General features: G+C 52.9%; 36 protein-coding genes and 1 rRNA gene (1 of these 37 running past the window's edge). 22 read left to right on the forward strand and 15 right to left on the reverse strand.

The genetic code is table 11. The annotated features are described in order from the left end of the window. A 23S ribosomal RNA gene (locus LX87_RS26195) occupies positions 1-286 on the forward strand; the annotation flags it as partial. Positions 287-790: 504 nt separating this feature from the next. Next, the gene (locus LX87_RS26200; RefSeq protein WP_170139467.1) at positions 791-3,295 is read left to right on the forward strand and encodes a Kelch repeat-containing protein; all 2,505 of its coding nucleotides are present in this window, start codon (positions 791-793) and stop codon (positions 3,293-3,295) included. 165 nt (positions 3,296-3,460) lie between these two features. Here the strand turns inward: LX87_RS26200 and LX87_RS26205 are convergent, their stop codons facing one another. Beyond that, a complete protein-coding gene (locus LX87_RS26205) occupies positions 3,461-3,832 on the reverse strand; it encodes a winged helix-turn-helix transcriptional regulator (RefSeq protein ID WP_111631282.1) in 372 nt (123 codons plus the stop codon). Between the two features lie 126 nt (positions 3,833-3,958). Here LX87_RS26205 and LX87_RS26210 point away from each other — a divergent pair, with 126 nt between their 5' ends. The 5 genes from LX87_RS26210 (at position 3,959) to LX87_RS26230 (ending at position 8,047) form a co-directional block, all read left to right on the forward strand. Then, positions 3,959-4,753, forward strand: coding sequence for an SDR family oxidoreductase (locus LX87_RS26210; RefSeq protein ID WP_111631283.1), 795 nt, complete (start codon positions 3,959-3,961; stop codon positions 4,751-4,753). Between the two features lie 201 nt (positions 4,754-4,954). Further along, on the forward strand, positions 4,955-5,380 hold the full coding sequence (locus LX87_RS26215; protein ID WP_111631284.1) for an Xre family toxin-antitoxin system antitoxin: 426 nt from the start codon (positions 4,955-4,957) through the stop codon (positions 5,378-5,380). A 3-nt stretch (positions 5,381-5,383) separates the two neighbouring features. Further along, positions 5,384-5,848 carry an RES family NAD+ phosphorylase gene (locus LX87_RS26220; RefSeq protein WP_111631285.1) on the forward strand — a complete coding sequence of 155 codons (465 nt, stop codon included), beginning with the start codon at positions 5,384-5,386 and terminating at the stop codon, positions 5,846-5,848. A 306-nt stretch (positions 5,849-6,154) separates the two neighbouring features. Continuing rightward, a complete protein-coding gene (locus LX87_RS26225; protein ID WP_111631286.1) occupies positions 6,155-7,027 on the forward strand; it encodes an SDR family NAD(P)-dependent oxidoreductase in 873 nt (290 codons plus the stop codon). A 99-nt stretch (positions 7,028-7,126) separates the two neighbouring features. Next, on the forward strand, positions 7,127-8,047 hold the full coding sequence (locus LX87_RS26230; RefSeq protein WP_111631287.1) for a helix-turn-helix domain-containing protein: 921 nt from the start codon (positions 7,127-7,129) through the stop codon (positions 8,045-8,047). Positions 8,048-8,255: 208 nt separating this feature from the next. On the opposite strand, the gene LX87_RS26235 is transcribed toward LX87_RS26230, so the two are convergent. From LX87_RS26235 to LX87_RS26255, 5 genes are all read right to left on the reverse strand, one after another. Further along, the gene (locus LX87_RS26235) at positions 8,256-10,406 is read right to left on the reverse strand and encodes an alpha/beta hydrolase family protein (RefSeq protein WP_146624567.1); all 2,151 of its coding nucleotides are present in this window, start codon (positions 10,404-10,406) and stop codon (positions 8,256-8,258) included. A 13-nt stretch (positions 10,407-10,419) separates the two neighbouring features. Then, entirely contained in the window at positions 10,420-12,039 is a 1,620-nt protein-coding gene (locus LX87_RS26240; RefSeq protein ID WP_111631289.1) for a RagB/SusD family nutrient uptake outer membrane protein, read from the reverse strand. An 8-nt stretch (positions 12,040-12,047) separates the two neighbouring features. Continuing rightward, positions 12,048-15,353, reverse strand: coding sequence for a TonB-dependent receptor (locus LX87_RS26245; RefSeq protein ID WP_170139468.1), 3,306 nt, complete (start codon positions 15,351-15,353; stop codon positions 12,048-12,050). Between the two features lie 267 nt (positions 15,354-15,620). Further along, positions 15,621-16,814, reverse strand: coding sequence for a FecR family protein (locus LX87_RS26250; RefSeq protein ID WP_170139469.1), 1,194 nt, complete (start codon positions 16,812-16,814; stop codon positions 15,621-15,623). An 82-nt stretch (positions 16,815-16,896) separates the two neighbouring features. Beyond that, positions 16,897-17,469 carry an RNA polymerase sigma-70 factor gene (locus LX87_RS26255; RefSeq protein ID WP_111631292.1) on the reverse strand — a complete coding sequence of 191 codons (573 nt, stop codon included), beginning with the start codon at positions 17,467-17,469 and terminating at the stop codon, positions 16,897-16,899. A 245-nt stretch (positions 17,470-17,714) separates the two neighbouring features. Between LX87_RS26255 and LX87_RS26260 the strand changes: the two genes are divergently transcribed. Further along, complete coding sequence (locus tag LX87_RS26260; protein ID WP_111631293.1) at positions 17,715-18,728, forward strand: family 43 glycosylhydrolase; 1,014 nt, start codon at positions 17,715-17,717, stop codon at positions 18,726-18,728. A 193-nt stretch (positions 18,729-18,921) separates the two neighbouring features. On the opposite strand, the gene LX87_RS26265 is transcribed toward LX87_RS26260, so the two are convergent. The 8 genes from LX87_RS26265 to LX87_RS26300 all read right to left on the reverse strand — a co-directional run bounded on the left by LX87_RS26265 (position 18,922) and on the right by LX87_RS26300 (position 34,632). Continuing rightward, the gene (locus LX87_RS26265) at positions 18,922-20,703 is read right to left on the reverse strand and encodes a hypothetical protein (RefSeq protein WP_211325375.1); all 1,782 of its coding nucleotides are present in this window, start codon (positions 20,701-20,703) and stop codon (positions 18,922-18,924) included. Positions 20,704-20,758: 55 nt separating this feature from the next. Then, positions 20,759-22,495, reverse strand: a complete 1,737-nt coding sequence (locus LX87_RS26270; RefSeq protein WP_111631294.1) for a hypothetical protein — start codon at positions 22,493-22,495, stop codon at positions 20,759-20,761. An 11-nt stretch (positions 22,496-22,506) separates the two neighbouring features. Further along, complete coding sequence (locus LX87_RS26275) at positions 22,507-24,276, reverse strand: RagB/SusD family nutrient uptake outer membrane protein (protein ID WP_111631295.1); 1,770 nt, start codon at positions 24,274-24,276, stop codon at positions 22,507-22,509. 12 nt (positions 24,277-24,288) lie between these two features. Next, positions 24,289-27,405 carry a SusC/RagA family TonB-linked outer membrane protein gene (locus LX87_RS26280; RefSeq protein ID WP_111631296.1) on the reverse strand — a complete coding sequence of 1,039 codons (3,117 nt, stop codon included), beginning with the start codon at positions 27,403-27,405 and terminating at the stop codon, positions 24,289-24,291. 33 nt (positions 27,406-27,438) lie between these two features. After that, complete coding sequence (locus tag LX87_RS26285) at positions 27,439-29,337, reverse strand: RagB/SusD family nutrient uptake outer membrane protein (RefSeq protein ID WP_111631297.1); 1,899 nt, start codon at positions 29,335-29,337, stop codon at positions 27,439-27,441. A gap of 9 nt (positions 29,338-29,346) precedes the next feature. Continuing rightward, positions 29,347-32,808 (reverse strand): TonB-dependent receptor, encoded by a 3,462-nt coding sequence (locus LX87_RS26290; RefSeq protein WP_211325376.1) that lies wholly within the window; start codon positions 32,806-32,808, stop codon positions 29,347-29,349. A gap of 58 nt (positions 32,809-32,866) precedes the next feature. Further along, positions 32,867-33,952 carry a FecR family protein gene (locus LX87_RS26295; RefSeq protein ID WP_111631298.1) on the reverse strand — a complete coding sequence of 362 codons (1,086 nt, stop codon included), beginning with the start codon at positions 33,950-33,952 and terminating at the stop codon, positions 32,867-32,869. A gap of 80 nt (positions 33,953-34,032) precedes the next feature. Further along, on the reverse strand, positions 34,033-34,632 hold the full coding sequence (locus LX87_RS26300; RefSeq protein ID WP_170139470.1) for an RNA polymerase sigma factor: 600 nt from the start codon (positions 34,630-34,632) through the stop codon (positions 34,033-34,035). A gap of 470 nt (positions 34,633-35,102) precedes the next feature. Between LX87_RS26300 and LX87_RS26305 the strand changes: the two genes are divergently transcribed. The 10 genes from LX87_RS26305 to LX87_RS26350 all read left to right on the forward strand — a co-directional run bounded on the left by LX87_RS26305 (position 35,103) and on the right by LX87_RS26350 (position 48,990). After that, positions 35,103-35,723 carry an RNA polymerase sigma factor gene (locus LX87_RS26305; RefSeq protein ID WP_111631300.1) on the forward strand — a complete coding sequence of 207 codons (621 nt, stop codon included), beginning with the start codon at positions 35,103-35,105 and terminating at the stop codon, positions 35,721-35,723. Positions 35,724-35,786: 63 nt separating this feature from the next. Continuing rightward, the gene (locus LX87_RS26310; RefSeq protein ID WP_111631346.1) at positions 35,787-36,890 is read left to right on the forward strand and encodes a FecR family protein; all 1,104 of its coding nucleotides are present in this window, start codon (positions 35,787-35,789) and stop codon (positions 36,888-36,890) included. A 124-nt stretch (positions 36,891-37,014) separates the two neighbouring features. Then, positions 37,015-40,515: a SusC/RagA family TonB-linked outer membrane protein gene (locus tag LX87_RS26315; RefSeq protein WP_111631301.1), complete on the forward strand. Its 3,501-nt coding sequence runs from the start codon at positions 37,015-37,017 to the stop codon at positions 40,513-40,515. Between the two features lie 84 nt (positions 40,516-40,599). Continuing rightward, entirely contained in the window at positions 40,600-42,120 is a 1,521-nt protein-coding gene (locus tag LX87_RS26320) for a SusD/RagB family nutrient-binding outer membrane lipoprotein (RefSeq protein WP_111631302.1), read from the forward strand. Positions 42,121-42,183: 63 nt separating this feature from the next. Beyond that, positions 42,184-43,155, forward strand: a complete 972-nt coding sequence (locus LX87_RS26325) for an amidohydrolase family protein (RefSeq protein ID WP_170139471.1) — start codon at positions 42,184-42,186, stop codon at positions 43,153-43,155. Further along, entirely contained in the window at positions 43,152-43,928 is a 777-nt protein-coding gene (locus LX87_RS26330; protein ID WP_111631304.1) for an HpcH/HpaI aldolase family protein, read from the forward strand. The genes LX87_RS26325 and LX87_RS26330 overlap by 4 nt, the downstream gene beginning before the upstream one ends. Positions 43,929-44,072: 144 nt before the next feature. After that, positions 44,073-45,518 (forward strand): GntP family permease, encoded by a 1,446-nt coding sequence (locus LX87_RS26335; protein WP_111631305.1) that lies wholly within the window; start codon positions 44,073-44,075, stop codon positions 45,516-45,518. 95 nt (positions 45,519-45,613) lie between these two features. Continuing rightward, entirely contained in the window at positions 45,614-46,474 is an 861-nt protein-coding gene (locus LX87_RS26340) for a 2-hydroxy-3-oxopropionate reductase (protein ID WP_111631306.1), read from the forward strand. A 38-nt stretch (positions 46,475-46,512) separates the two neighbouring features. Beyond that, positions 46,513-47,646 carry a mannonate dehydratase gene (locus LX87_RS26345; protein ID WP_111631307.1) on the forward strand — a complete coding sequence of 378 codons (1,134 nt, stop codon included), beginning with the start codon at positions 46,513-46,515 and terminating at the stop codon, positions 47,644-47,646. A 27-nt stretch (positions 47,647-47,673) separates the two neighbouring features. Then, positions 47,674-48,990, forward strand: a complete 1,317-nt coding sequence (locus LX87_RS26350) for an enolase C-terminal domain-like protein (protein ID WP_111631308.1) — start codon at positions 47,674-47,676, stop codon at positions 48,988-48,990. Between the two features lie 94 nt (positions 48,991-49,084). Here the strand turns inward: LX87_RS26350 and LX87_RS26355 are convergent, their stop codons facing one another. After that, positions 49,085-51,286 (reverse strand): alpha/beta hydrolase family protein, encoded by a 2,202-nt coding sequence (locus LX87_RS26355; protein WP_111631309.1) that lies wholly within the window; start codon positions 51,284-51,286, stop codon positions 49,085-49,087. A 582-nt stretch (positions 51,287-51,868) separates the two neighbouring features. Here LX87_RS26355 and LX87_RS26360 point away from each other — a divergent pair. The 4 genes from LX87_RS26360 to LX87_RS26375 all read left to right on the forward strand — a co-directional run. Beyond that, the gene (locus LX87_RS26360; protein WP_111631310.1) at positions 51,869-54,865 is read left to right on the forward strand and encodes an NHL domain-containing protein; all 2,997 of its coding nucleotides are present in this window, start codon (positions 51,869-51,871) and stop codon (positions 54,863-54,865) included. A gap of 173 nt (positions 54,866-55,038) precedes the next feature. Beyond that, positions 55,039-55,374: an MOSC N-terminal beta barrel domain-containing protein gene (locus LX87_RS26365; protein WP_111631311.1), complete on the forward strand. Its 336-nt coding sequence runs from the start codon at positions 55,039-55,041 to the stop codon at positions 55,372-55,374. Positions 55,375-55,455: 81 nt separating this feature from the next. Continuing rightward, entirely contained in the window at positions 55,456-55,887 is a 432-nt protein-coding gene (locus tag LX87_RS26370; RefSeq protein ID WP_111631312.1) for an MOSC domain-containing protein, read from the forward strand. Positions 55,888-56,009: 122 nt separating this feature from the next. Then, on the forward strand, positions 56,010-57,671 hold the 5' portion of the coding sequence (locus LX87_RS26375; protein WP_111631313.1) for a hybrid sensor histidine kinase/response regulator transcription factor. 1,371 nt of this gene lie beyond the right edge of the window; the window shows 1,662 of its 3,033 coding nt (coding positions 1-1,662); the start codon lies at positions 56,010-56,012; its stop codon lies off the right edge, out of view.

Consider the following 57,671-nt stretch of genomic DNA (forward strand, 5'->3'; position numbering starts at 1 on the left):
CAGTTCGGTCCCTATCTGTGGTGGGCGTTAGAAGATTGACGGGGGCTGCCCTTAGTACGAGAGGACCGGGGTGGACTCACCGCTGGTGAACCGGTTATTGTGCCCACGGTACGGCCGGGTAGCTACGTGGGGTTTGGATAAGCGCTGAAAGCATCTAAGTGCGAAGCCGGCCCGGAGATGAGTCTTCTGTTGAAGGACGTTAGAGACGATGACGTGGATAGGCGGCAGGTGCAGGACGGGAGACCGTTACAGCCGAGCCGTACTAATGACCTGACAATGTAACCACATACCATTTCAGCGGTAACTTCCAATATGAAAAAGAGAAGTATACGAAAAGCCAACGGACAAACACCGTTGGCTTTTTGTGTTTTTATCTACCCCTCATCCAGTCTGGTGAAGAGTCTCAGGTTACTTGGGCGTTTGGCCAGCCGCCAATCAGTCCTCAAGCGTCTACAGCATCAGATTATACGGAGCTAAACACAACCGCTAGTTCTCCACAAAATAATGTTACAGGCTATTTTATTAGCCGTTGATCTTATCATTAATCAATAATGCAGTATATTATTGGAAAATTAATACTATTGGCCAATAAATTATACCCTTACTCTACACTGTATACCGTTTAGACTCATTAGTACAGTTTTTAGCGAACCTTCTTCTTATCATCCCGTTACAATCACGCTAGCTATTCTATTCTTCATGAACGTTCTATTTTCTAACCGCAACCCAGAAAATTATGGCTTACCGACATCTACTTACCTGTTGTTCAGTAATGGCCTTTTGGCTTTTAATGGCTTTTAGCTCAGCCATCCCTACGCAGGCTGCCGAAATCTTTCCGATCCAGCGAACGGCTTCCAAAAGCGGAATTAATACCACTACTGAACCCTACTCACAACAGTCTTATCAACTCGAAGATCCGGTTTTTGCTAACTGGACCTTTCGGACCCTGGCGAAAGGAAAACGTTCGGAAGGGCAGAGCGTCCTTTATAACAATAAGATTTATGTATTTGGAGGATTAGCTCCTAAATTAAAAATTAATAATACCAATGAAGTCTACGACCCGGTAACTAACCAGTGGACGCTCCTGGCACCAATGCCCAGTGATCCCCAGGGTAATCCGTATGCCGTTACCCATAATGGAATTGCCGTGGTTGATAACACGGTTTGGATCGCTGGCGGACGAGTGGGTAATAATCCCGGCCCGGCTACAGATAAAGTCTGGATATACAACATTGCATCGAACTCCTGGTCGGCGGGCCCAACGCTACCAGCCCCCCGGGCCGGAGGAGGAATGGTCCGCCTGGGTCGTAAGCTGCACTTTTTTGGCGGCTTCGGCGCACTCATCTGCAATGACGACAAGGGAGATCACTTTGTTTATGATCTGGATAATCCTGCGGCTGGCTGGCAGACGGGTTTTGCCCCTTTGCCCAATCCCCGTAATCACTTTGGAGTTGCTACCGTGGGAGGGAAAATTTACGCCATTGGTGGGCAGTATGGCCATGACTGCACCGGAGGACAGGATCAAAAAATGGTTCACCAATACGACCCTTTGACCAATACCTGGACCCAGAAAAAAGATTTACCCTATGCTAATTCTCACATGGAACCGGGGACGTTTGTGCTGGATGGGAAAATTATGGTAACGGGTGGAGAACGGAATGGTCAGAATATCTTACAGTACAACCCGACGAATGACACCTGGACACTGTATGACCAGCTCCCTACCCGCCTGATTGCGACCTCTGCCAAAGTCATTGGCTCCTATTACATTGTATCGCAGGGGGGAGCGCCGGGTAGCCAGCAAAGTCAGGATACGACCTGGGTTAAAAGTATCAACCGCACCAAAAGCAACGTACTTAGTTTTTGGCCTAATCAATTAACCGCTTCGGCAACGGCCAGTGAAATCGTTCCATTACATGCACTTTTGGGAACGTATTCGGATCAGGTTAATTATACGATCAATACGGCTTCTCTGCCAGGTTGGCTGACAGTTGCCAACGGGTCGGGTACAACGGATGAATCCGGCGCATCTGTAAAGCTTACACTGAATCCGGCCGGTTTAGCTCCGGGTACTTACAGCTATACACTGACGGCTACGGCTCCCGGATACACCACGGCAACAGCCAGCATTACCTTTACGGTGGAAGGCAGCGGTCCTGGTCCGGTTGTAGCCCGCATCAATGCCGGAGGGCCAGCCGTGACGACCAATGGTATCGCCTGGAGTGCCAGCCAGTATTTTTCCGGTGGTAAAGCGTATACCAACCCGAAAGTTACCAGCATTGCCGGTACCGACAACGATGCCATCTACCTGACCGAATACAGCGCAAACGCTAACCTGGGCTCTTTCAGCTTTGCCATGCCTGTACCGGCGGCTGGGGTTTATACGGTTAATCTGCATTTTGCCGAGATATACTGGGGAGCTACCGGTGGTCGGGCGGGCGGACCAGGCCAGCGGGTTTTTAGTGTCAATCTGGAAGGCGGAGCACCCGAACTGGTCAACTACGACATTCTGGCCCAAGTAGGTACGATGACGGCCGTGGTTAAACCGTTTACGATTTCGGTCACCGACGGCATGCTGAACATTGATTTCTCGGCCTCGGCCAACCAGCCCAAGATTTCAGCCATTGAAGTAATGGGACCAGCGGCAGTCGGTTTAGCCGCAACACATTTCACCCTGATTAATGCTGATACCGATCAGGATATTCGTACCCTGGCCCAGAATGATGTTATTAATCTGGCGGGGTTGACGAGTTCTAATCTAAACATCCGGGCTAACACCAGTCCGGCAATAACAGGTTCGGTCAAGCTCGTGCTCAGTGGCCGCCAAAACCGTACACAAACCGAAACCGGGGCACCGTATGCCTTATTTGGTGACAGCAATGGTAATTACAATAACTGGGTGCCTCCGGTAGGTGCTTACACCTTGACGGCCACTCCCTATACAGGAGCCAATGCGTCAGGCACAGCGGGCCAGCTCTTGACGGTAAATTTTACGGTAATTAATCAATCGTCCGGGGCGCGGACCGGTGTAGGAGCGACGGCGGAAGGAACGCAGGTAGTAACATATCCCAACCCGTTCACCGACTCGTTTACGCTACAGTTGAAAGGCAACGTTAAGAAATCTGTGGCGGTATCGCTGTTTAACGCTTATGGTAGCAAGGTTCTGGAGCTAAACCAGATTGATCCAGACGGCCAATTCATTCAGACGGGTGCGGGCCTGGCCCCGGGAATGTATGTTTTACAAGTAGGAGAGGGCATAGAGGTTCAGCGACTGAAAGTGGTGAAAATTCCTTAACGTAAAGGAAACCGGCACTTGTTGTGAACTGCTACAGATCAGCCCGTTGCCCTGACTTTTATAATTGAACAAGCTACAAAACCCGTTGGTTATCAACGGGTTTTGTAGCTTTTAAGACCGTCGGCGTCTCTGTATGTTCTAATCCCGCCGGTGAAACCGGTTGTTCTATCCGTTCGACAAGGAGTATAATCGTTTTGATATTTGAGTCCGCAAACGTTCCTCATGTTCATCGCCCCACTGACCTAAAGCAGAAATGATTGGGATTAATGATTTTCCAAAATCAGTCAAACTATATTCTACTTTTGGGGGCACTACCGGATAAACCACTTTTGTAACCAAGTCATGATCTTCCAGCTCTTTGAGCTGCATGTGCAAAACCCGTCTGGAAGCCGCAGGAATTTTACGGTGTAATTCGCTGGGACGTTTATGGCCTGAATGGATAAACCACAGCAAGCGGATTTTCCATTTGCCGTAGAGCACTTCGCCAACCAAATCCAGACCACAATTAAGGTCAAGGGGCGTTTTTCGTTCGTACATATTATAAAGTTAACGCTATGTACCAAGACGGGCAATAAGGGAAAAATTTATCCCTATCTGAATCCCTTTTCCGTACTTGTAGTTTACTGCCGAGCCGCTGAATTTTGTGCGGTAAACGTCAGAACGATGAATCAAGCAGTTAACTTTAATAATGAACTATCGGGGAAGATTGCGCTGGTGACCGGTGGTACTAAAGGCGCAGGCAAAGCCATTGCCGAACGATTGCAAACCGCCGGAGCAACGGTCATTATTACAGCCAGAAACAAACCGGAAGAAGCCAATCCGCATCTTCATTTCATCTCAGCGGATTTGAGCAAACCGGAAGGAACTCAACACGTTGTTGATGAGGTGTTAGCTACCTATAGCCGGCTCGACATTCTTGTCAACAATCTCGGTGGTTCACAAACGCCAGGTGGCGGCTTCTCCGTACTGACCGATGCAGATTGGGAAACTACCCTTCAGACCAATTTGCTGGCCCCGGTTCGCCTTGACCGGGGATTTTTGCCCCAAATGGTTGAACACCGCACGGGGGTCATTATTCATATCGCTTCTATTCAGGGACGATTACCGTTGTACGACTCTACCTTACCCTACGCTGCGGCCAAAGCCGGGCTGATTAATTATAGTAAAAGCCTTTCCAACGAAGTAGCACCCAAAGGAATCAGGGTATTAACGGTTTCGCCGGGCTGGATAATGACAACTGCCGCCACAGCGATGATGGACCGAATTGCCCAAAGTTCAGGCATCACGGTAGAGCAGGCTGCCCAAAGCGTCATGGATGCCCTGGGTGGTATACCGTATGGCCGACCGGCCCGGCCCGAAGAGGTTGCCGAACTGGTGGGATTTCTGGTTTCGCCAAGAGCCGCTTATTTAACAGGAACAGAATTTGTAATTGACGGTGGCACAATACCCACTATTTAATAACTATTTAATAACCTTTTCAAACGGATTTACTGAAAGCAAAAGACAATGATAGGTCTGCTCACGCTATTTTGAGTCAGCAACTTCGTCCCTATAAATGCCTTCCTGTAACGTCAAAGCCCAGATTTATCTTCTCTGGAGCAAACGGGCGGCTTGATAAAGTGAACTTATCTACTTATCTTAGTGTAAAAGTTCATTCGTATGGCGCTGGCAACTTCCTTATCGTTTCCTTCCCTGAATCCGCTTCCGCTGCTGAGTGCGGAAGAAATCATTACCCGCAGTCGGCAGGGTGTCCTGCGCCGGGATGCGGATCGTGTAGCCGGGCTGGTGGGCATTACCGATAAGGAACTGGCTGTGGCTCTGGGGCTTTCCACTTCCTACCTGCACCGGCTCAAAGAAGACCAGCGCATCAGTCAGGATGCTTCTGAGCGGCTACTGCTGCTGGAAAATCTACTGCGGCACGCGCTGGATACGTTCGAAGGACGCGCCCCGACGGTGTTGAACTGGCTGCGCGCCCCATTGCGGGAACTCAATGGGCAGACTCCGCTGCAATCGCTCGATACCGTAACAGGTTATACGCTGGTGGATCGGGTTCTGGGCCGCATTGATTACGGTATTTTCGGTTAGGCGATGGCAATAGTCTACCGAGTTGTGCGGTCGCGGTACGCCGATCGTCCTCTGGACGTAACCGGAACCCGTCTCAATGGAGGACGCTGGAATCCGCCCGGCATCGGTATTCTCTACACAGCGGAACATCCGGCGCTGGCTTTGCTTGAGATTCTGGTGCATATGCCGCAGGTACCGTATCAGGAACTGCCTGCCTATCAGCTGTTTCAACTGGAAATTCCCGACGATAGCCAGCGGCTTCTGAGGGCGGAGGATCTGCCCGCCTACTGGAACGAGCCAACGTATGCAAACAGTCAGAGAATCCTGGCGGAGTGGCTCACCCGCCCGGACGTGCTGGCGCTGGGCGTACCTTCTTCGGTGCTGCCCGATGGGATTAACTACCTGCTTCATCCGGCGCATCCGACTTTTGCATCGATTCGGATCGTGGAGGAAAAACCGTTGCTGCTTGACCCGCGCCTGTGGCATTAGACACTGCATTTTTACGGGTAATGGCTTACGCAACTTTTTGTATGGCGGAACCCCGTTTCCGGTCAGTCAGGCCAGCCAGGTTCATCAGGGCATGGATTCAACCCCGCTCGTGTTCCTGTATAGCACCAGCTGCCGACACGAAGATGGAATACCGAGGGTCTATCATGTCACGCAGGTAATCAAGCAGTCTGTCCGGATTGAACCTTGCGGTATTTTCTCATTTTGACTACAAATCCCCTCAATTCGGCTACAGATAACCAGTGATATACCCAGACCTTTGATCTATCAAAAGTAAAGGTATAAATCATGATACAGCAGAATGAAAAGGAAAGCCTTCAAACGGCATCCAATCTGGTAACGTCTCCGAAAGTCTGGTTCATCACGGGTGCTTCCCGCGGGTTTGGACGCATTTGGGCCGAGGCCGCCCTGGAGCGTGGCGACCGGGTGGCGGCTACCGCCCGTAAGCTGGAAAGCATTGCCGACCTGAATGAAAAATATGGCCAGAACGTGCTAACCCTGGAGCTTGACGTAACACGGCCTGAGCAGGCAAAAGCCGCCGTAGAGCAAGCGCACGCTCACTTCGGCAGGCTTGATATTGTGTTGAATAATGCGGGTTATTCACTGGTTAGCACCATTGAGGAAGCCAGCGCGGATGATATTCGTGCCCTGTACGAAACCAATGTCATTGGCCCGGTTTCCGTTATTCAGGCGGCTTTGCCCTTATTGAGAAAGCAGGGGAGCGGGCATATTCTGGGCACATCAAGCAATCTGGGTCATGTCACCTTACCGGTGATTGGCTATTACGCTTCGTCGAAATGGGCATTTGAAGCCATCCACGAAAGCCTGGCTGAAGAAGTTAAACCGTTCGGAATCAACGTAACCATCATCGAGCCGGGCGCCTACGCCACCGAGTTCGGAAGCCCGGAATCCCTGAAGTTTGCCCAGGGTCTAGACATCTACGCAGCGTTTAAAGCACAGTTCTTCCAGGAATTGAAGGAACTGGACCGGGGTGATCCGGCGGCAACGCCAAAGGCTCTCTTTCAAATTGTTGATGCCCCACAACCGCCACTCCGGTTCTTCCTCGGCAGCCATAATTTATCGGGAGTGCGTACGGCCTATGCCCAGCGGTTAGCCACCTGGGAAGCCTGGGAAGACGTTTCCAATTCGGCGCAGGGGTAATCCGAATAGCGAACCTGAATGCCGCGAAAATGGTTGATGAGAGACCTGTGATAACCGATAGTTTAACCAGTATCGGTTATCATTTTTCTAGTCTGACAGATGAAGAAAGAAGAAAATAGTCCGAAAAAAATGGAATCGCTGACCGATGCACACCGGGCCTTCGGTCTACTGAAGCCTCAGCATCCGTTGGTCAGTTTGATCAATGGTTCCTACACACAGGTCGATGAGACTAAAATCCCGCACTACCACGTGCTGGGCTTTTATAAAATAGCCTATAAGCCAAAACTAACCGGCAAATTAAGATACGGCCAGAGCTATTATGATTTTGATGAAGGCGGTTTGTTGTTTGCGGCTCCCGGCCAGCTTGTGGGCAGCCCTGATAACGACGTCAGCGCGTGTTCGGAGTATACGCTGCTGATTCACCCGGATTTCTTTTTAGGATACGATCTGGCCAGAACCATTAAACAGTATGGTTTTTTCTCCTATTCCACCAGGGAAACGCTGCATCTTTCGGAAGAGGAAAAAGAAACGATCTTTTCGATCTTTAAAATGATTGAAAAAGAATTGTCCAGCCGCATCGACGACTTCAGTCAGGACGTGGTTATTTCTCAGATTGAGTTGTTGCTCAACTATGCGAACCGTTTTTATAAACGTCAGTTTATTACCCGCAAAGCCGTTAACCACAATCTGTTACAAAAGCTGGAAGAGCTATTGGATCATTATTTTGACCAGGAATCATCGTTAAGTCAGGGGCTGCCAAGTGTCGGCTATCTGGCGGACCATTTAAACCTATCGCCCAGTTACTTGAGTGATATGCTGCGGTCCCTGATCGGACAAAATGCGCAGCAGTATATTCATGACAAACTGATTGAAAAAGCCAAGGAAAAACTGTCCACGACTGATTTATCGGTCAGCGAAGTGGCCTACGCTTTAGGCTTTGAGCACTCGCAATCGTTCAGTAAACTTTTCAAATCGAAAACAAACCTGTCGCCCCTGGCCTTCAGACGGTCGTTCAATTAATCAGCTTTTCAGCGATTGTTCCGGTCATGTCCGCTCCTTTATCGGCGGCTCGTTCGTGCGACTGGAGTGGCGCAAAGATCCTAGAGCGGTAAATAACGCGTCCTGATTCGCAGTTTCCACTTTCTGCCGACGACGTATAGATAATGCTAAAAGTTCAGGCCCGGAACCATCAGAAACCTTAAAGTTCTGATGGTTCCGGGCCTGAACTTTACCGTACCCAGCTTTTTATCTCGGCAGCATACCCATCCGGCTTCACATCCTGGCGGATGTTTACGGGCGAGTTACCTTTCCGGTAGATGGTTTTTGCCTTATCGGTTCTGACGCCTTCCCCGCTCGCATCGACCGGGTTAATAATCAGTAGCTTATCTGCTGGCAGGGCTGTCGCCAGATCCGGAAGATCATAAACCGGTAAGGCTCCGGCTACCGCCGAAAGCACATACTTGGTCTTATAATGCTTCCCGTCAACGATTGACTGATACGAAATCAGAGGGTTGAGAAGAACGATCTGGTCGAACGAGTTTTTAAGTACGACCGCATGGAGCAAATCGGCATTCAACGTTCCGAAGGCTGATACCGCAAGGGGCTGATTGGGTCCCGTACTTTTTTTGATGAAATCGGTCAGGATTTCAATCTCTTCCGCCCGAACAGCCACCAGACTCTTGTGAGTCAGCACCCCGGTAAACCATAAATTGATCGGTATTCCTTCGATCACCGAATCACCCCCTTTTAGATAACCGGCTCCCAGTTCTCCGGTACCACTCAGGTCTGGTAGAATGATTTCGTAACCCTCTTTCGCCAACTGATCGGCCCATTCGCCGGTTTTGGCCGCTGTTGCCTTTCCTCTTTCGTCCAGTAGCAACAGGGTTTTGGTGGCCTTGTTTTTAGGTTTCAACCACAGAACGGGAATGTAATAATTTCCGGCCCCTTTAATCAGGTACTTTTCGATGGCGTACTGCTCGCGCTGCATCCGTCCGGAAAAAATAACATCCGTTCCGGAAGCCGGTTTTTCGTAGCCGGTCAGCGCCACAACTTTTTCCCGCAGGTTTTTTCCGGCCTCCGCAGTGCGTTTATCCCGGTTATTCAGCAGTGTCTGGGTGTATTTTTGATTCAGCGAAAACAGGGTTTCGCCTTTCAGGGAATTCCGCACCAGCCCGGTTGGGGTAACGAAAAGCTCTTGGTCCTTAAACAATTCCACATCCAGATCAGCCGGGCTGCCGGGGTTATTCAGGTACTTCTGAAAAAAGGCGTAGGAAGCCTCCCGGTTTTTGGCCGTTGACGCATGGCCCGCATCATCTTCGACCATATTCATAGCTTCGGCTTTTCCGTAAGCCTGATACGCCCGGCGGGCCTCCTGATAGGCATCCCGCGCCCCCTGAATACTGAAAATATCCATCGTGGTAGCCACAATCAGCGTCGGCTTTGGTGCCCGCACTTCCAGATAATCCGGTATATCAATCCCGTTTTCCAGGCCGTAGAGCAGGTTTTGCTCGGCGTCCTGCGGACCTTTGGAGCGCAACAGCTTATCAAACGTGGTAATGTAACATTCCGGGGCGGCAGCCACAATGCGGTCGTCCATCGCGGCAATGTAAGCACTTTGCGTTCCTCCGCCCGACCGTCCGGCAATCCCAATCCGGGCCGGGTCTACTTCCGGGCGCGTCAGCAGGTAATCAACCGATCGGATACCGTCCCAGATAAAATAATTTGCTGGCGATAAGCCCGAAATAAACGATTGAGCGCCGGGATACGAATGCTCGTTTACCGCCGATTTCTTCACAACCTCATCGTCGTATTGCAGCCGTTCGCCCTGACCAATTGGGTCAAAAGCCAGAACAATAAACCCTTTCTTGACGTAATTCAGAATGATGCGCTGGTAGCCATCCTGCCGAAAACCGTTGTAACTATGCCCGCTGCAATACACAATTGCGGGCAGCTTCCCGGAGCGGTTTTTGGGCAGAAACAGGGCCGCCGTCACGTAATACTGAAGCCGCGACTCAAAATAGAGTTTCTCAACGGTGAAGTCTTCCCGCTGAATGGTACCGGTGATGACCGGATTGAGGGGCGTTTTGGCCGGAAATGGCCCGACAATCTTCTGAAGTTTTGCCCGGACTTCGGCCTGCCGTTTTTCCCAGTCGGCTTTCGTTTTCAGCTTTTCAACCGCCTGTCGCCGGTTTTCCAACTGACTGAACGCCCGCTGTGTAAGATATTTGTAGAGGCTTTTGGAAGGCGTCCCTTCTTCGTAACTCCAGTACGGAAATACCGACAGGTCTTCCTGCGCAGCCGCAGAATGGGAAAAACAAAGCGAGCCGACAAGGGCAATAACCAACAAGACCGCTTTTTTCGGGTATGGGGATAAATTCATAGTTAGCACCGGTTTAGTAGCCTGGATTTTGTTGAAGCTGGGCGTTTCGTTCAATTTCCGTTTGCGGAATCGGAACCAGGTAATTCCGTTCCTGAAAAGCCCGGGCTTGGAACACTTCTACTTTATAAGTTTTCTGGCCGGTGGCCGGATTCCGGGTAATCACCATTTTTTTGGCGTCTTCGTTATCCGTTTGCAGGGCGATCTTCCACCGTCGCACGTCAAAAAAGCGGTGTTCCTCAAACACCAGTTCAATCTGCCGCTCGTGCTGGATGCGTTTGAGCAACGCCGGACCGGTTTCCGTGATGGGCGGCATTTTTACGCTTTCCCGGCTTCGAATCTGATTGACCAGTTCCCGGGCTTTGGCTTCGTCGCCCAGTTGATACAGGGCTTCGGCATAGTTCAGGAGCACTTCGGCATACCGGATAAAAATCCAGGGCGTGTTACCCAGATTGGTTGCGCTGGGCCGACGAACGGATTCATCAATGAATTTCCGGACGCTGTAGCTGGTAAAGGAAGCATTCCAGCCCTCGGCTCCTTCGCTGGAATCCGGTCCGCCCGGCAGATAGGAACCCAGCTCCCGATCCTGCCATTTGGCACCATCGTACAGAATGCAGTCATAGAACCGGGGATCACGGTTGGCATACGGGTTTTGTGGATTATAGCTCGGGTCCTCGGCGGGGAGCTTGCCGCTTTTCATCTCAAACGCATCCACCAGATTATGCAGCGGGTTTACCTGACCGTAGCCGCCCGATCCGTTCGGGTAGAAGTGCAGATCAATCGAGTGTTCTACCCTCAGGTTATTCCTGAACTGCCTTGACCAGATTACCTCACTGTTGAACGGAGTCAAAAACAGCGCCTTATAATTTGGCTGTAACTGGTAAATGCCCAGATCAATAACTTCTTTGGCGGCCTGAGCGGCTTTTTGCCATTTTTCGGCATTATTCTGGGGGTTATTCAACGGGCTGGCTGCGTACAGAAGGACCCGTGCTTTTAACGCCAGGGCCGCCCCTTTCGTGACTCGCCCCTGATTGGAACCCGTATACGACAGCGGAAGCAGCGACTGCGCCTTTTCCAGCTCGCTGACGATGAAGCTCGAACACTCTTCGTACGAATTTCGCACAGCGGCAAAATCATCGTCGAGTTTGAAAACATTCGTAATCAGCGGAACGCCACCGTAAAAACTGATTAGGCGGAAATAAGCATAGGCCCGCAGAAAGGATACTTCCCCAATCATCCGGTTTTTTATTTCCTGCCCAATCGGTGCCTGCTCAATTTTCTGGAAGAAGATATTACAGTTGGTAATAATGTTGTAAAAGTTGCTCCAGTGATCGAGGGCCACATTGTTGACGGGTGTAATTTCGCCCCGGTTAATGAGGTGAAACGTTTCACGGCCCCGGCGGTAGGCTTCGTCGGTCAGCGGCATCATGTAATAATCAACCAGAAAACCGTGCCGCACATTGTAGCACGTATTGACGAAGGCTTCGATGAGCTTTTCATCTTTCCAGACATCGGCTTCCGATATTTTGTCCAGCGGCTGGCGTTCCAGAAAACCGTCATCGCAGGCGCTTTGAGTCAGTAAAAGCAGTAAAAAAGTGGCCCGGAACAGCCGGTTTTTGATCAGTAAACTTTTCATGGGATGGCTCAGAATGTAAGGTTAAGGCCCAGGTTATAAATTTTTTCCTGCGGATAGAAACCGCCCGTTTCACTCGTTCCTTCCGGATCAAAATATTTCAGTTTGTCCAAGGTAAACAGGTTCGAACCGTTGACGTAAATCCGGAGGTTGCGGACTTTTATCTTGGAGAGCAAATCCGGTGACACATCGTAACTCAGTTCAACGGTTTTCAAGCGCACAAAACTGGCATCTCGTAACCAGAAAGTTGAACGGTAGCCGCTGATCTCGGCATCGTACGTGGGCAGAATGGGGTAGGTCGAATTGTGGTTTTCGGGCCGGTAACGGTTATCGGCCATCTCCTGCAAGGTGTTGCCCTGCAAACCCGATTGCAGGAATATGTACTGGTTGACCCGGCCCTGGCCCTGCAATAAGGCGCTGATACCAAAGTTTTTATAGTTTGCGCTGGCCGTAAAGCCAAAGGTCAGCTGGGGGACGTTGGTGTATTCGGTCCGGATGCGGTCTTTGGCATCAATGGCACCGTCGCCGTTGATATCCCGGTAGCGAAGGTCCCCAACCCGGGTTCCCGTCGGATGAGCCGAACTCTTAATCTCTTCCTCCGAGCGGTAAATACCGATGGCGTCGTAATACAGGCTGGTGCCCATCGGGTAGCCCGTGCGCATCTGCCAGGGTTGCTGGTTGGCCGGTTCGTCGATATCAATGATCCGATTTTTGGCGAAAGCCACATTGCCCATCAGCCGGTAGCCGATCTTGTTGCTTCGATTGGCGTGCGAAACCTGCAATTCAAAGCCCTTGTTCTCCACAATACCGATATTTTCGTTTGGAAGATTCAAACCGGTATAAGCGGGAACGGAAGCGTTGCGGGCGGTCAGGATATTATTCCGGCGCGTGTTGAATACGTCCAGTTCAACGCCCAGTAACCCTTTCCAGAAGGTAGCTTCCAGACCAATGTTGGTGGTTCGGGCCACTTCCCAGGTAATGTTCGGATTGGGAGTAAGCCCCCGATTCAGCTGCGAAACCGGGTCGGCGAAGTAAAAACCGTCGGCAAACGCATAGGTCGACAGGTACTGGAAAGCATCGACCTGGTCGTTCCCCATTTTGCCAATGGAAGCCCGAAGTTTCAGGTTATCAATGAAGTGTAAACCGTCTTTGATAAATCGCTCTTCGGACAATCGCCAGCCCACCGACACGCCGGGGAAGAAGCCGTACCGTTTCCCGGACGGAAAATTCTGCGAGCCATCGTAGCGGAAATTGAAGTCGATCAGGTACTTGTCGTAATAATTGTAATTCACGCGGCCAAAGAAATTCCGGCGGGCGGTTTCGAAAGCCGTTCCGGAGTTATCCTTGCCGGCCACTCCACCCGCGTAAAGCTGGTCGATGGCGCTGCTCAGGTAATTCCGGCGCGACGCCCAGAAGTTGCTCCCAATCGTTTCGGTCTGTTCAACAGCGACAAAACCGCTCGTGCTGTGTTTACCCCACGATTTGTCGTATTTGGCGCGCAGGTTCAGCGTCGTGCGGGTTGAGGTTTCAAACGTTTCCTGCAACGTCGGCTGGCTGACCGAGCCGCCCAACCGTTCGGTATAGGTATCATTCTGGGCGTTGTAGTCATACACCTTCCACGGTTTTCTAAATAATTTATCGGGTGAGTAGGTGCGGTCATGCGCCACAAAACCGTCGACCGCCAGCCCTTCCACCCACGGCATTTTGACTTCAAACGAAGCCATCGTCTGGTAGATGTTGTCTTTCTGGCTATCGTAGCCCGCGTCACCCGACGCCATCAGCAAAGGGTTTTCTCCGCGCTCAATGCCGGGTGCGGGCAGGCCATTCGGGTGATAAACCGGTAGAAAAGGATAATTGCGCCATATGGTCTGGAAAATGGACGAAACGCCCATGGATGGATAAACCGTAGATTTATGATTGGCCGAAAAGTCGAGGCTGACCCGGATGTATTTGGATAAATTCGCATCAATATTCGACCGGATGATGAAATTCCGATAGTCAATATTGCTGTTTTTCAGAATACCGTTCTGATTGGCAAAGCTGCCGGAAACATAGTATTTCACTTCTTCGCTGCCGCCCCGGACCGAAATATTCTGCTGGTTTTGCACACTGAATTTTTTCAGGGCTTCTTTCTGCCAGTTGGTATTCGGATAGTTGAGCGGATCGTTGCCGTTTCTGAACTTTTCAATGGCGTCCGCCGTGAACCGGTCCGGCTGCCCCTGGTAATTGAGGAGTTCGTTCATGTATTCCGCATACGTCGCCGAATTGGCCATTCGGGCCAGCCGGGTGGGTTGGGAAAAGCCCTGATTGACGGTATAACTGATGACGGGTTTGCCGGAAGTGCCCCGTTTGGTCGTAATCAGGATAACCCCATTGGCGGCCTGGGCACCGTAGATGGCGGCTGATGCGTCCTTCAAAACCGAGATACTTTCCACATCGTTCGGGTTGATCTGCTCGAATCCGCCCCGCCCCCAAACGCCGTCGATCACAATGAGCGGACTGTTGTTGCCCAGCGTGCTTTGCCCCCGGATCAGAATCGAAGCCCCACTACCCGGCAAGCCGGAACGCGTATTGGCGACAATACCCGGCAGCCGACCGGCTAAGGAGTTGGATAAATTGACCGACGGGTTTTGTTTGAGGTCTTCGCCTTTTGTCGTAACCACCGAACCCGTTAGCGTCGCCCGGGCCTGCGTTCCGTACCCGACAACCACCACTTCCTGTAACGACTTGGTATCGGTCTGCAACGTGACCGTGAGCTGAGTCTGTTTGTTGATTTCTACCTCCTGAGACACGTATCCGACAAAAGAGAAAACCAGCACGGCATCCTCATCGGCCAGATTCAATTCAAACTGGCCCTGCTCATTGGTGGTTGTGCCTCTCGTTGTTCCTTTTACCACGACGGTAACACCGGGTAGGGCTTCGCCTTTCTGATCGCTAACGCTGCCGGTTATACGTCTGGGCGGAACTGGAGCGGGTACCGTAACGGACACGGTTTTCTCGGCTGGTTTGGCCCGCACGGGTGGTGCTTTCTCCTTGATTACAACAATGTTATCGACGATGGTATAGCTCAGGGCCTGATCTTTCATGATCTGGTCCATGATCTCCGAAATGCCCGCACTTTTGATTTCGACCGATACCTTTTTCGCCTTTTTTATGATCTTGTTATCATAAAAAAACTTGTAGCGGCTCTGGGCCTCTATCGTCCGGAATGCGGTGGATAGCGGGACGTTTTTCAGCGACAGGGCTAAATTTTGAGAATAGCCCGCTGCCGATACATGAAGACAGGCAACAATCAGGAGCAGAAACGTCAGTTTCATGATTAAGAATACTCTGGGGAAGGCACGCTGCTGTATATACGCACCTTTCCCGACTAAAAATATTTGCATATTTTTGGCTGTTGGGTTAAATGTTGTTTGGAAAAAGCAATAGGGTCCTGTTCGCTTCCTGCGAAACGACCGGGTGATCCCAATACACACTACCGTTCCGGGTCGCATCCGGAACGGTTTTATGCATCAGGATGCCAGAATAGATTGACTTATTTCTGCATAGGCGTTGATGGGGTTAAGGTTAAGGATTTAAGGGTTTTATTCGGTTACAATGATTGTTTTTCCTTCTGTTCGAAAATGAACCCCACCCAGTTCGAGAATTTTCAGGACCTTGGATAGGTTGGCACTGCGTTCAATTTGCCCCACGAATTCATATTCTTTAATGGGTCCTTCAAAACGTACCTCCACATCATACCAGCGGGCGATTTGCCGCATCAATTCGGGCAGCGTGGTCTGATCAAATCGAAAATAACCGTTTTTCCAGGACACAACCCCCTCGACATCAACCTGCTGAACGCGAAGCTCCGCCGACTCCGATGGTCGTTCCTGACCGCCCTTCGCCAGTTGTGCCTGTTGGCCGGGCTGTAGAATGACTCCTTTTTTCGGCTGCCCGCTCAGGTTAATCTGAATACGGCCTTCCACCAAGGTCGTTTTTATCGCATTTTCATCCCGGTAGCTGTTGATATTAAATTGAGTGCCCAGCACCTCAATCGTTTGCTGGCCCGCTACTACTTTAAAAGGAATCCTGTTTTTGCCATCCGTCATCTTCGCCACTTCGAAATACGCTTCGCCGGTTACCTCAACCAGCCGCTCTTTGCGATTGAATACCGCCGGAAACCGCAGGGTGGAAACGGCATTGAGCCATACCTGGGTACCGTCGGGTAGCTTAACCTGATAGTGCCCCGCTTTGGGGGTAGAAAGCGTGTTATATCCTTGCCGGGTTTCTTTTTCAGACGTTTTTGGTAAGCCCTGTAGGTCAAAAACAATCTGCCCTTCTCTGGTTTTGACAATCGACGCATGGCCCCGCTGGATGCGCTCCCCGGTTTTGGTGTCGTTCAAAATGATTTTCGAACCGTCGGACAGGGTGAGCAGGGCCCGGTTATCACCCGGTGCAACGTCCGTATGGGGCGGGGCAATCCTGGCAACGGGTTTTGCTTGCCGGGATTTATACAGCCAGAATCCGCCCACCGAGCAGACCATCAATACGGAAGCGGCTATGGAAATCCACCTGGTCAGTGGGCGGCTAACCGGAAGCTTCTTAACGGCTGATTGGTGCAGGGGCAGAGATTGCCAGACGGAATTAAGATTTTCTTCCAGAGCGGCAAAGTCCGATGATTGGTCCTGCGATCGGGCAACGTTCAGATACCAGCTTTCCAGAATGGCCTTTTCCTGTTCCGTCAGGGTGCCTTCTCTGTATTTTCGGAGTAATTCTTTTGCCTGATCTCTTTCCATAAACCTTACCGGAAGCATTTGTACCGGTAAGACGGATAAAGACGGCTTTGGTAGTAGATGAAAAGAAGAAAAAAGTAACGAATCAGAAAAAAGGAAAATAAACCGCTATAATTTCGATTCGTTGCCGAAGAATTTTAAGGGCGTTGTTTACCTGCTTTTTTACGGTTTTATCCGAAATATTCAGTTCATCGGCAATTTCCCTGTAAGAAAGATTTTCTTTTCGACTCAACTCAAAAATCTCCTTCATTTTGGCGGGCAAGCGGGCCACTTCGCATTCAATGATCGACTGGAGTTCGTTTTCCCGTACTTTCTGATCGGTCATGTATTCTCCCGACGCTATAAACTGACTTAGGGAATCGATGTATTTCTCCTCTGCTTTTTTATGGGCAATAACGTCCATCACCCGGTTTCTGACCGATTGGTAGAGGTAAGACGAAACCGTAGAAATAGAAATCAGCTCTTTTCGCCTGACCCATAACGTGGTAAATAATTCCTGCAAAATGTCTTTCGCTTCATCTTCATCGCCCAGCATTCGATACGCATGCAGGTAGAGTACTCCCTTATACCGGTTATACAGTTCGGCGAAAGCAGCCTCATTATCCTCAGCGATAAGATTCGTTAATTCGCGATCAGTATGTTGTCGGAATAAGGCCATAATTGCATATTGACGCGAAATATAGGAATAAGTAATAACCAATTTACGGGAGTCACAACAAAACCTTGCATTAACGAAAGGATGGACAAATGAACCAGATTTGATACATTGCCAGAAAACAGAGGCACGGACGAACATCGTCTGATAATTGAACCCTTTTCTGGGAATCAGCAATAGTTTTGTATCGAGAGGCCTCTGGTGTCGGATTGAGCAATTCAAAACCCCGTTACAGAAATTTATAGGTTATGAAAAAGGATCACTTTACGTTACCCATCTGTCTGTTGCTCCTGGTAACGTTAAGCAGTAACTGGCTGCGGCCGCCTGTTGTTAACCGCCAGGAAACGCCAAAAATGATGTACGGAGATCAGTCGCGGCTGGGTCGGCCCTACGCCAAAGACCCGCACGTCGTCAAATTCAAGGGCCGTTACCTGATGTATTTTTCGATACCGGCTTATACGGATTCCAGTGGCGTCAAGCACGGCTGGGGCATTGGGGTGGCGCAAAGCCGGAACCTGATTGACTGGGAGAAAATTGGCGAGATTCCGCCCGTGGCTGACTACGAAAAAGCGGGGATCTGCGCACCCGGCGCTTTGCTGAAAGACGGAAAGGTACACTTGTTTTATCAAACGTACGGGGGCGGCCCGAAAGATGCCATCTGCCATGCCTGGTCGGACGACGGTATTCATTTTACGCGCAACGCCACCAACCCGATTTTCCGCCCGACGGGTTCGTGGAATTGTGGCCGGGCCATTGATGCGGAAGTGTACCGGTTTAAAAACCAGTACTTTCTCTATTTTGCAACCCGCGATCCGGCCTATAAAAAACAGCTTCTGGGCGTAGCAGTGACGCCTTTGACCACGTCCTTCAACCGGGATGAGTGGCAGCAACTCTCCACCGAAGGGCCCATTCTGAAGCCGGAACTACCGTGGGAAGGTGAGTGTATCGAAGGCGCTTCGATAATTGAGCGAAAGGGTGAGCTGGTGATGTTTTACGCCGGGGCCTACAACAACTGGCCGCAGCAGATTGGGATTGCCCGCAGCAAAGACGGGCTGCACTGGGAGCGGATGCAATCAGACCCTTTTTTAAGAAACGGAGCACCGGGCAGTTGGAATGCCAGCGAGTCGGGCCACCCGCATATTTTTGAAGACGACGACCGACAAACCTATTTATTTTACCAAGGTAACAACGACAAAGGCCGTACCTGGCTGCTGTCCAACGAGAAACTACGCTGGAAAGGCTCCCGGCCTATTCTCCCGTAGACAAGCCCCGGTTATTTCCGCTCTGAATGGGAGTAGGTATCACCTGCTGTCGTTGGAAAAAAGCCGAACCGCCGATGGAAGGATAGCCGTCTTTTAGGAACGCTTTTGTTTGCCCGCGTGCTGAAAAACACCCGGAAGCCAGAATGGCTTCCGGGTGACATAAAAAAGTTAGATTTAAAAAGCCTTCTTAAGATTATTGACCCGTAGCATACACGTAATTGGCTCTACCGGCGGGCGCTGTATCTCCGTTTAACCAGAAATCCATCACATCGCCCTCTGTGACCATGTTGTCGCTCCATTTAAACTCAAAATCCGGTTCCCCACGCAGGCCCAGCATGGCTTTAGGCACTCGGATCTCCAGATTGTTCTGGCTCACCGCATAGTCCACTTCTCCGGCGGGTTGCCAGTTCCAGCCCGCGTCGGTTTTCTCGACAATGGCCTTCTGCGCCGGGTTCACCCGGTTGATCACCAGATCGTAGCCTTCCCAACCGGTATTTTTATCCCGGTCGGTGTTGATGAAAAGCCGCATCCAGCCGGGGTCCGTTTTGGGCGTGAGCGGTTTTCCCGTTTCGACGTAAAAGTAGATGTTGTCTGCATCGCGGGCCACTTTGGTGAGGACAATGTCGTTGCGGCCGGTGTTGTTGCGGTATACGAAGCTTCCCCAGCCGGGGCTGTCGCGCGGGATGGTATTGCCCTTGTGCGCCGAAAAGGCCGGGGTAACGGAGGCCCATTCCTCGAATTTGCCGTCGATGCGAACCGTGACCGGCGCGGAAACGGGTTGTTTAGGCGGTAAACCTTTGAAACGACGGATGTTGGCGGCCATTTGATAGTAGTAATTATCGCCGTGCCCGCCTTTCATCGGCTCGATGTCCCGGCTGCCTTCCTGATCAAATTCGTCGGGGAAAGCATTGGTTTGCTGCTGCCACACATCGTACCGCCCCGCGATCCATTCGTTCCAGCCGGTAATAAACACCAGTTCGGGGTTGATTTCCAGCGCACGGTCCCATTGCTCCTGAAAATTATAGCCGTAATTCACGGCCCCCGGCTCGGTGATGTGCCCTTTTTGGTGGGTATAACTTCGCCCGAATGAGCCGGGGGCATTCAGGGCGGTCAGGCCCCGTTCTTTGGTCCAGTTCTGGGCTACACCGACGGTGGCCTGTTCAAAGGTGCCATCGGCATTCTTCTTAAAACCGTGTTGCGGGTAAATTTCCAGCCAGCCCCAGTGATCGGGCTTTTCGGGGCCTTTGTTGTACACCGGCTGTCCGGGCCGGAAGGTGAAGAACGCGCGCATTTCGTTTTCCAGGGCGGGTTCCGGGGTCCGGCCTTTGATGGGTTCGGTAAAGGCGGGGTCGGCCATGATAAATGGTTTTCCTTTCCACATAAACCACAAATCTTTGTAGTTGCCCGGCTTGTAAAGGTCGCGGTAGATCTCACGAATGATCTCTTTGCCGCCGTCGCCAACCCAGAAAGGCAGCATGAAGGCAATCTGCGGGGTTTTGACCCCGTCCTTCCGCGCCTGGGTCCACACCTCGCAAAGCTTCATGTACGATTCTTTCCAGGTAAGATTGCCGTTGGTACAGTCGAAAATGACCATATCCACGCCCGCGTCGGCCAGCATTTCGGCGTGTTTGCGCAGCACCCAGGCATCGGTATCCACATAATACCCAAACAATGGCTCGGCCCAGAACCACGGACTTTTTCGCTTCGGCCAGATCGGGTTGTTATAATCCTGCACCGCCTTTGGGTCGCGGGCCAGGTACTCGGTCACATTCAGGGCGGGGTTGTTCTTCGACTGCTGGGTGTGCCACGTCCAGTAGAAGAGACCCACAAACTTATCCTTTTTCAAGGCCCCCGCCTGCCGGTGGTCGGGCCATTTTCGGCCTACGGCGTCGGTGACGGTAACTTCGGCGGAGTAATTCTGGGCGTTGAGGGTGATCGTCAGTAAGGTAAAAAGAAAAGTCAGGTTGTATTTCATGGATTCAGGTCTTAAAAGTCAGGTTGTTTCAGGCTTCAAACCGGTTGGTAGTCCTTTACTGGCTCACGATGAAGTTGAACCGGCCACCGGGCGCCACATCCCCGTTCACATACCAGTCCAGCGGATCGGTATCCACCTGCATGTTGTCCGACCATTTGAACTCCAGGTTCAGGGGGGCTTTCAGGTTGGCCAGATCGGTACGTGGAACGGTGATCATCAGCTGGTTATCCCGCACCTGATAGGTCACCTTTTTCACGTTATGCCAGTTGCCGGAGCGGTATTGTTGCAGGGTATTGCCGCCCACCACGCGGTAGTCATAGCCTTTCCAGCCGGTGGTCGCGTTGCGATCGGTGTCGAGGTAGAGACGCATCCAGTTGTCGCCGGAGTTGGGGGTGATTCTGGCGGTGGTCTGGGCGTAGAAATAGAGGTTTTTGGTATCGTGGGCTACTTTGAGCTGGTCGAAATCGTTGCGGCCGGTTTTGTTCACGTACGTATGCGCGGGCTCGGTCTGCGCGCCCGGGTGGTTGCGCTCCTGGGTGTCGCCGGTGTAATCGCGGTAGGTGAGCGTTACGGCTTTCCAGTCGTCGAGTTTGGTAATGGTTTTGGCCGAACCGAGGGACGGGTTCGCTTCCACGCCCTTGTACCGGCGCACATTGCTGACGAGCTGCATGTAATAATGGTCTTTCAAACCCGCCGTCAATGAAGGCTCAATGTCGCGGCTGTATTCCGGACTGGCCTGATCGCAGAACCACGAATGTTCCGGGTTTGAGTCGTGGCTTTGAAACTTCCCGGCAATCCATTCGTTCCAGCCGGTGACATAGACGAACGGCACATTCTGTTTGAGGGCAAAATTCCACTGCTCCTGCACATTGTAACCGTAGACAATGTCCTTCTTCGGGTCGCCGGGGGAACCGTTGCGGTAGCTGCGACCCCAGTTGTCCTTGTTTCCGTAAAAGGCCGAACCGCCCATTCCTGCCGTCGGATTGGGGTGCTGGGCAACGGAAACGTTGATGATCTCAGCCTCGCCTTTGCTGTTATAATGGACCTTCTGCGGTCGGGTGAACGAGATCCACGGCCACCCGTTCACCTTCTGCTTTTCGGTCGGCCACTGCGATTCGCGGAAGGTAAAGAAGGACTGGAAATTTTTGCCATCGGCTTCTTTGGTGATGCCAATGATCAGCGGTTTGCCGTCGAGGTAATACCAGCAGTCGGGATGCCGGTAGGGTGCGCCTTCCTTGTAAAACAGATCATAGGCCTCCTGCATCGTTTCGCCGGATTGGGTATTGGTGTAAAAAACGATCTTCGGCGCTTTGCGACCCTGGGCGCGCACGGCATCCATGGCTTTCATGAGCACATCGGCCTGCTTGCCGTAGGTGAGCCGGTTGGTTGCGTCGATGACCAGAAAATCCACCCCGGCGTCGGTCAGGAGCTGGATGCTGCGGAGATGGACCCAATAGTCGTCGGCTTTGTAATACCCATAAATGGGCTGGCCCCAGTAGTACATACCGACGCTCTTGTTCGGGTCGCCACCCCAGTGCGGATTGTCAAAATCTTCGAGCACTTCGGGATGTCTGGATACGATCTCGTTCAGGTCCCACGCCCGGGCCGGTGCTACATCATGCCACAGAAAGTAGAACATCCCGACCTGCCGGTTGGCTTTCGGAGCGCCCACGGCGTTGTGCTGCGGCAAGGTACGGCCCAGATCGTCGGTACCGGCCAGGGGCTGAGCCTGCGCGATACCGACCAGGGCGAATAGAAGGATGGTGAAGGATAGGGTTTTGTACGGTTTCATAGCAACAGGGGTTAATCGAGCCAGCCCGGATTTTGCCAATCCGTGCCGGAGAGGCCGACGATCTTGTCAACCTCGCTCTGGTCAATGGGGTACAGCAAATATTTGTCGGTGAAGGCGTTGCGGTTGGGGAATTTAAACCGCTTGTACACAAAGTTCGTCCCGCTCCGGGTGATCCGCATCCCCGTCACGAACCGGTCGGTCTGGTCGAGGACTTTCCAGCGACGCACATCGAAGAAGCGGTGTTCCTCGAAGGCCAGTTCAATGCGACGTTCGTTGCGGTATTTCTTTTCAAAGGCTTCTTTGGCCATTCCCGCCGGAAAGCCCGGCATCCCCGCCCGCGCCCGCACCGCATTCACCGCGTCCCGCGCCGACAGTGTGAGGTTGCCCACCTTCACGGCGGCATCCGGCCCCGCCGACTGGTAAGCTGATTCCGCAAAATTCAGGTACAACTCGGCCAGCCGCAGCAGCCGGACCCCTCCGTCGGCATCGTTATTCTGCCCCGACCGGTAGTTGTTGAATTTCCGCAGGTAATAACCCGTCCGCGTATGCTTGCGGTTGATTTCCGAAATTTCCTCCGCACCGCCCACGAAGGTTTCTACTTTCTTGCCATTCGGCTGATCGAGGTTGCGGACGGCGCCATTGTAATAAATGGAGGCATAAAAACGTGGGTCGCGGCCGGTGTAAGGGTTATCTTCCCTGTACCCTGATTTGGCGTTAATAATGGGCACGGTCCGGTTTGCGTCGGAATAGCCGGTAATGGGCGCTTCGCCGTTGGCCATTTCGTAGGCGTCTACGAGGTCCTGCGTAGGGCAGGGGCCGGTGCGATCCATGCCCGGATTGGTGGGCATACCGGCATACCGCCACACCTGCATGTTGTCGCCCCAATGGTAAATGGTCTCTTTGTCGGTCGCGCGCTGGTCGTTGGATGTGGTAAAGAAATAAAGCGCGTAGGCGTTCTGGGCAATGTCGGCAGCCGGTTTTTCGTCGAACAGCCGATACCCGTTGGCCAGGCATTGACCCAGAGCCTCAGCCGTGATCTCCGTCGCTTTCTGCCACGTATAAGTCCCATTCGACCAGAGCGGGCTGGCCGCGTAGGTCACCGCCTGCGATTTGATAGCGTAGGCGACGGCCCGCGTCATGATTCCGTACTGATTATCATAAATCTCCCAGGGCAGGCCGTCGCGCGTGGCCGGGTACGACAGGGCCTTGTCACAATCCGCGAGAATGAAGGTGACTACCTCGGAGAACGACGCCCGTTTGTCCTGTGAAAAGTCGTGGTTGATGGGCAGCGGCTTGTCGAAGATCGGTACACTCCCGTAGCGTTTCACGAGTTGCAGGTAATACAGGGCGCGTAAGGTATGGGCCTGGGCCGTCCAGGCGGCTTTTTCGCCCTCGCTGGCGTAGACCGTCGCCGTTTTGATGTTCTCGATAAAGACATTGCATTTGCGAATGCCCTCATAGAGCTTGCCCCACGGACTGCCATCGGCGGAGTTGTCCTTGTAATTGGTTGACGTGACATTGCCGCCATACCAGACGATGTACCGCGAGCCGGGTGTAATGTCGTCGGCGTCCTGGGCCTCGTCGGTAAAGGAGGCCCGGTCCATGTAGGGCTTGGGAACGTAGCCGTAACACGAATTGAGGTAGCCCCGCGTCCGGTTGTAATCGCTGAAAACCTGATCCATCGTGATGCGCCCGTCGGTCGGCAGGTCGAGCTGCTCGTTGCAGGACAGCAGCAGGCCCGGGAGCAGGAAGGTCAGGAAAAGTATGTGGTGCTTTCTCATGGATTCAAACGTTTAAAAAATAACACTAATGCCCGCATTGAAGACCCGGTATACCGGAAAGGCCAGGTACCCATTGCCTTCCGGCCCGAAATCGTCCGACTTCATCTTGTCCCAGGTCAGGAGGTTCTGGCCGCTTACGAGCACGCGCACCCGGTCGGCGCGGATCGTGCGGGCAAGCGTCGCGGGCAGTGTATAGGAGAGCTCGACATTCTTCAATCGCACGTAGGCCCGGTTATACAGGTAATAATCGCTCGGCTGGTGGTTTACAGTCTGCGCGAGCGACAAGGCCGGTGCCGTGATTTTCTCCCCTGCCGCATAGCGTTCCGGTGTCCAGGCATTGCGGTGCAGCGCACCAAACACACCGTCGTAATTGGTTTCCCACACGCCGGTGCCCGAGTACATGGTCGCGTAGTTGCCGACGCCCTGGAACAGAAAGCTCAGGTCGAAATTTTTGTACGTAACCCCGCCGGAAACACCGTAGATCACGCTCGGGATGTTGCCGGTGCCTACCGGCGCCTTGTCCCGCTCGTCGATCTTGCCATCGGCATTCAGGTCCTGGTAGCGCAGGTCACCGGGGCGGGGTTTGCCAAAGCTGTATTCGAGCTTGTTGTTGTCGACTTCCTGCTGGGAATTGAAAAAGCCGTTGCCGTTGCTGTAATCCACCTTATACCCGAACATCTGCCCGAATGCGTAGCCTTCTTCCCATTTGCGGTACGCATAATCCTCGGTTTTCTGGGCCTCGTTCCAACTGATGATCTTGTTTTTGGCGTAGCTGAGCATCAAACCGGCGTGAATGGAGAAATCTTTGGTCAAGCGGTTGGTATATCCCACATTCAGATCCACCCCTTTGTTCTCGAAAACGCCCGCATTCAGCTTCGGATAATTGTCCAGCGGAATGCCCTGGTACAGCGGAATCGTCGATAAGGCCCCCACTACCATGTTATCCATTCGTTCTTTAAAGACATCCACCGAAAACGTCAGCGCATTGAACAAACCCAGATCGAGACCGTAATTCTGCTTTTTCGATATTTCCGCGCGGATGTTCGGGTTGCCAACCTGGCCTTCGGTGATCAGGTATTGCAGCGACCCGATCGGCCCACCGCCCTGCATGGTCACATTGTCGAGGTAGGCGTAGCGCGCCAGGCCGCTCTGGTCGTTGGCGGTTTTGCCGTAGGAAGCGCGAAGTTTCAGGTTGGTCAGGAAGGCATTATTTTTCAGAAAAGCTTCCTCCGAAATCACCCAGGCTGCCGATACCGCCGGGGTGCTGGTGTAACGCACATTCCGGGCGTATTGCTCCGACCCCGAATAACCCAGGTCGACCTTCACGAAATAGCGGTTATCAAATCCATAGGAAGCCTCAAAACCACTGCTCACCCGGTTGTAAGGCAACAGGGCGGGGGAGGAGTTGTCCGCTTTCGTCAGGTTCTGGTAAAACAGATATGCCATCGCGCCCACCCGGTGCCGACCGAAATCGCGTTTGTAATTCATCGCGAGGTTGTAGGTCAAATGGTAGTAGTACGAATGCGACTTGGAGTAGGCAAGTGGCGTGTTGTTCTGCGCTCCTTTTTTGATGAAGGTCAGTGTCGAATCACTGCTTTGCACCCAGCGTTCGTAGTCCTGTTTGGTCGAAAGGCTGCCCACGGAGTTGGTCTGGTACGCCAGCGTTCCCGTCAGGTTCAACCCTTTGGTGAGAAAACCCATGTCCAGATCGAGGCCAAACTGAGAAACGATGTTGGTTACCGTATGCCGGGTGTAGCCGGTGCGGTTGAGCATACCATACGTCGGCGACTCCACACGTTCGGTGGTGATTACTTTTCCGCCGGGATCAATCGTTTCGCCCGACGCGTTCACCACCGGCTGCGTCACGGGACCGTACACCGTCGGCGGAATCTGGAAAATGCTGCTATACACATCCGCATTGCCCGCACCACCGGGCGTCCGCTCGCGCTTCACGTTCCCCGCCAGGCGGATGAATGCTTTCAGGTAGCGGTTCAGGTTCATGTCGATGTTTGAGCGGTAATTGACCCAGACGTTGTTCGCATCCGGGTTGTAGCGGGTCTGGTCGGTTTTGAAATAACCGCCCTGGTGCATGAGGTTGATGTTGGAGAAAAACTGCACCTTGTCGTTGCCGCCGGTCACGTTCACGCTGGCACGCTGCATGGCGGCAAAGTCCTTCATGAAGCGGTTGTACCAGTTGTTATCGGGGTACAAATCCCGGTTCTGGCCGGAGCGGTAGCCCTCGATCTGCTGCGGACTGAACAGGTAGTTCCGGCCCAGCCCGTCGTTGAAGGCCGCCTGGTTGCGCATTTCGGCGTAGTCGGCGGCATTGTAAAACGTGGGCCGGGTGGTTACCTGCTGGAACGACTGGTCGAACCGTGCCTTGATCTGCAAGGGCCCCTTCCGGCCCCGTTTGGTTGTGACCACGAGCAGGCCGTTTGCGCCCTGAATGCCGTACAGTGCCTGCGTGGAAGCGTCTTTGAGCACGGTAATGGACTCAATTTCGTTGGCCGTAATGTATTCCAGCGTTTGGTTGCTGTTGTAGGCGTTGATAATGCCGTCGATGATGACGAGCGGGCCGTTGGTGCGGGCGGCCGACAGGCCGCGAACGTACAGGCTGGTGGTGGCGCGGGAGAGTTCCGAGAACGTTTCCTGCGTCGTAAGCCCCGACAGCCGACCCGCCAGGGTCTGCGTCAGGTTGGCGACCGGCGATTTTTCCAGTTCTTCCCCTTTCACGGTTGACACGGCGCCCGACAGTTCGTTGCGCGACTGCGCGGTGTAGCCCAGCTGTATCACTTCGTCCTTGTGGTGCGGATCAAATTCCAGCCTGATAGCGAGATCCTGCTTGTCGGAAACCGCCAGTTTCTGGTTTTGAAACCCATACAGCGAACAAACGATGGCCCGGCTGCCGTCGTCGATGTTCATGACAAATTCGCCCTTTGCATTGGTGGACGTACCATTTCTGCCGTTTTCGGAGGTGATAACCACACCGGGCACCGGCTGCCCCCAGGGGTTGCGCACGACGCCGTTGATGGTTGCGGTGAGGTCCTGCGCCTGTAACGGACCGGCCAGCAGACCGGCCACGAGGAAGGTCAGGAGCCGGTTTAGTTTCTTTTGGATAAAATCTATCATAGCAATGATCGTCTGAGCCCTGAATATTCTTTTTTACCAACCCTTGTTTTGCCAGTCGGTGCCGGTAATGGAACGAAGGCGGTTGGCTTCGTTGAGCGGAATGGGCACCCACAGGAATTTGTTGGTATAGTTTTTCCGCTCGGTTGCGCGCACGGGTCGGCGGTTGTAGGTGAATGTGCCGTCGGCATTCCGGGTAATCTCCATGGCGGTTATCCAGCGGTCGGTTTTGGAGAGGTCGTCGGTTGGCTGCGACCAGCGACGGAGGTCGAAATAGCGGTTTTCCTCCATAGCCAGCTCCACCCGGCGCTCGGCACGGATGCGTTTGATGAGGTCGGTTTTGGAAAGCGACGCGGGCAGGGCAGGCATCCCGGCGCGGGCGCGGATCTCGTTCACGGCGCCAGTGGCCTCAACGAGCTGGCCGGCTTCGGCGGCTGCTTCAGCAAAGTTCAGGATCACCTCTCCGAGCCGGAAAAGCTTCCAGTTGGCCCCGGCAATGGGGTTATCATTGCCCGAGTTCGGGTGCAGAAACTTGCGCTGGTAGTAGCCCGTGCGCGTCGCCTTGCGCGTACTCGGGTGAATGCCCGTCTGCGGTTCGTTCTTGTAGGTAGCGATTACGCGCGTGCGGTTCCCGATCGGGGCCGGATAGTTTTCAAACGATTCCGGCGACTCGGCGAAATTCCACAGGGCCTTGCGCTTCGAGCCATTGTAGTAAATGGAGGCATAAAAACGCGGGTCGCGGTTGGCGTACGGATTCTTGGGGTCGTAGAGCTTATTGTCCTTATTGTAATTCGGCTGTACATGCTGATCGTCGAGGTACGGTTTGTCCAGGTCAAGCACCGGCTGGCCGTCTTTGGTTTCGTAGGCATCCACGAGTTCCTGCGAAGGACAAGTGCCTGTTTTGTACCCGTCCTGCGAACCAATGCCGTCGATGTTCCAGATGTTGCCCTGATTTTCGCGGCTCTGGTAAATCGTCTCGCGGTCCACCGGATTGGGTGTGTATTTCATCGTTTGGGTGAAGTACTCGTTGTACAGGGCGGTTTTTTCGTTCTTGTCCGGGCCGAGGAAGGCCACGTCCGAGAGGTAGGTTTGCGGCAGATTCACCCGGTTGTACAGCTCGTAGCCGTTTGCCCGCAGGTTTTCGAGCGACGTTTTGTTGACCTGATAAGCCTCCTGCCAATGATCCTGGCCCGCATTGTTGAGCGGACTGGCCGCAAAAAGAATCATTTTGGATTTGATAGCCTCGGCCATCGCCTTGTTCACGCGGCCGCCTTCGCTTTCGGTGGTGATGCGCCAGGGAAGCTCGGGGGTGTTCAGGGCCACGTCGCAATCTTCCATGATAAACTTCACCAGCTCATAATAACTGGCCCGCGTCACGGTTGAAAAATCCTGCTGAAAATCGTAGGGTTCTTTTTCAATCGGCAGCACGGCCCCAAACCATTTTAGCAGTTCCGAATAATAGTAGGCCCGCAGCAAATGCGCTTCGGCTTTCCAGCGGGCGCGGTCGGCGGAATTGCGCACGGTTGCCTGATCGATGCGGCTGATGAACAGGGTGCAGTTGCGGATTGCACTCCAGTACCGCGCCCAGTAGTCGCCGTTGCCGGAGTCGGAGCTGATGTTGGTAATCGGGTGGCTGCCCGCGGAAGCATCGCCATTGTAAAGCCGTCCCGACATGATCCACGATTCGGCCTCGGCGTCGGTGTCCCAGGCTTCATCGCTCCAGTCCACCGGCCCACGGCTCCAGAAGAAGTAGCGCGTGCCTTTCACGGGAATGTTGGCGTAGCAACTGTTGAGGAACGCACCGGTTTTATCGTTGTCGGCAAAAATTTCGTCCATCGTCAGCTTGCCGTCGGGCGCCATATCGAGCGCGTCCTTGCAGGAAGTCACCGCGAAGGACGTGAGCATTAATGCATAGAGTAGCTGTTTGAGTTTCATGTTCCGCCTTTAAAAAGTGAGGTTCAAACCGAAGTTGGCCATTTTCGTGACCGGGTAACCAAGCGAGCTGTCATTTTCCGGGTCCAGGTGGCCCATTTTCAGGCGGTCCCAGGTAAAATAGTTCTGCGCGCTCACGTACACCCGCAACTTGCTGATGCCCACGCCTTTCAACGCACCCGCCGGGACGGTGTACCCTAATACCAGATTTTTAAGCCGGGTAAACGACCGGTTCATGATGAAAAAGTCGTTGGCCGTGTGGTTGGTAGTGCTGTGGGTACTGAGGGCCGGATAGGTAATTTCCTCACCGGCTGCATAGCGCTCGGGCGTCCAGGCGCTTTTGTGATAATCGAAATAGGTACCCCGGATAATGTACTCGTACACGCCCTGCTGCTGGTAGTTGCTGGAATATTTACCCACCCCCTGAAAGAAGGTCGTGAGGTCAAAACCCTTGTATTCGAAGGTAAGCGAGAGGCCGTAGGTCACGCGGGGAATGTTGGAGTAGCCGATGGGGGCCTGGTCCTTGTCGTCGATCACGCCGTCGCCGTTCAGGTCCACGTATTTGAAATCCCCGACCCGTGGTTCGCCGAAGCCGTAGGTCGTGCTTTTGAGATACGTGTCTAGTTCCTCTTTGGAATTGAAAAAACCGTTGCCATTGCTGTAATCGATCTTATACCCCCACGACTGGTTGAGCGGAAAGCCCGTGGCGCGGTAACGGTAGACGTAGGTTTCGTCGCGCACCGATTCGTCGAGAAACTTCACGGTATTGTGGTTATAGCCATAGTTGCCGGAAACCATCACCCGGAAATCCCGATTGAAGGCTTTGTTGTACGATAATTCCAGTTCATACCCCTGGTTATCCACCAGCCCCATGTTTACCTTCGGGATGTTGCCCAGCGGCACGCCCTGAAATTCGGGCACGGTACCGCGGGAAATCAGGATGTTGCTCCGGCGCTCTTTAAACACATCCACCGAAAGGCTCAGATCCCCCAGCAATTGGGCGTCGAGACCGTAGTTTTGCTTCTGGGCAATCTCCCAGGTTATGTTTGGGTTGCCGAGCAGACCCTGGTTGATGGTCTGCCCCAGGCCCAGGCTGCCCAGCGGGCCACTGCCGCCGAGTGTAATGTCGCTCTGGTACAAAAACCGCGAGCTACCCATTTTATCGTTCCCCACTTTGCCGTAGGAAGCGCGGAGTTTCAGGTTGGTTAGCAGACGGTTGTTTTTCAGGAAACGTTCGTTGCTGATCACCCAGCCCGCCGAGACGGCCGGAAAGAAACCGTACCGGTGTCCCGGCGCGAACTGCTCCGAACCATTGTACCCCATGTTTACCTCCGCCAGATAGCGCTCGTCGTAGGCATACGTAGCGCGCGCGGCCACGCCAAGGACATTGTACGGAATTTCGCCCGCCGTGGATTCCCAGGTATCGCGCTGGCCGAGGATCATCCCGGTCACATCGTGCCGGCCGAACGTCCGGGCATAGTTGATTGAGCCCTGCATGTTGATGTTATAGCGCGAATCGGCGGCTTTGGTCAGGGCCAGCAGACTTTCGTCCGAGCGTTTGACCGCATACGTCAGTTCATCCTTCGCGGGGTTCACTTCGGCCAGGTACAGCCGTTCCGACTTTTTACCCTGCATGGCCGTGGTGGCCCGGGCGTCGTAGGAAATCATTCCCTTGATGCTCAATCCTTTCGTGACGGTATTGCTCAGGTCCCAGTCCATGCCGAATGAGGCATTGAGGTTGGAACGGACCTCGTTGCGGTATCCCATCCGGTTCATGATCTCGAAGGCGGAGCGATCCATGTAACCCGGGTCTACGATCTGCCCCGGTGCCACGCCGAAGCCGTCGATGGTTACGGGGCCGGGGGTAATGGGCAGAATGGTCTGGGCCTGGTAAATCAGGTCGCTCATCATCCACCCGGTATCGCTGTTGCCGTAGAGCCAGGCGGAGGGCATGTTTACCTGCTCGATGTAGCTGCCGATGTTCAGGAACGATTTCAGGGAGTTGGTTACCTTGTAATCGAGATTGGCGCGGAAGCTGTAGCGGTCCATTTTGGACGACGGATCATAGCCCAGCACCGATTTCGGCTCGGTATTGAGGTTACCGCCCTGGTGCAGGAAGCCCCCATTCACGAAGTAGGAAACCTTGTCGGTGCCGCCGGTCACGTTCATGTTTACGCGCGTCTGCGGGGCGTAGCGCGAAATGTACTCGCGGTAGTAATCGTGGTCCGGGTACATATATCGCCGAACCATGGCTTTCCGGGCGTAATCCGGGTCGTTCGGGTCGAGTCCGGCGAGCGGGTTGGCGTATTTGGCCATGATTGCGTCGTCGAATGGCAGCGGGCTAATACCGTCGTTTCGGGAAGCCTCGTTGCGCAGGGCCATATATTCCAGCGAATGCAGTCGTTCGGGCTCACGCGTAAAGGACGAAAAGCTCTGTTCGGCATTGATTGTCAGTTCATTTTTGCCCGCGCTGCCGCGTTTGGTCGTGATCAGGATAACCCCGTTAGCGCCCCTTACCCCGAAAACGGCCGTGGCCGACGCGTCTTTCAGGATGGAAACGGAAGCGACCTCGTTGGCGTCGAGCGTGCGAATGTTGTCGCGGGGCACACCGTCAATGAGAATCAGGGGGCTACGGCCGTTGGTCGTGGCGGCACCCCGCAGATACATCGTGGCATCATCGCGTCCCGGCTGGCCCCCGCCCGACTGGATGGAGGTCAGGCCCGGTAAGCGCCCCGATAACGAGTTGGCCAGGCTGGCCGATGAACTCTGTTGCAGGACTTCCGACGTAACCGATGCCACCGCGCCCGTTACCGATACCTTTTTCTGCTGGCCGAAACCCACCACCACCACTTCTTCCAGGGCTTTTTCGTCTACTTTCAGGGTCACCACCAGGTTCGTCATTGTGCCTACGAGCACCTCCTGTGGCACATAGCCCACGAAACTGAAAATTATGGCGTCCTTGTCGTCCGGAAGCGAAAGGATGTATTCTCCTTCGGCGTTCGTCGAGGTGCCCAGGGTCGTTCCTTTCACGATCACACTCGCACCGGGGATCGGCTGGCCCTTTTCGTCGAGTACTTTACCCGTAATTTCACGGTTGATTTCCCGGGGTGCCACGTTTTCGAGGGGTTCGGTTTTGAGCGACGTTTTCCTTTCTGCCGCCTTCAGGAGCAGAATTGTTTTCCGGGAAACCTTGTACTCAATGCCCAGCGGACCGAGCAGTGTTTCGAGCACGGCGCCCAGGCGCTGGTTCTGGCTGTCGAGTGTCACCTTGCGGTCGGCGCGAATCACCTCGGCGCTGTAAATAAAACGGACCCTGGTCTGCCCCTCGATTTTTTCGAGTACCTTATCTATTTCCATTTCGTTAACGGTGATAGATATACGTTGGCTCAATACTTCCTGTGCGCGCACGTCTTTCGCCAGCGAGAGGTGCATACCAAGGAGCCAGAGTAAACACGGCGTAATGCTGAGTTTCATGATCCGTAGAATGATCTTTCGATATTGTTTGCCCATATGTTAAAAGGATTGATAAAAGCTATTCGCAACCCTGTGCAGTGACAGTCACCACCCGGCCGCGTATGTTGTACTGTGCATTCACGACCGCGCAGATCAGGTCAAGCTTCTCATTGACCGGCTCATCGCCCAGCCGGGCAGTGAGCGTGCAATGCGCAATTGCGTCATAATCTGCCTGTATATCAATGCCGTATGTGTTTTCCAGTTCGGCAAACACCTCTAACAGGGGTGTGCGCTTAAATTCAAACTTCTGGACTTCGGCCGGGATGTTCAGCAAGGTGGGCCGTTCCACGGTTTTGGTGATCATGCGCAGGCTTTTGCGGTTCAAAGTCACCTGCTCGTTGGGCTTCAGGAGTATTTTGCGGGGTGCCGTATTCGACCCGTTATCACCGGTCTCCTGGGCGTATACTTCTACCAGGCCGGTTTTCACGACCAATTCCACCTCCCGGTCCCCGTCGTTGGCTCTTATGCTGAAACTGGTGCCTTTTACCTTCGTTACCATCCCGCCCGAATACACCAGAAAGGGTTGCTCCGGGTTTTTCACTACTTCAAAAAAAGCCTCCCCACTCAGACTCACTTCTCGCTGTTCTGGCAGAAACTGGGCCGGATAGGTGATGCGGCCGTTTCGCTTGAGGAGTACCGAACTACCGTCGGGCAGGTTAACCAGCTGAATATCCCGCGTTGTGTTGACAATCTCGATGGTTTCAGGTCTGGAGAAATCCGTAACCTCTGCGACGAGCGTTTGCAGCTTTTTCAAACCCGGCTGCTGACGAACCATACTGAAGGCTACACCGAGGACCAGCAGCAGCATCGCGGCCCGTTTGAGCCAGTTGCTGCGCCACCACGGCAGCGGGCGGATGGTTGGCTCGTCGGGAATACCGTTCAGAATCTCGCCTACGAGCGATTTCACCTCCGTTTCCGAAAGCTCCTCGAGTGGTCCGCGTACGGCCAGCAGGATCTCGCGCGCCTGGTCCATCTCCGCGAGCTGTCCAGCGTGTTCCTGCCTAAAGCGGTTCCAGAATTCAGCCTTCTCGCCGTAGTACACCCACCGCCGAAAAGGCCCATCCTCCACCCAATCCGTTACGCGGAAGTCGGCATAATTATTCATGGATTTTATTTAACTTTCGCTACGATGAGTACGCAGCCAGCAAATAGTACCCATGCTTTTCGAAAAAAAGTTAAAATTTTTCAATGCCAGTTGAAATCCGCGCACAATACGAGCAGAATGGCCGAGTGCGACCAGTATTCGCGCAATTTATGGATACCGTATTGCAGATAATTAGCCACGGCCTGACGCTGCAAACCCATCACGTTCGCGATCTCTTCATAGGAAAGGTCTTCGTAATAGCGGAGGTAAAGGGCTTCCTTTTGTCGTTTGGGGAGGGAGTCGATGGCCTGTTTCAGGCGGTCGCTGGTGAGCTGGTCCGTTTCCTGGATGATCCAGCTAATTTCGGGGGAAAGGTCGTCCTGCACATCGTCGTCGTGGATATCGGAGAAGCACGACTGTTTCCGGACCCGTCGCAGGAGGTTGTTGCGCAGGGACTGAAACAGGTACGGCTTTATGGCCGCGACGCCGGACAGCGAATGCCGCTTTTCCCAAATTTCCAGAAAAAGGTCCTGTAGGCAGTCTTTAATCAGATCCCGGTCAACCGTAAAGCGAGTACCATAATGATAAAGGGCACTGTAATTCAGCTCCGCAATCTCGCTGAATGCCGTTTTGTCATCTTCGCAAAACTGCTGCCAGCGCAGGATCAGATGGGTCTCTGGAGAATAGTTCGTATTTTTCACAAAGTCCAGGAAAGGGTGCTACCGACAATTTAGCAAAATTGTTCCAAATTAATCTTGATATAAGCCTGTAAATGTTCATTTTGACAGCCCACTAACTGTCCTGTTCCATCATGCTTTTACAGAAATGGAAGGCCGATTGTCCGGTTAGAGCTGTCAATTAGTTTAACTCCCTCGACTATTATTGGAGAATCTTTGAAAGTGGGTTGTCGTATACTACAGGTTGACGCACGGTGGACACAGGCCAGATGTGAAGCGTGGAAACGTAAGTTTACCGTTTATTCTTTTCTTATCAAGCTGGCGGCTTGCGACCAATTTTGATTCATTAAGTGCATTACTTCGTCACTGTTAATCGATGAGCTTTACCTCATTACGGATAATTTATAATTTTTTAGAAAAATAATCTTAAATAATGGGTTAGCTTTTCCGAATAAAAGGCTCTTGTTAGTATAGGCACTGTAACTCGGTACATAATGAGTAGACGGCTACCTTCGGAAGAAGCAAAAAGGCTTTGGCAGGAATACCGTGCGGGTGATATGTATGCACTGGCCAGAATCATGCAAAGTTATTACTCCGATCTCTTTCACTGGGGTATGCGGCTGCATGCCGACCGCGAATTTGTGAAAGATTGCATTCAGGAGGTATTTTTAAACCTGTGGAAACAGCAGAGTTCGGCTCAGGCTGTTGAAAACGTGCGGGCTTACCTGCTCATGGTGCTTAAATCGCGTATTTTACGGGAGCTTTCGCGCCAGCACATGACAAACCAGTCCGAACTTTCGGATGATTACACATTTTCCGTTGAGTTTGCCGCTGATGTGCAATGGATCGAGGAAGAAAATGAAGTGTACCAGATTCGCAAACTGGAACGGGTGATCAACCATTTACCCGAACGGCAGAAAGAATTGATTTACCTGCGTTTTTACCAGAACCTGAGTTTCGAACAAATTGCGGATGTCATGAACCTGGGTCGCCAGTCGGTTTATAACCTGTTGCAGAAATCCCTGATTAGTCTCCGGAAAAACTGGCCGGTGAACAACATCGTGTTTCTACTTATTCAGTTTACGGTTTACGGTTTTCCATTTACGGACGCCTGACGCATTTTAGTGCGTATGACCTTCTGTAAACTAATAAACCGCAAACTGAAATCCGAAACCATTATGAAAAGCTACGAATCCTATACGGTAGAGGACTTTATTCAGGACGATGATTTTCGAGACTGGGTGCAGGGCCGTGGCAATCGGGGTTTATTCTGGCGTTCGTTTCTGCAAAAATACCCCGAAAAGCGGCTGGCCTTTCAGCAGGCCGAGTTGTTTATCCGGGCGGCTGCCGTACCTCCTGAAACCCTAAGTGAGGCTGAAATTCGTAAGGAGACGGAAAAATTCATCGAAAATGCGTTTACGTATAGCGTACACCGTCAGCATAGAGTGTCGCCTGATTTGTCGAATCGACAGCCTGCTTATTTTGTCCGATGGGGCCTACGAATTGCGGCTTCGCTGGCGGTTGTTGCCGGTCTTCTCTGGTATATGGTAGCTACCAAAGCCAATCCATCCCATGCAGTAGCGTCTGATAATGGGGGAAATCAATTGGTAGAAACCCGGAATGATACCCGGCAGTTGCTGCGGGTTGTACTCAACGATAGTTCAGAAGTGCTGCTGAGCCCCCAAAGCCGTCTGCGGTATCCATCGCAGTTTTCGGGCAACGCCCGCGTTGTCTACCTACAGGGCGAAGGAAGCTTTTCGGTCAGGCGGCAAAGCCAGCCGTTTATGGTATATACCGGCGAAATGGTTACGAAAGTACTCGGTACGCAGTTTGTCGTTAAAGCCTTCGATCTGGATAAAAAAATTACGGTTCAGGTTCTTTCGGGAAAGGTATCCGTCTACAAGAAAAAACCGGAACACGTACCCGATAACAAGGAGGTTAACGGTCTGATTCTGAATGTGAACCAGGCGGCTATTTTTGAGAAAAACGAAGGAAACCTGACCAAAACGCTCGTGGCAGACCCCGCGCCAATCCAGAAAAAAAGCAGGGACAATTCCTTTGTATACGACGAAGTTCCGTTACCCCGGATTCTGCGGGAGCTGGAGAATACCTACGGCATTCCGATCCAGTTTGACGAACAGAATTTTGAAACCTGCAAAATCACGGCCATCCTGTCGAGTGAGTCACTCTACCAGAAGCTTGATTTGCTATGTAAAGCATCCTCAGCGAGTTATGAAATAACGGACGGTCAGATCGTGATCAGCCGAAAGGGATACCGATAATGCATTCATAAAATTGGCAGTGACAACGCCACTGCCAACAGGTCTATTCACTGAGCATCGCTCGCCAAAGTAATCACTCAGTGGAAAGTGTTCTAAATCAGAACTATTCAACCCTAACAAAACTATGAAAAAACACCTTTCCGGGCAACTCTGGTTGAAACTTATGCGGTTTTCACTGACACAAAGTTTAGTCATGTTCTCGCTGGTGGGCGTGTCGTTTGCCCACCCGAGCAATGCTCAGGAGTATCTGAGCCGACGCCTAACGCTACACGCTGATAACCAGGAAATAAAACGGGTATTGGCGGATATTGAAAAAGCAACGGATGTGCAGTTTGTGTATAGCTCACAGGTCATCGAGCGAAAACAGAAGATCAGCATTCAGGCCAATAATTCGACATTGGAAGAGGTTCTGGTCAAATATTTCAAACCGCTGCCGGTCGATTATGAATTGGTGGGACGAAAGGTAGTCCTGTCGGCCAGTACAACGCCCGCTGTTGAGCCGGGGTTCATTGACCTCCGGGAGCGAGCGGAGGCCCTGGCCCCCAGGCGCGTAATTTCGGGGAATGTAACCGACGAAAAAGGGGGTGATTTGCCGGGGGTTACGGTCCTGCTGAAAGGCACGCAGAAAGGCACGACCACCAACGCGAATGGAAGCTTCCAGCTGGATGTGCCGGAAGGAAGCGCAGCGGTTCTGGTCTTTAGTTATGTGGGTTACGAAAGCAAGGAAGTGACGGTTGGCAATCAGTCAACCTTGAAAATTTCGTTAGTGCCTGAAAGTAAGGCCTTGAGTGAGGTGGTGGTGACGGCTTTGGGTATCAAGAAGGAAGCCAAGAGCCTGGGGTATGCCACGGCCACCGTGGGCGCGGAAGAAATGACCGTAAACCGAACCGCCAACTTCATGAATGCCTTACAGGGCAAGATGGCCGGGGTTAATATTACGCCCCTGGGTTCGGGTGCTGCCGGTACCAGTAAAATCCGGATTCGGGGTCAGTCCTCATTCGGTGGGAATAATTCGCCCCTGATTGTGGTCAATGGCGTTCCCATCGACAATTCCAATTACAGTGCCAAAGGCGATGCGGGTGATCGGGGCAGCAACCGTACGTCCGACAGTGGGGATGGTTTGAGCAGCATTAACCCGGATAACATTGAAACGATGACCGTACTGAAAGGCGCGGCCGCTTCGGCGTTATACGGTTCCCGGGCCAAAGACGGCGTCATCATGATTACCACCAAGACGCGGGGCAACGGCAACGGAATCGGGGTTGATTTTAACTCGAACTTCACCACCGATACGCCCCTCGATTATACGGACTATCAATACGAATATGGACAGGGCGAAAATGGCGTGCGGCCAACGGCCCCTTTCCCCAATTCAGGCCAGTGGAGTTTTGGTGAAAAGTTCCAGCCGGGTATGACGCAGATCCTGTTTGATGGCGTTGAGGTGCCGTATGTGCCCCAACGTAACCATGTCAAACAGTTCTACCAGCAGGGCCATACGTGGACCAACACCGTAACCCTTTCTTCGGGTGGTGAGAACGGTGGTTTTAGCCTCTCCTTCTCCAATCTGGATAATAAATCCATCTATCCGGGCTCAACCTATAACCGGAAAACCGTTAACCTCGGCTTTACCCAGACAATGGCTAAAAGGCTGACCGTTTCGGGGAATATTAATTATTCGAAAGAATACCGTAAAAACCCGCCGAACATTGCCGAACAGGATTTTAGCCCGGTTATTATTTACAACATGGCGAATTCGATGCCGCTGGACCTGCTGGAAAAATACCAGGCGGATGCCAATGGCAATGAGCTTCTGTGGTCGCGGTTTACCAACCGTACCAACCCGTATTTTGCCCTCAAACGGTTTGAGAATATTGACACCGACCGGATTTTTGGTAATGTGTCGGCTCGCTACAATTTTACGGACTGGCTCTTTTTACAGGCCCGTGTCGGGCAGGATTTTTACGCCCGTGAGCAGGATTATAACCTGCCAACCGGAACCCAGCGCCAACCGGCAGCACCCGCGGGTTTTGTAAATGGACAGTATGTGCAGGATGCCCGGACTGTTCGCGAACTGAACATGGATTTTCTCATAAACGCCAACAAAACATTCGGCGACTTTGGGGTCAATGTCAATGTTGGGGGCAACCAGATGTACCGGAAAATCAGCCGGCACAACGTGCTGGTGCAGGATTTCTACGTTCGGGGTTTGTATACCATCGGCAACGGTCGGCAGCGGGATCCGATCTATTCACTGAGCGAACGGCAGGTTAACTCGCTCTATGGCTCAGCCGAGATTTCGTACAAGGAGTTTTTATACCTGAACGCGACGGCTCGTAATGACTGGTTCTCCACCTTGTCGCCCGCAAACCGCAGTATCCTGTACCCATCCGTAACGGCCAGCTTTGTGTTTTCGCAGGCTTTTGCCAGTTCGTTACCTACGTGGCTGACCTTTGGTAAAATCCGGGCTGCGTATGCCGAAGTGGGGAGTGATACGGATGTCGCTCCTTATGCGAACAACCTGTTTTACAGCATCAACCCCCAGCAGATTCCTTCTCCCAACGGAGCGGCTCAGCCGTTAGCCAACATCAACGCGACCACCGTGCCAAATGCTAATCTGCGGCCCATGAGTGTGTCGGAGAAAGAAGTCGGTCTGGAATTGAAGCTGTTCAATAACAGTGTAGGACTTGATCTGACGTATTACAGTAAGCTTTCTTCCGATCAGATTTTGCAGGCCCAGATTTCCGACGCGGGCGGTTACCAGACCCAGCTGATTAATGTCGGCAAGAGCAGCAACAAAGGATTGGAAATGTTGCTAACCTTCTCGCCGTTTAACCGGGGCGGTTTCAACTGGAATACGTCGCTGAACGGATCGTACAACATCACGAAGGTACTGGATTTAGGAACCAGTGTGAGTGATAACATGATCACCGTCGGAACGGGTGAATTTACGGGGGAACTGCGTCAGGTGGTGGGTATGCCGATGGGCCAGCTTTTTGGCTATGGCTACCTGACCGATGCCCAGGGGCGCCGGGTGTTTGACGCCGGGAATGGTCGCCCTTTGCGGACGGCTTCCCAGATTAGCTTCGGCAGTGCCATTCCGCGCTGGGTCGGTGGTATTACCAACAGCTTTAGTTACAAGGGCGTTAATCTGTCGGTCCTGATCGATTTCAAGCTGGGACATAAGATGATTTCCGGCACGAACCATAATGCCTGGCGGCACGGATTGCACAAGGAAACACTCATTGGCCGTGATCAGGGGTTTGTCATCGGCGAGGGGGTTAATCCGAACGGAGAAGTAAATCAAACCAAATCGGGGGTACAGGCTTTTTACGAAACCGTGCGTTCGCAGAACATCGCCGAAGAGTTTGTCTATAACGCGGGTCTGTGGCAATTGCGGCAGATATCGGCCGGGTATGACTTCTCCAAATTCCTGCCTGCCAACGCCAAATTCGTGAAAGGAGTCCGGTTAAATGTGGTGGCCAACAACGTGGCGGTTTTGAAGAAATGGGTGCCCAATATCCATCCCGAACAATTTGGCTTTGCTTCCGATAACCTGGTCGGTCTGGAAGCCACGGGCTTGCCTATCACCCGCAACATCGGATTTAACCTGAATTTACGATTCTAATCAGTTCGTGTTTCGTAGCGTTTTACGCCGGAAATCAGGGACTTTGATCTGGGAAACGGCTTCCTTAAACCCTTACTAATGACTATGAAAAAGTTACATATTTATCTAGCTGTCCTGGTGGCTTTTCTGAGTTCGTGTGACAAGGGATTTGATAAAATGAACATCAATCCCATTGCACTTACTTCGGTTGACCCGGCCTACCAGTTCAATACCGCCATTCTGCAAGGGGCTTTCGGCTACAACAATTTGCAGTATGAAACCATTATCGTCAAACAGATGATCAACCCGTTCAGCGGGGTGGGTGCTGCCGGACAATATAATCAGGATAACCGCAGTGTCACATCCGGAAACTGGACCCGTGGTTACCGGCAGGTGATTCGTGAATTGGTCGATGTCGTTGCGCAAACGAAAGATGTGCCCGCCCGCGCGAACCTGTATAACATGGCCCGGATCTGGAAAGCATATCAATTCATGTTGCTGACCGATACCTACGGCGATATTCCTTATTTCCAGGCCGGGAAAAGTTACCTGGAAGGCATTGCCAATCCAGAATATGACGCTCAGGAAGCTGTTTATGCCGATATCCTGAACGAGCTGGAAAGTGCTGCGGCCGCCCTGAATGCCAGCAACCCCGTTATCACGAGTGACATTTTGTACGGGGGTGATATCACCAAATGGAAACGGTTCGGCTATTCGTTGCTGCTAAGGGGCGGTATGCGTCTCTCAAAAGTGGACCCGACGAAAGCTGCCGAGTGGGTTGGTAAAGCCGTTGCTGGCGGGGTGTTTCAATCCAACAACGACAATGCGCTGTTGCGGCATACGGCGGCTTTTCCGAATCCTGTGGGGTCGCAGTTGAATGGCGGGCAGGCCGATTTCTTTTACCTGGCCGAAGATTTTGTCACCCACTTGAAAACGACCAATGACCCCCGTCTGGCGTCTATTGCGGTTCGTTACTCCGGTGCCAAAAGCCCTGTAGATCAGAAAGAAGTGAATGCCAACCGGAACCCGGAGGTGCAGATTGGGATGCCGTTGGGGTATGACAACACCACCGTATCGGCGGCCGTCACGCGCGATAAGCTGGCTAGTCTGTACGAATACAGCAAACTGGACCCGACCCGGATGGCGGGCCTGAACTCACCGACCCTTTTTGTGACCTACGCCCAAACCCAGTTTTTGCTGGCCGAAGCCGCGGTGCGGAAGTGGACAACCGGCGATCCCGCTACCTTCTTTTCCAACGGTATTCGGGCTCATATGGAACAACTGGCGGTTTATGGGGCCAGTACCGCCATTCCGGAAGCCGCCATTGCCACGTATGTAAAAAATAACCCGCTGGGGGCTGGTAAAGAACTGGAGCAGATCAATACGCAATACTGGATTGCCAGTTTCCTGAACGGTCCCGAAGCGTGGGCCAACTTCCGGCGGACCGGTTTCCCGGCCTTAGCGCCGAATCCGTTCCCCGGCAGTGATCTGAAAACGGAAACGTTTATCCGTCGGCTGACCTATACGGATGCCGAACTTAATGTCAATAAAGTAAACGTCCAGAAAGCCATCTCCCGGCAAGGACCGGACCTGTTGGATACCCGGGTTTGGTGGGATAAAAAATAAACGATGGCTAACAGAGGTGAGCCAAGCGGTTCACCTCTCATCTCTCCGTCTGAACACCTTATTATGAAACCGTCGCACGAAAAACCGATTACGAAAGCCAACCCGTTACCGACCCGCCGTGACATGCTCGCTACGCTGGTTGGCGTTGGGGTTGCGCAGGCCGGGCTGGGGGCGGTTGTAAAAGAAAACCGTCCATCGGATTCCCCAGCTGCTCCCCCGGCGCGCGAGGTGGTCATTGAGTGGAATGCCCATATTTTTAGCCCGGATCTCAACCGGTTTCCGTTTCATCCGAAAGCGGTTTATAAACCCGATTCATCCAAGTTTCCGGCAGACCCATTGGGGACATATCTGAAGCGCCTGGACGATGAAAAGATCGACAAAGCGGTTATTGTGCATCCCGAGCCCTACGGCGATGATCATTCCCTGATTCTGGATTGCCTGAGTCGGCAACCCAACCGCCTGCGCGGAACCAGCTTGTTTTATCCGAAAGACCCCGAAGCGCCCCGAAAACTGGCGGATCTGGTGAAGAAAAACCCCCGGATGGTGGCTACCCGGTTTCATGCCCACCGCGGGAAGGAATCGTACCTGGACACGTTTGCGGATGCGGGCGTACGCGCTTTGTGGAAACAGGCCGTGGACCTGGACCAGGTCATCGAGTTACACATCGGTCCTAATTATGCGCAGCAGGCAGCCCAAGCCATCAAAGCCTTTCCCGGCTGCAAGGTGCTGATTGACCACCTGGCCGAACCCCATATGGGAACGGGCGTCGAATTTGCCGATGTGCTGGAATTGGCGCGGTTTCCGAATGTATACATGAAATTGTCCGGTATCGGGCATTTTGCCAAGGATGAACCGTTTTACGAGAGTGCCTTGCCGTTTACGAGCCGGGTGATCAGGGAGTTCGGGCCTGATCGGGTGGTATGGGGAAGTGGCTCTCCCTCGATTGTCGATAAGCATATGGCCGGTTATTCGGAAACTGATCGGGCGAAAGTGAAAGGCGGAAATATCCGCAAACTATTGAACTGGAATTCATGAAAAACCTGAAAAAACGATTAAAAGCGGGCGAAACGCTCAACGGTTGCTGGTTAAATCTGGGAAGCTCACTGACCGCCGAAATTGTGGGTCACTCCGGTTTTGACTGGGTATTGATTGACCTCGAACATGGTGCTGGTTCGGAAAAAGATGTTCTGTATCAATTGCAGGCGCTGGAAAGCACGGGAGCCGGGGCCATCGTCCGGGTAGAAAGTTCCGAAAGCCAGCGGATTCATCGGGTCCTCGACATGGGGGCCGAAGGCATCATGTGCCCCAAAGTGCTGAACCCCGAAGGCGCTCAGAAAGTCGTGAATGGCTTGCACTACCCGCCCCACGGCAGCCGGGGTGTCGCCAAGATGGTGCGGGCAACCGGTTTTGCGCAAAACTTCCCGCAGTATTACGCCGAAGCCCGGGAAACGATTCTGGGCGTGGTGCAGATCGAAACCGTCGAAGTCTTGAACCACCTCGACGAAGTGGCCGCCATCGACGGGGTTGATGTGCTGTTCATTGGCCCCGCCGACCTGTCGATGGAACTCGGTATTTTCGGCCAATTCGATCACCCCCGGTTTAAGGAAGCCCTGCGCGAAACCGTCAATGCGGCCGAGAAAGCCGGAAAAGCCACCGGAATCCTCTTTTTCAACCCCGACGACTATCAACGCTACCACGACCTCGGCATCCGGTTGATTGCCTGCGGAGCCGACGGAACGTTTGTCGCCGACGGGGCTCGAAACATGGCCAAAAAGCTAGACTCGTTTCGATCCGTGATAAAAAGTTAAAAATTATGTCGCAGAGATTCACGGAGGAAAGGGGAGTTGAGCGGAGGAAAAGTAAAGAAAAATAAGACTCTGCTTAACTCCCCCTTTCCTCCGCGAATCTCCGCGAAATCAATCAAACGTTCCTAAACCCTTAAAAACGCATTAATGACTGACCCTCTTTTAATCTTAGCTGTTGGTGTTGTTATCGTAGTAGGTGGTATCATCGGTTTGAAATTGCACCCGTTTCTGGCCCTTCTTTTAGGAGCATTTGTCGTGGCTTTATTGACGCCCGCCGAAGCCATACAACAGTTTGCGCTGGCCAAAGGAATGAGTGAATCGGCGGCTCAGGCTTTAGCCAAAAAGAGCATCGGCGAACGCATTGCCACCGAGTTTGGCGTCACCTGTGGTAAAATCGGTATTTTGATCGCCATGGCGGCCATTATCGGCAAGTGTATGCTGGACAGTGGAGCCGCCGAACGCATTATCCGCTCGATGTTAAAGCTGACCGGGATTGAAAAAGCCCCCACGGCTTTTCTGGTGAGCAGCTTCTTTCTGGGGATACCGGTTTTTTTCGATACGGTTATTTTCCTGATGATGCCGCTGGCCAAAGCCATGACGATGCGGATTGGAAAAAACTACCTCCTGCTGGTGATGTGCATCATGGCCGGAGCCGCCATGGCCAACTCCCTGGTTCCGCCCGCGCCCGGCCCCTTGTTTCTGATTGGTGAAATGCATATACCCATTGGTTTAATGATGATTGCGGGGACGATTGTCGGACTTTTTACCATTACCGCCGGGTATTTCTTTTCGCTCTGGGCGAATCAGAAATGGCCCATTCCGTTGCGGGATTCACTGGATGCGAAGCTGGAGGATATTAAACTCATTGCCGCCAAAGAAGACCATCATTTACCCGGGTTGGGCATATCCCTGCTACCCGTACTGATTCCGTTGGTGTTCATTTGTGCCGATACGGCCATCAACGCCATGTCAACGCCCGGTGTTCCGCTGACCAACTCACCCTTTATCAATAATCTTCTGGCCCTGGTGAAATTTTTCGGGGATAAAAACATTGCGATTGTAACCGGTGGCGCAGCGGCCCTCCTGGTTCTGGCCAGTCAGAAAAAGGACGCCAAAGGCGGGATGACACCCTTCGTGCAGGCCGCATTAGCCAGTGGAGGAAGTATTATTTTGATTACGGCAGCGGGTGGCGCTTTTGGCGGCATGTTGCAGCAAACCGGCATCAGCGCGCGGATTGCCGACATGACCAAAGACTATCAGATGGCCCTGATTCCGCTGGCCTTCCTGATTGCCGCCATCGTACGCACCGCTCAGGGGTCGGCTACGGTGGCACTGATTACGGCTTCGGGGATTCTCTCCGGCATGGCCACCAACGCCAGCCTGGAATTTCATCCGGTGTATCTGGGTCTGGCCATCGGCTGTGGTTCCAAACTCGTGCCGTGGATGAACGACGCCGGTTTCTGGATCATCTGTAAACTGAGTAACCTGACCGAGAAGGAAGCATTAAAAACCATTTCCCCGCTGCTGGTCGTGATGGGAATCACGGGCCTGGTGGTGATTATGATTGGAGCAAAACTGTTCCCTTTAATTTGAACGTTTACGGTTTTTAGTTTACACCGGGCCAGACGCCTATTCTTTCGCGCCGAGCCAACGTAACCAGAAAACCGTAAGCAGAAAACCGTCTACGTATGGAAAAAATAGGATTCATTGGATTAGGTATTATGGGGAAACCCATGGCATTAAATTTAATCAAAGCCGGTTATTCGGTCACGGTTTTACAACAAAGCAAGGCCGCGGGCGAACTGGCGGAAGCGGGCGCAAAAACCGCTTCGTCTAGTAAGGAGCTGGCGCAACAGTCGGATGTAGTCATTACGATGCTGCCGGATTCGCCCGAGGTGGAAAATGTGGTTTCGGGGCCGGACGGCGTGCTGGACGGCATTCCGTCGGGGGCCTTGTTCATCGATATGTCGACCATTGCACCCGCCACGGCGCTGACAATTTACGACCGGATGCAGCAAAAGGGCGTAGAAGCGCTGGACGCGCCGGTTTCCGGGGGGCAGGTAGGAGCGGTTTCGGCTTCGCTGTCGATCATGGTGGGCGGCACGGAAGCGGCTTTTCAGCGCGCGTTACCGATTTTTCAGTCGATGGGCAAAAACATCGTGCTGATTGGCAAACCGGGTGCCGGACAAACCACCAAAGCCTGCAACCAGATGATTGTCGGTATCACAATTCAGGCGGTTTCGGAAGCCTTCACCCTGGCGAAACAGGCCGGTGTTGATCTCGAAAAGATGCGGGAGGTATTGCTGGGTGGTTTTGCCCAAAGCCGTATTCTGGACCTGCACGGCAAACGGATGATCGACCGCAATTTTGCACCCGGTTTCAAGATCAAACTGCACAAAAAAGACATGGGCATTGCGCTGCAATCCGGCGAAGAGTTTTCGGTTCCGCTGAAAGCTACTGCGCTGGTAGCGGAGCAAATGAAAGCAGCTCTCGAGGCAGGTAATGGCGAACTGGACCATAGTGCGCTGCTATTGCAACTGGAACAGTAGAGAGTATAAATCGATTCAAACCTAAATACCTTACCATAATGAAAAGGAAAAGCTTTCTAAAAGTCGTTACCGCCGGTTCGGTCGGTGCCGTTACGCTGGGAGCCAGCCAGTCCTGTACCTCCTCCGCGCAGAACCAATCCAAGGGAGGTAAAAAAGAAGTATTGATGAAAGTGGGTTGTCAATCGGGGGGAACGTCGATTGAAAATCTGGAGTTCAAGGCCCGGCATGGTGTATTTAACATCGATGGGGGCGCCCCCAAAGTCATTCCCGGGAAAGGCTGGGACCTGGACGATTCCATGCAGAAACGGGAAGCCTGCGAAAAATACGGCATTAGCCTGGACGCTTACCACTTTCCGCTCAGCTCGGCCGGAATTGATAAGGTATTGTTTCCCAATGTGATGTTGGGGAAAAGCCCGGAGCGGGATCGCGAAATCGAAATGCTTCAGCAAATGATTGAAGTGTCCGGGAAAACCGGGATTAAGGTGTTAAACTATAACACGACCATTCTGCCGGTTTTGCGGACGGGACGAACGACCGATCCCAAGCGCGGCAATGCCACCTATAGCACCTGGAATTACGAAGAAGCCCTGAAGAAGGAGCAGCCCAAAACAGTAGCCGGTGACGTGACGGTCGATCAGATTTTTGAGCGGATTACTTACCTCCTGGACCGCCTGCTGCCGGTGGCGAAAGAATACAAAGTCAAGCTGGCCAACCACATTGCCGATCCACCGGCGCCCGAAGGTTTCCGGGGCATTACGCGCTGGAACAGTCCGGATGTTTTCAAGGGAATCCAACGGTTTGCCAAGCTGTACGATAGCGAATACCACGGTTTTAACTTCTGTATCGGCTCGATTGCGGAAGGGTTGAAAGACCCCAAAACCGAAATTATGCCGATTATTAAATGGGTGGGGGAGCGGAATCAGATTTTTAACGTTCATTTGCGGAATATCAAAGGCGGCTGGAATAACTTTCAGGAAGTGTATCCCGACAACGGAGACATGAATTTCCTGCACGTGGTTCGCGCGCTGCGTGATGTGGGCTATTCGGGGATGGTGATGCCCGACCACGTTCCGCACCATGCCGATCACGCCAGCGGCCCGCAGGCTTTCTCCTTTGCGTACGGTTATATTAAAGGATTACTTCAGGCTGTGGCCGACGAGGTGGCGAGCTAACTTGAAAATTGAACCAAAGCGTTTCGTATGAATAACCGTTTATCCGGGAAACCCGGTCCGCGAATCAAAGAAATTACGGTTACGCCCATTGCGGTTGTTGATCCGCCGTTGCTTAATGCGGCTGGGTTGCACGCACCGTATGCCCTCAGAACCATTGTGGAACTGGTAACCGACGACGGTATTTCGGGCATCAGCGAGATTCCGGGAAATCGTGACATTGACATCGCGCTCGAAGCGTCCCGCGAACTGCTGATTGGGCGCGATGTTTTCCAGCTCAGCGAGATTCGGCAGGTGCTGGTGAGCCATTTCGGAACTGATACGGCGGCTGCGCGCGGGGAAGCGCCCTGGGATCAGCGGAAGATGGTACACATTTTCAGTGCCATTGAAGTCGCCTGTCTGGATATTATTGGAAAAGTGGTGGGTCGGCCGGTGGTCGATCTGCTGGGCGGAAAAATGCGCGATCGTGTGCCGTTTTCGGCCTATCTCTTTTACAAATACGAAGGGGCGGGTGGTTCGCTGGGCTTCGGAACCGATCCGAACGCGACGGGTTGGGCCGCAGCCCGGCAGGCCAGCGCCCTGAACCCTGCCGAGATTGTGACTCAGGCCAAAGCCATGTGCGCCGAATTTGGGTTTCAATCCATCAAGCTCAAAGGCGGGGTGTTCGAGCCCCGGCAGGAAGTCGACGCCATGTTTACGCTGTACGAAGCGTTTGGGCCGGAGGTGCCGTTACGCATTGACCCCAATGCGCTCTGGACAGTAGAAACCGCCATTCAGTACGGCAAAGAAATGGAGCCGATTCTGGAATACCTGGAAGACCCGACGCGCGGTCAGGCCGCAATGGCGCAGGTGCGGAAAGCGCTGAAAACCCCGCTGGCAACGAATATGTGCACGACTTCGTTCGAAGATATACCGAACAGCATTGCCATCGGGTCGGAGGATATCATTCTGAGCGATCACCACTTCTGGGGCGGTTTGCGTTCGTCGATGACACTCGCCGGAATTTGCGAAACGTTCGGGCGCGGACTGTCAATGCATTCCAATAGTCACCTTGGGATTTCGCTGGCAGCAATGGTCCACCTCGGCGCGGCTTTGCCGCAGGTGCCCTATGCATTGGACACGCATTACCCGTGGCAGTCGGACGAGGTGATTGTGGGCGGTCGGTTTTCGTTTGAGGAAGGCTCAGTGGCCGTTCCGCAGGAGCCCGGTTTAGGCGTCGAACTCGACCGGACAGCGCTGATGGCTCTGCATCAGAACTATCTTGACTGCGGGTTGACCAAGCGCGACGACGAAACGGAAATGCAGAAAGTCCAGCCCGGCTGGAAATTCCAGTCCGTTCGCTGGTAGGATCGTCTATCAACGGGTTTATGCTGGGTACTATGTCCGTTCAGAACGATTTCCATCAATTCCGTTGCTCTGGTGTAATTTCAGGGTAATGGGGTTATTTTATCCAATCCGCATAAACGGAATACGGTTTTTCAGGAATCCCGGAAAGCAACGAGAAGTTTTCTTTCACCGATTTCGCCTGATAGCTATTGGTTACTACCTCCAGATCAGCTTTCATGTCCGCGGGTTCTACTTTATCGCCATTCCCATTCGTGGTGTTGATAAGCAGTAATTTCCTCGGGACAAGACTAGCCAGCAGGTCCGGTAAGTCGTATGCCTGAAGGGCGCCGGGAACTAAGCTAAAAACATGGGAAGGTTTGTAAAATCGGTTTGCTCCTATCGAATGATAGGATATATAGGATTCACTTAAAGCGACTCTCTTGATCGAATGGTCGAACGCGGCAGCGTGCACGAGTACGGGCCCCATTTCATTTTTGGCCATTGCCAGTAGTTCACTCCTGGGGGCGCGTTTGGCCAGAACCTCTTTCAGCTTCAGTAAATCGGCAACCTGAATACCGAGAATACTTCTGCCGATCAACGTTGACGTAAAGAAAAGATTATAAGATACTCCGGCAATAACTGCATCGCCCTTGTTATTAGGAGCAAGTTCACCGGTTCCGATCAGGTCCGGGGCAAGCACCGTAATGCCTTGATTGACAAACCACTCAATTTCACCTTTAGGCGCGGCCTCGGCAGATTTACCGCCGGGGTGTACATAGATCAGCACCTTATCGACCGGTTTATCCGGAATGAATAACAGGTAAGGAATTGGATAATGGCCCTCCCCTTTAATAAAGTATTTCTCAATTACATACCCCTCTTTTGCAGTACGTCCCGTAAAGACCGGCTGATCGGTGGATGAGGGAGGACGGAATCCGGAATACGATTTGGCATTCGCAATCAAAGCCGGTTTTTGCGCTTCGGGGTTCCCTCTTCTTTTCTTCGCTTTTGCATTCAGCGCCACTACATCTTTCAAATTCAGGCTAAAAAGCGATTCTCCCTTGTAGGAGCTGGCCAGTTGTCCGGTGGGCGTTTTCTGTAGTTCCTTTTCCGTCAGATACTCCACGGGCAATTCCCTGGCATCCCCTTTTAAGCCGAGATGCTTCTGAAAAAACTGGTACATCCCTTCCCGGATGTTCTGGGTATAACCGTGTTCATAATCCCCTTCGACCGATGCGATATTTTCAGGTTTACCGAATATTCCATACGTCTTTTTGACCCGGCTGACGGTTTCCCGCGTTCCTTGTATGCTGAAAAAATCCCGGGTCGTAGCCATGACCAAGACGGGTTTGGGGGCTCTCATTTCGAGCAGGTCCGCATGGTCAATCCCTTCCGACAAACCGTGGTAAAAATTTTGCTCACCATCCTGCGCACCAACCGATTCCAACAACCGGCGGAAACCCGTAATGTATCCCGATGGAGCAGCCGCAGCGACCCGGTCGTCCAGGGCCGCGATATAAGCGGCCTGGGTTCCTCCGCCGGATAAACCGTGGACTCCAATGCGGCTCATGTCGACCTCGGGACGCGTAGCCAGGTAATCGATCGCCCGGATGCCATCCCACACAAAGTGCCGGGCAATGGATTTACCCACCAAAAGCGCCTGCACGGCGGGGTAAGAATGCTCATGGGTTGATCCGCCAATCAGCGACTTGCCGGTTTTTTCATCCATATACTGCATTCGCTCACCCTGCGCGACGGGATCGATAGCCAGCACGATAAAGCCTTTTTTTACCAAATTCAACAAAGGAAGCTGGTAGATATCGCGCCGGTAAGCGATCGCACTGTGTCCGCTACAGAACAGAATGGCCGGTCCCGGTGTAACAACTCCATTGGGAATGAACAGGGTGGCCGTTACATAAAAACCGGGCTGCGATTCAAAAATGATGTTTTCGAGTTTGAAACCGTCTTTTTGTATTACCCCCGTAACCTTGGGATTTAAGGGGCTTTTATCCGAAAAGGGGCCAAGAACCTTCCACAGTTTCTCCTTCATTTGCGCCTGTCGGGTCTGCCAGGCGGCTTTTGTTTTTAAACCGCCGACGGTCTTCTCCTGCTGTTTCAACAGGGCAAAAGCCTCGGCAGAAAGATGGTGGTTTAAAAGGTTGGCCGGGTCGCTGTACTGTACCCATTTATCGCGGATGACATCGAATTCTTTTTGCGCATAGGCATACGCGTGAAGCACAAAATAAATACATACCGTTGCCAGGGCCTTGACCCATTGAGGATTAGAATGGCTTCGGTTACTGGTGGGATTTTGCATAGGGTTTTAGGAATTAATAGCCGGGATTTCGCCCGATTTCAAATTATGGGATGGGTACCCGATACATCTTGTCGTAAAACCGTCTGGGGTCAAAACGTTGAACCGTGTAGGTTTTTAAAGTTACACCGGGTTTGCTCCGAACCGTATTGAGGTACTTCAGGCTTGCGGCCATGGAAAGCGAATAGGGTTTATAAATCGTAACGGGCTTGATTGGTATCTTTTCTTCTTTTCAAAAGTAGGGGTATTGCAAATCAATTGAGGTAAATCGTCACTTTTTTCGTTGCAAATGCCTTTTCGCTAAATGGTCTTTTGTCAGCCAGGGAAACCTGGGTACGAAACTCTGCAAAAAGCGAGGGACAATTTGAACGGATTAAAGTGGTGTGGGTTACCGACAATGGGTAAAATACCCCTTTATTGTTCAATTAATAAGCGGTATAATTATGATAATATAGCAAGAACTACTTTCGCCCTCACCCGACCCTGTTTGGTATGACCTTTTTTCTCTGTTTTCTCCGTGCTTTGCTGGCCCGTGGGTTAGCTGTTTGTCTCGGCCTGGCGTTGAGCTCCTTACCCATCCCCTTGTTGGCTCAAATCATCACCACCGTGGCGGGGTCAGTTCCCGATTGGAATGAAAATAATCCAGCTTACCTGAACGATCCTGCCGGTATGGCTATCGACGGGCAGGGCAATCTCTTTATTGCCGACGCCAGTAATTACCGAATTCGCAAGGTGTCGCCCAGTGGTGTCATTACCACTGTAGCGGGTACAGGGAGCCGGGGCTTCAGTGGCGACGGCGGAATAGCCACTCAGGCTAGTCTGAATCAACTCGGCGGCCTGGCCGTCGATGCGCAGGGCAACCTGTTTCTGGTGGCCAACAATCGCATCCGCAAGGTATCGCCCAATGGCATCATCACCACCATCGCCGGTGGAGGTCAGGGGGCAGATGGCGGACCAGCTATCCAGGCCAGCTTGAACGATCCCTATGGTATTGCGCTGGACGCTCAGGGCAACCTCTTTATTGCCGATCAGTTTAACGAGCGCATCCGCAAGGTATCGCCTAACGGCATCATCACTACGGTGGCGGGTACAGGGAGCCGGGGTTATAGTGGCGACGGCGGAGTGGCCACCCAGGCGAAATTAGGCTTTCCAACAACTGTGGCCGTCGACAAACAGGGGAATCTCTATATTGCTGAGCTGACCAACAACCGCATCCGCAAGGTATCGCCTAACGGCATCATCACCACCGTGGCCGGCAACGGGATAGAAGGCGCCAGCGGGGATGGAGGGCTGGCCACCCAGGCCCGCATAAGCCGGCCGGTTGGGGTGGCCGTTGATGGGCAAGGTAATCTGTTTATCTCCGATTACGGAAACATCCGCATCCGTAAGGTTGCACCCAACGGTAATATTACAACGGTAGCAGGCACGGGAGATTATGGATTCAGTGGCGATGGCGGACCCGCCACCCAGGCCCGAATGCACACCCCCTGGGATGTGGCGGTGGACAGTCAGGGTAACCTCTTCATTGCTGATACGGAAAACAACAATGTTCGCAAGATGGCTACCAATGGGATCATCACGACCGTGGCGGGTTTTTCAAGAAACAGTGATTTTGGCGACGGGGGACCGGCCCTGAAGGCTAGTTTGAACTTTCCCCATAGTGTGGCTGTAGACGGGCAGGGCAATCTCTTTATTGCCGACGAATCCAATCACCGCATCCGTAAGGTCACGCCTAACGGCATCATCACTACGGTGGCCGGCAACGGGGTGAGGGGCTTTAGTGGCGACGGCGGAGTGGCCATCAGCGCCCGGCTAAACTTTCCCACCGGCATTGAGGTGGACAGCCAGGGCAATCTTTACATTGCCGATAAGGGAAATCATCGGATCCGTAAAGTAACCCCAAACGGCATCATTACCACCGTAGCCGGTACGGGCACCGCCGGTTTTAGTGGCGAAAGCAAACTGGCGACGAGTGCCGAGCTTAACAACCCGGATGATCTGACCGTCGATGGCAAAGGCAATCTCTATATTGTCGATCAGAATAATAACCGTATCCGTAAGGTAAACTCAAATGGCATCATTACCACGGTGGCCGGCACGGGTACGGCCGGTTTTAGCGGGGATGGGGGGCTGGCCATCCAGGCTCAGCTGTTCGAGCCGGAGGCCGTTGCTGTGGATGCGGCCGGGAATCTGTTCATTGCCGACGCCATTAACTTCCGCATCCGCAAGGTGTCCACCAGTGGCATCATCACCACTGTAGCCGGTGGGGGCCAGGGCGAAGATGGCAGCTTAGCCACCCAGGCCAGCCTGTACATTCCCACCGATGTGGCCCTGGACGCTGCGGGCAACCTGTTTATCGCTCAGTCAGACATTCACACCATCCGGGTAGTGGCCCCGGATGGAATCCTCCGTACCGTCGCGGGCATCGAGCATGGGGAAGACTTTAGGGGGGATGGCGGACCGGCCATCTATGCCCGGTTAAACTTTCCTGAGGGTATTGCCCTGGATGGGAAAGGGAATCTCTATATTGCCGATGAAGCCAATCACCGTATCCGTAAGGTAACTGCCGTGACCGCACCGGTGGGGATGTTGAGCTTTAGTTTGATGAATGCCGATACGGATCAGGAGATCAAAGTGCTGGTTGCCGGAGAAACGCTGAATCTGGCTACGCTGCCCACGGGAAATTTGAATATTCGTGCCAATACACGGCCACCTGTGGCGGGCTCAGTACTTATGCAGATAAGTGGACCTCAGAACCGAAAGGTGATCGAGAGCGAAGCACCGTATGCCTTGTTTGGCGACGAGCAGGGTAACTACAAACCCTGGACACCTTCGGTGGGCCGCTATAGCCTGACCGCTACGCCCTATACAGGTAAGGCGGGCACGGGCACCATAGGCGCTCCGCTCAACCTGAGCTTTACGGTCATCGATCAACCTATGATCCTGAGTTTTAGCCTGATTAACGCCGATACGGACCAGCCGATTCAGGAACTGGCAACCTATGGTGATGCCGTGTTCCTCAATGAGCTTTCCACGCGGAATCTGAACATCCGGGTCAACACCAGTCGGACCGGTGTGGGTTCGGTAGTCTTGCAATTAAGCGGTAAGCAAAACCGGAAGGTGACCGAAACCGAGGCACCCTATGCCTTATTTGGCGACAAGAATGGTAACTACAACGCCTGGACCCCGGCTCTGGGAAACTATAGCCTGACGGCCACGCCTTACGAGGGAGCAGCAGGGACTGGACGGATGGGTACCCCGCTTACGGTATTGTTTGAGGTCGTTGACCCGACACTCGGTGCCCGCTTACCGGCAGGAGACGAATCTTTAGAGGCAGAAATACCGGTGAACGCTTATCCCAACCCCTTTCGGGACTCCTTTATCCTGAAGCTGGGAAAGAAAGCCCCAGGCCCGGTTCGCGTTAGGCTCTACGACGGGGCTGGCCGCAAGGTTTATGAGCAAAACGAAGCCGAATCGCAGCAACAAATCTGGCCGGGGTCGAGTCTGGCGCCGGGTATGTACCTGTTACAGGTCGGAGAAGGCGCCAGTATTCAGCGCCGAAAACTGCTGAAGGTCCCCTAACCCAATTGCCTTGGCAGTGCAGTTCTTGGAGTAAAGACCGGCTTGGAGCTTTAAAACGGCCATTGTCCCAAAAACAGAGAAAGTTGACCGATTAGTAGGTAGTCATTGGTTTTCCATTGCTGATTTTGGTCCTCCGAAAACCCGGTTTTCGGGATCATCTTAACCCAGTCCCAATGGAAGTAGGCAGAGTTGAATCAATCTGGCGGTTCCCCGTCAAGTCGTTTGGCGGTGAGTTGCTACAGGAAGTGCCTGTCTGTAAACAAGGTATGCTGGGTGACCGGGCCTACGCGCTGATCGACCAACAAACCGGAAATGTAGTAAGCGCCAAAAGCGTCCAGCGATTTCCCGATTTATTACGCTGTCAGGCGGTATACGTGACCCCGCCCCAACTGGGTCAATCATTACCGCCAGTGCAGATCACCCTGGCGAATGGAACAACCCTGCGTAGTGATGAAACGAACGTTGATTCTACCTTATCCGCTTTTTTTAGGCGGGAGGTCACCCTATAACAAACGGCCCCGGACGATTTTACCATCGACCAGTACCATCCGGATCTGGACGGACTGGACCCGGCCGGGCATCGGAACCGGGTGACTCAGGCAAGGCTGGGGTCGGCGCTATTTGCCGAGATGGGTGTACCTTCTCCCATACCAGTAGGGTCATTTATGGATGTGTTTCCGTATTCAGTCATCACGCAGGCTACCCTGGATCAATTAAGCCAGCTCAATCCTTCGGCCCATTTTGACGTACGCCGGTTTCGAATGAATCTGGTGCTGCATACATCAGGCACTGGTTTTACTGAAAATGCCTGGGTCGGCAGGGGCCTTTCAATTGGTGATGGCGTTGAACTGAGTGTAACAATGCCCACGCCCCGGTGTGTGATGGTCACGCTGCCTCAAACTAATCTTCCCCCGGATCTTCAGGTACTCAAGTCACTGGTTCATTACAACCGACTCGACATCATGGGGCCGGGTTGTTTCCCTGTGCAGGTGTTTATACCAGTCTGGAAGCCGAAGGGCTGATTCGGGTGGGTGATCGGGTAGTGGTTGGTACTTAAAAGACGGTTCTTCTGTTCAGAATCTCTGGTCAGTTTTGTAAGGACCTCAGCTGATCTATTTTTTCATTTTATCAAGTTTTTTACCGTATGCGAGTTCGTCTATTACTAACGTTTGTGGGTGTTGTGTTACGGGCATTCGGATTGTATGGACAAACCGGACTCGTGTTGCCCCTCGATAGTCTGGCTCAGCACGGCATACGGCTGGAGAAAGGCTGGAAGTGGCAGGCCGGTGACAACCCCCACTGGTCGCAGCCGACATTGAACGATAGCGCCTGGCACTCCATTGATCCCACCATCAGCATCCATGAATTGCCCCAGGTGCGAAAGGCGGGCGTGAGTTGGTTTCGGCTTCGAGTTTCGTTGCCAGCTCGATTTCCGGCCTCGGCGCTGTCTTTAGCGGTATCACAAGTGGGTGCTTCAGAGATTTTTTTAGATGGCAAACGCATCGAACGGTATGGGCTTGTCAGTGTCGATCCGGCCGTCGAGCAAACCTACAATCCTCACAACCGCCCGATTCCGTTACCAGCTCTGTCGGCGGGGCAACATCTGCTGGCGATCCGTTATTCGTTTCTGGAGCAGAACGGGTACCTGAATTACGCCGGTTTCGGTAATGCCTGCCTGACCGTGTGGTTGCTTCCGTCACCCATGGCCTGGGACCGGTTCCTCTACAGCCACGAAATCTGGAACATACAGAGCATACCGGTCTTCGGCATTCTGTTGATGCTCTGCATTCTGCACTTCTGTTTTTATTTTCTCTATCCCGCCCGCAAGGTGAACCTGCGTTTTGCCCAATTTCTGTTTTTCTTTTCCTTCTCCATGCTGGGTGACCCCCTGTATTTCCAGCTGCACGGGGCTGGTGATCAATTCTGGAATGCCTTGCTGTGGTTTCTATTGGTCATTGGCAACAATGTCTGTTTGCTACGGGCCATCTACGAACTGCTTGAATATCCTAAGGGACGGGTCTATTACAGGCTTGTCGGACTGGCCCTGTTAGGGTTACCGGCGGTCTTTTTGAGCTACGACTGGGGATGGTTTTACTGTACCTTCTTTTTGCTCACCGTGGTCTTTGGTGAAACGATTCGCATCAGTATCCGGAGTTTATCTACCAAAAAAAGGGAAGCCCGTGTAATCATCATAGGACAACTTCTGGTCATTATCTTCTTTGTTGTACAGGGCGTGATTCAGGCCAGTACCGACATTAATTCGCCCATGCCTCCTCTGTTGGAAGGGCTGTTTCGTGTCTCCTACAGCGCGTCGTTTCTGACGATTCCGATTCTGGTTACCCTGCTGCTGGCGGGTGATTTTGCCAAAACCAGTCACACGCTGGAAGCGAAACTGGCGGAAGTGCAGGCGCTTTCCGCCCGAACGTTGGTGCAGGAGCAGGAAAAACAGCAATTGCTCGCCAGTCAGAACCAACTCCTGGAACAGCAGGTCGCCCAGCGTACGGCAGAACTTCGTGCGCAGACCCTGGAACTACAGGTCGCTCAGGAGCAGTTGCGTCAGGCTGATGCGCAGAAAACCCGCTTTTTCGATAACCTTACCCATGAGTTTCGAACCCCCTTGACCTTAATTCTGGCCCCGGTTGACCGGCTGCTCGGACACCTTCAGGACCAGCAGGCCCGCAAAGACCTGCAAACCGTCGAGCGGAATGCCCGCACGTTGCTGGGGCTGATTAATCAATTGCTGGACATCACCAAACTGGAAGCCCAGACGATGCCTTTAACCGTCTCAGCCGGTGACTTAATTGCG

Source organism: Larkinella arboricola, assembly GCF_003259745.1.
GTDB classification, from domain to species: Bacteria; Bacteroidota; Bacteroidia; order Cytophagales; family Spirosomataceae; genus Larkinella; species Larkinella arboricola.

Excerpts from the sequence above, each read along its gene's own strand:
- LX87_RS26240 (WP_111631289.1), bottom strand. The coding sequence starts at position 12,039 with ATGAAAAGTTTACTGATCAAAAACCGGCTGTTCCGGGCCACTTTTTTA.
- LX87_RS26205 (WP_111631282.1), bottom strand. The coding sequence starts at position 3,832 with ATGTACGAACGAAAAACGCCCCTTGACCTTAATTGTGGTCTGGATTTG.
- LX87_RS26330 (WP_111631304.1), top strand. The coding sequence starts at position 43,152 with ATGAAAAACCTGAAAAAACGATTAAAAGCGGGCGAAACGCTCAACGGT.
- LX87_RS26235 (WP_146624567.1), bottom strand. The coding sequence starts at position 10,406 with ATGAATTTATCCCCATACCCGAAAAAAGCGGTCTTGTTGGTTATTGCC.
- LX87_RS26200 (WP_170139467.1), top strand. The coding sequence starts at position 791 with ATGGCTTTTAGCTCAGCCATCCCTACGCAGGCTGCCGAAATCTTTCCG.
- LX87_RS26255 (WP_111631292.1), bottom strand. The coding sequence starts at position 17,469 with ATGGCCTTATTCCGACAACATACTGATCGCGAATTAACGAATCTTATC.
- LX87_RS26225 (WP_111631286.1), top strand. The coding sequence starts at position 6,155 with ATGATACAGCAGAATGAAAAGGAAAGCCTTCAAACGGCATCCAATCTG.
- LX87_RS26285 (WP_111631297.1), bottom strand. The coding sequence starts at position 29,337 with ATGAAACTCAAACAGCTACTCTATGCATTAATGCTCACGTCCTTCGCG.
- LX87_RS26265 (WP_211325375.1), bottom strand. The coding sequence starts at position 20,703 with ATGAAATACAACCTGACTTTTCTTTTTACCTTACTGACGATCACCCTC.
- LX87_RS26320 (WP_111631302.1), top strand. The coding sequence starts at position 40,600 with ATGAAAAAGTTACATATTTATCTAGCTGTCCTGGTGGCTTTTCTGAGT.
- LX87_RS26230 (WP_111631287.1), top strand. The coding sequence starts at position 7,127 with ATGAAGAAAGAAGAAAATAGTCCGAAAAAAATGGAATCGCTGACCGAT.
- LX87_RS26345 (WP_111631307.1), top strand. The coding sequence starts at position 46,513 with ATGAAAAGGAAAAGCTTTCTAAAAGTCGTTACCGCCGGTTCGGTCGGT.
- LX87_RS26220 (WP_111631285.1), top strand. The coding sequence starts at position 5,384 with ATGGCAATAGTCTACCGAGTTGTGCGGTCGCGGTACGCCGATCGTCCT.
- LX87_RS26365 (WP_111631311.1), top strand. The coding sequence starts at position 55,039 with ATGGAAGTAGGCAGAGTTGAATCAATCTGGCGGTTCCCCGTCAAGTCG.
- LX87_RS26335 (WP_111631305.1), top strand. The coding sequence starts at position 44,073 with ATGACTGACCCTCTTTTAATCTTAGCTGTTGGTGTTGTTATCGTAGTA.
- LX87_RS26250 (WP_170139469.1), bottom strand. The coding sequence starts at position 16,814 with ATGGAAAGAGATCAGGCAAAAGAATTACTCCGAAAATACAGAGAAGGC.
- LX87_RS26355 (WP_111631309.1), bottom strand. The coding sequence starts at position 51,286 with ATGCAAAATCCCACCAGTAACCGAAGCCATTCTAATCCTCAATGGGTC.
- LX87_RS26270 (WP_111631294.1), bottom strand. The coding sequence starts at position 22,495 with ATGAAACCGTACAAAACCCTATCCTTCACCATCCTTCTATTCGCCCTG.
- LX87_RS26305 (WP_111631300.1), top strand. The coding sequence starts at position 35,103 with ATGAGTAGACGGCTACCTTCGGAAGAAGCAAAAAGGCTTTGGCAGGAA.
- LX87_RS26350 (WP_111631308.1), top strand. The coding sequence starts at position 47,674 with ATGAATAACCGTTTATCCGGGAAACCCGGTCCGCGAATCAAAGAAATT.
- LX87_RS26210 (WP_111631283.1), top strand. The coding sequence starts at position 3,959 with ATGAATCAAGCAGTTAACTTTAATAATGAACTATCGGGGAAGATTGCG.
- LX87_RS26325 (WP_170139471.1), top strand. The coding sequence starts at position 42,184 with ATGAAACCGTCGCACGAAAAACCGATTACGAAAGCCAACCCGTTACCG.
- LX87_RS26275 (WP_111631295.1), bottom strand. The coding sequence starts at position 24,276 with ATGAGAAAGCACCACATACTTTTCCTGACCTTCCTGCTCCCGGGCCTG.
- LX87_RS26290 (WP_211325376.1), bottom strand. The coding sequence starts at position 32,808 with ATGAAACTCAGCATTACGCCGTGTTTACTCTGGCTCCTTGGTATGCAC.
- LX87_RS26245 (WP_170139468.1), bottom strand. The coding sequence starts at position 15,353 with ATGAAACTGACGTTTCTGCTCCTGATTGTTGCCTGTCTTCATGTATCG.
- LX87_RS26315 (WP_111631301.1), top strand. The coding sequence starts at position 37,015 with ATGAAAAAACACCTTTCCGGGCAACTCTGGTTGAAACTTATGCGGTTT.
- LX87_RS26310 (WP_111631346.1), top strand. The coding sequence starts at position 35,787 with ATGAAAAGCTACGAATCCTATACGGTAGAGGACTTTATTCAGGACGAT.
- LX87_RS26280 (WP_111631296.1), bottom strand. The coding sequence starts at position 27,405 with ATGATAGATTTTATCCAAAAGAAACTAAACCGGCTCCTGACCTTCCTC.
- LX87_RS26215 (WP_111631284.1), top strand. The coding sequence starts at position 4,955 with ATGGCGCTGGCAACTTCCTTATCGTTTCCTTCCCTGAATCCGCTTCCG.
- LX87_RS26295 (WP_111631298.1), bottom strand. The coding sequence starts at position 33,952 with ATGAATAATTATGCCGACTTCCGCGTAACGGATTGGGTGGAGGATGGG.
- LX87_RS26340 (WP_111631306.1), top strand. The coding sequence starts at position 45,614 with ATGGAAAAAATAGGATTCATTGGATTAGGTATTATGGGGAAACCCATG.
- LX87_RS26260 (WP_111631293.1), top strand. The coding sequence starts at position 17,715 with ATGAAAAAGGATCACTTTACGTTACCCATCTGTCTGTTGCTCCTGGTA.